The organism is Plantactinospora soyae (genome assembly GCF_014874095.1).
GTDB lineage: Bacteria > Actinomycetota > Actinomycetes > Mycobacteriales > Micromonosporaceae > Plantactinospora > Plantactinospora soyae.
On sequence record NZ_JADBEB010000001.1, the window covers coordinates 1,551,758 to 1,609,428 of the forward strand.

A 57,671-nucleotide genomic window follows, 5' to 3' on the forward strand; every position below is an offset into this window, starting at 1 on the left:
CTCCAGCTCGGCGTTGGTCCGCTGTAGCTCGGCGGACTGTTCCTGGAGCTCGTGGGCGAGCCGCTGGGACTGGGACAGGAGTTCCTCGGTACGCCGGTTGGCCTGGATGGTGTTCACCGCGATGCCGGTGGTGAGCACCAGCCGCTCCAGGAACGACAGGTGGAGGTCGAGGAAGGGCGACACGCTGGCGAACTCGATGACGCCGAGCAGCTCGCCCTCGAACAGGACGGGGAGCACCACCAGGTCGGCCGGGGGCGTGGCGGCGAGTCCGGACCGGACGGTCAGGCTGCCGTTCGGCGGTGCCCCGACCCGGATCGTGCGCCGGGAGAGCGCGGCCTGCCCGACCAGCCCCTCGCCGGGGCCGAACGTGACGTCGTGGTGCTTGGCGACGTAGCCGTACGACGCGGTCAGCCGCAGCCGCATCACCGCCTCGTCGTTGTCGGCGAGGAAGAAGGCGCCGAGCTGGCCGTCGACCAGCGGGGTCACCTCGGTCATGATCATCCGGCAGACCTCGCCGAGGTCGCGCTGCCCCTGCAACAGGCCACCGATCCGGGCCAGGTTGGAGTCGAGCCAGCCCTGCTCCGCGTTCTTCTTGGTGGTCTCGCGGAGCGTGACGATCATCTGGTTGATGTTGTCCTTCAGCTCGGCGACCTCGCCCTGGGCCTGCACGGTGATCCGCTGGGTCAGGTCGCCGGTGGTGACCGCCGTGGAGACCTGGGCGATCGCCCGGAGCTGGGTGGTGAGCGTGGAGGCGAGCTGGTTCACGTTTTCGGTCAGGTCCCGCCAGGTGCCGGAGACGCCCTTCACCTGTGCCTGGCCGCCGAGCTTCCCCTCGATGCCGACCTCCCGGCCGACCCGGGTCACCTCGTCGGCGAACGACGAGAGCTGGTCGACCATCGTGTTGACGGTGCCCTTCAGCTCCAGGATCTCGCCCTGCGCGTCGACGGTGACCTTCTGCGACAGGTCGCCCTTCGCCACCGCCGTCGTCACCGAGGCGATGTTCCGGACCTGCGCGGTCAGGTTCGATCCCATCGAGTTCACGTTGTCGGTCAGGTCGCGCCAGGTACCCGAGACACCCTTCACCTCGGCCTGACCGCCGAGCTTGCCCTCGGTACCCACCTCACGGGCCACCCGGGTCACCTCGTCGGCGAACGACGAGAGCTGGTCGACCATCGTGTTCACCGTCGACTTCAACTCCAGGATCTCGCCCCGGGCGTCGACCGTGATCTTCTGACTCAGGTCACCCTTGGCCACGGCGGTGGAGACCTGGGCGATGTTCCGGACCTGTGCGGTCAGGTTCGACGCCATCGAGTTCACGTTGTCGGTCAGGTCGCGCCAGGTGCCGGCGACGCCGCGTACCTGGGCCTGACCGCCGAGCTTGCCCTCGGTACCCACCTCACGGGCCACCCGGGTCACCTCGTCGGCGAACGACGACAACTGGTCCACCATCGTGTTCACCGTCGACTTCAACTCCAGGATCTCACCCCGGGCATCAACGGTGATCTTCTGCGAGAGGTCGCCCTTCGCCACCGCCGTCGTCACCGAGGCGATGTTCCGGACCTGCGAGGTGAGGTTCGACGCCATCGAGTTCACGTTGTCGGTCAGGTCGCGCCAGGTACCCGAGACACCCTTCACCTCGGCCTGACCGCCGAGCTTGCCCTCGGTGCCCACCTCGCGGGCCACCCGGGTCACCTCGTCGGCGAACGACGACAGCTGATCCACCATCGTGTTCACCGTCGACTTCAACTCCAGGATCTCGCCCCGGGCGTCGACCGTGATCTTCTGACTCAGGTCACCCTTGGCGACGGCGGTGGAGACCTGGGAGATGTTCCGGACCTGCGAGGTGAGGTTGCCGGCGAGCTGGTTGACGTTCTCGGTCAGCGCCCGCCAGGTGCCGGAGACCCCGCGTACCTGGGCCTGGCCGCCGAGCTTGCCCTCGATGCCGACCTCACGGGCCACCCGGGTCACCTCGTCGGCGAACGACGAGAGCTGGTCCACCATCGTGTTCACGGTGTCCTTCAGCTCCAGGATCTCGCCCTGGGCGGCCACCGTGATCTTCTGGCTCAGGTCACCCCGGGCCACCGCCGTGGAGACCTGGGCGATGTTCCGGACCTGCGCGGTCAGGTTCGACGCCATCGAGTTGACGCTGTCGGTCAGGTCCTTCCAGGTGCCGGCGACATTGGGTACGTCGGCCTGGCCGCCCAACTTGCCCTCGGTGCCGACCTCCCGGGCCACCCGGGTCACCTGCTCGGCGAAGAGCCGCAGGGTGTCGGTCAGCCCGTTGATCGTGTGCGCCAGTTCGGCGACCTCGCCCTTGGCCGAGACGGTGATCTTCTGGCTCAGGTCACCCCGGGCCATCGCCGTGGTCACCTGGGAGATGGACCGCACCTGGTACGTCAGGTTCGACGCCATCGTGTTCACCGAGTCGGTGAGGTCCTTCCAGGTGCCGGCCACGCCCCGGACGTCGGCCTGCCCGCCCAGCTCACCTTCGGTGCCCACCTCGCGGGCCACCCGGGTGACCTCCTTGGAGAACGAGGAGAGCTGGTCCACCATCGTGTTGACGGTGCGACCGATCCGCAGGTACTCCCCGCGCAGCGGCCGGCCGTCGATCTCCAACGCCATGTGCTGGGAGAGATCGCCGTCGGCGACCGCCACGATGACCCGGGCGATCTCGGTGGTCGGTCGGCCCAGGTCGTCGATGAGCGAGTTGATCGCCCGCTGTCCCTCGACCCAGGCGCCGTCCAGCCCCTCCTCGTCCAGCCGCTCGGTGAGCCGGCCGTCCCGTCCGACGATCCGGCTGATCCGCCGGAGGTCGAGATGCTGCCGTTCCTGTACCGACACCACCTCGTTGAAGGCGTCGGCGACCTCGCCGGCAGCACCGGCCCGGCGCGGAAGTCGTACCTTGAAGTCGCCACGACGGACCCGCCGCAACGCTTCGGCGAGTTCGCCGAGCAGCACCGCGTCCTCGGCCGTCGACCGTTCCTCGGCAGAGATCTGTTTCGCCGTGGTCATCGTTCCTCGCTCAGGTTCGAAGGAGGTGGGTCATTACTCGCGAGCCCGCGCCCATCAGGTGGCCGTGGATGCGTCCCGGCACGCCTCGGCGGTGCCGCTCCGGCGCGACCACACCCATCATTGTGCCTGTCGTCTGGGAAATGCCACCCTGTGCCGCGCGCCGGAGGTCAATGTACGAGCGGATGATCAGTTGGGGAATAAAGCCGGCAGAACGGTCAAGTAGGGCGGGGTCCAGCGTAGCGCGGGCCGGACCCGGCCGACGTGGCGCCCGAGCGGGGCGCTGAGCTGCGCCGCCCGGATAGGGTGGCCTGGATCTCGGATCGTGGAGGATGCGAAGCGTGCCAGCGGAGGCGGGCGGTACGGGGACCGGCGGCGCGGACGACCAGCTGCGCCGGGTCCGGCTGCCTGCCGACCGGCGTACGCCGGCGGCGGCGCGCGCCCTGGTCCGGTCGGTGCTCGCCGAGGCCGGGCTGGAGGAGCTGCTCAACGAGGCCCTGCTGCTGACCACCGAACTCTCCACCAACGCGGTGGAGCACGCCCGGACCGAGTTGGACATCGAGGTCGTGGCGGACGAGCTGGGACTCACCGTCACCGTCTCCGACTTCGCCGCCGGACCGATCGACGACGTGACAGCACGGCCGAAAAACGACCTAACGGATATTTCGCAGGTATCGGAGCGGGGTCGAGGCCTGCTCCTCGTCGACCACTTCGCCAGTCGCTGGGGCACCACCCACCAGGCCACCGGCAAGGGCGTCTGGTTCCGGCTGGACCGCAAGGACGCCTCCATGCCGGCGGGCCGCCAGCCCGATACGCCGTACCGGGTCGCCACCGGCACCGGCAGTGGCCAGCCCGGCCCGTCCGCACCGAGCGCCGGGGCGATGAGCGCGCTGATGCAGACCGCCCCCGACCCGTACGCGGACGATCCGCTGCCCACCTTCGCCGCCGACCTGCTGGTCCGGGTCGGTGACATGCTCGGGGCGGCCGGCGGGGCGGTACGACTGGACCGGGGCGACGGCGCCGGCTGGCAACTGCTGGCCCGGTACGGCCGACAGCCCCGCCCCGGCGACGAACTGCTCCGGGTGCCGTTGACGGTGCACCGCCCGTACGCCGGGGAGCTGGAACTCGACGCCGCGCCCTCGGGCTACGCGCGACCCCTCGCCGCCCTGGTGGCGGAGCGGCTCTCCCTGCACCTGGAGAACGACCGGCTGCGCCGGACCGACGTACGCCGGCAGACCTGGCTCACCTTTCTCGCCGAGGCGAGTGAACTGCTCGCCCAGTCGCTCGACGTCGAACTGACCATGGCGCTGATCCCCCAGCTCGTGGTTCCCCGGCTCGGCCAGTGGTGTGCCGTGCACACCGCCGACGAGTGGGGCCGGCTGCGGCTGGCGGCGGCGACCCACGCCGACGAGGCGGTGCTGCCGCAACTGCACAAGATGCTCAAGGAGGACGGCCCCGAGTCGGTGCAGGCGCGGTTGCGTGAGGCGTCCCGCAGCCAGGGGCAGGTGCCGATCGGGCCGCCGATGGACGGCTTCGCCATTCCGCTGGTCGCCCGGGGCCAGCGCCTCGGCACCCTGGCGGTCGGCCGGCACCAGCGGCACCGGCACGACCCCGACGAGGTCGCGGTGCTGGAGGACGTGGCCCGGCGGGCCGCGCTGGCGATCGAGAACGCCCGGATCCACGACGAGCGGCGCAAGGTCGCCCAGACCCTGCAACAGTCGCTGCTGCCACCGGTCCTGCCGGTCGTGGACGGCATCGGCTTCGCCGCCGAGTACGTACCGGCCGGGGACGCCGCCGACGTCGGCGGCGACTTCTACGACGTGGTGCCGTTGCCCGACGACCGGTGGATGGTGGTCGTCGGTGACGTCTCCGGCAAGGGCGTCCAGGCGGCTGCGGTGACCGGCCTGGTCAGGGACGTGATCCGGGTACTGGTCGGCGACGGCCGCCCGCTGCCGGACGTGCTGACCCGACTCAACGAGACGCTGGTCGAGCGGGGTGGCGGCCGGTACTGCACGCTCGCGCTGGCGGCCGTGGACCGGGAGCCGGGCGGCCGGCTCGCCGTCTCGCTCTATCTGGCCGGCCACGACCGGCCGGTCCTGGTCCGGGGCGACGGGCCGGCGTCGTTCGTCGGCACCGGCGGTACGGCGCTCGGCCTGCTCGACTCGATCGCCTCGCCGGTCGCCGAGGTGCACCTCGATCCCGGGGACGCGTTGGTGTTCTACACCGACGGGGTGACCGAGCGACGTCGCGGCCGGGAACTCTTCGGTGTCGAGCGGCTCCGGGACGCGGCGGCCCCGCTCGCCGGCTACTCGGCCGACGTGATGGCCGCCCGACTGCGCAACACGGCGATCAACTTCTCCGTCGAGTCGCCCCGGGACGACATCGCCATCCTGGTACTGCGCAACGACGCGCTCGGCTGACGCTGCCCCCTTCGACCGACGGCCACCCCTCCCGATCAGCCGGGCGGCCGGCGGCTCATCGGCGAAGGAAACCTTCACGCCGGACCGCTATACAAGTCAAGCATTTACATGTATAGATCAATTGGCTACCATCATCGTTACTGCGTACGCAATGAACCGATCATTCCTTGCCCTGCTCTGGGAAGGTTGGGATCTTGCGATCAATCCGGTTCCTCGTCGGCCTGACGGCCGCCCTCTGCACCACCCTCGCGGCGACGCTCCTGGTAGCGACGCCGGCCCAGGCCGCTCCGGTGTTCAAGGCACCATTCCCCTGTGGACAGCGGTGGACCTACAGCCATCACAGCGCCGAGGTTCGACTGGCGCTGGACTTCGTACGCTCCGACGGCGGCGGCACCGCCGGCACTCCGGTGCTCGCCTCCGCCCCCGGCACCGCCCGGCGCTACTACCAGGCCGGCGGGGCCGGCAACTACATCGTGATCACCCATGGTGGCGGCTGGACGACGTACTACTTCCATCTCGCCGCGTTCTCGGTGGCGGACGGCGCCACGGTCGGCCAGGGCCAGCAGATCGGCACCACCGGCAGCACCGGCAACTCCACCGGTGCACACATCCACTACGAACAGTTGTTCAACGGGGCCGGGCAGACCATCGTGATCAACGGGGCCTCCCTCGCACCGTATCCGGGGTCGTACAACCAGCGGCACCTGACCAGTGACAACGGGTGTGGCGGCGGTACCGCCTTCTGGACCTGGGGAACCGGCGTACGGGTCCGGACCGACGCCCGGATCGCGGCCCCGACCGTGACCACCCTGGCCGGGCCGACCCTGGTGCACGTGCTCTGCCAGAAGCAGGGCGACACCGTGACCGCCGACGGCTACACCAACAACTGGTGGTCCCGACTGCGGGACCAGAACGGCTTCATGACGAACATCTACATCGACCATCCCGCCTCCCAGTTACCCGGGGTGCCCAACTGTTGACCGGCTCCGGCCCGATCGGGACGCCGATCGGGCCGGGACCCGGCCCGTACCGGTCGCCGTGTCGGCATGCGGCCGGTCAGATTCCGCCCGGATAACGCCCGGGGGCCAGTCGGCCGGCCGGATCGAACCGCTCCTTCACCTCGCGCAGCAGCGGCAGATCCGGCAGGTCGCCCCAGAGGTCGACCGCCTCCCGGACCGCGTGCGGCGCGGCGACCACCACGCACCGACCGGCCCGGGCCAGCAACACCGCCCGTACACCGTCCAGGATCGTCGCGACCCGTTCCGGTCGCGTCGCGGCCGGAAGTGCCGCGTGTACGACGCCGAGCCCGGCCGAGCCCCGCACCGGGATCGGCGTACCGGCGGCATCACGTAACGCGTAGACGGCGGCGTGCAGGTCACCGATCGGCACCTCGATCCGCAGCGCCACCTCGTCGGAGCGGAACGGGTATCGACGCCACCACTGCGGCGCGACACCGGCGCCCTCGGCGTCGCCGCCGAGCAGGCCGGTCAACCGGGTCACCCGCTCGGCCACCTCGGCCGGCCCACCCTCCAACAGCACGGTGAGGGTGCCCGAACCGCCCTCGCCGCGTCGACCGTGCCCACCCGAGCCGCCCCGGCCGCCGGACCGCCCCTGCGCACCGGAACGTCCCGACTCCCCAAGTCCGCCCGGTCGCCCCTGCTCGCCCGGTCCGCCCTGCTCGCCCGGCCCGCCCTGCTCACCCGCTCGCCCCTGCTCGGCCGGTCGGCCCGGGCCGGCGGGCCGGTCGGCGGTGCCGAACCAGCCACGATTTCCGGTACCGCCGCCACCACCAGCCGGAACGCCCGGCCCACCACCCCGATCGTCGGGTCGCCGGGCGGCCGGCAGATCCACCTCGATCGCCGTCGGACGCAGGTCGGCGGCGAGGATCCCGCGCACCAGGTCGTGCACCTCCAGCGGGGTCCAGACCGATCGGCTCACCCAGACCCGGCTCGCCGGGATCGGCTGCACCCGCAGGGTCGTCGAGACCAGCACGCCCAGCGCGCCCTGCGATCCGCAGAGCAGTTGGGTGACCTCCAGGCCGGTCGATCGGCCGCCGGGACCGGCCCGGGGCGGCACGTCCACGGTCGATCCGGCCCGCGTGAGCACGCCGGAGGCGTCGACGAAACTGACCCCGACGAGTTGGTCGCAGGCGGTGCCGTGCAGGTATCGCAGCGGACCGCTCTCGCCGGCCGCCACCACGCCGCCGATGGTCGCCCCGACCGAGGGGGCGTCGAGCGGCAGCCGAAGGCCGGCCCGTTCCAGGATGGCCTCGGCGGCGCGGACCGGCGTACCGGCGCCGATCTCGGCGACCAGGCCGTCGGCCGGGCGGTGCCACACCCCGGCCAGCCGCCCGGTGTCCAGCACGATGTCGACCTGTGACGGGGTCGCGCCCCAGTCGAGCTTGGTGCCGGCACCCCGGGCGACCACTGAGAGGTCGTACTCGGCGGCAAGCCGAACCACCTCGGTGGCCGCGGCCGGGGTGCCGGGCGCGGCCACCCAGCGGGCCATGGCTCCGGCCACGTCATCGGCCGCCCCCGCGGGCCGAGCGAACCGGGCGCCACAGATGCCCACGAGCCGCCGCGTGATGTCGGCGCTGCCGCGCCGCTGCATTCCCATGTCCCCCACCTTGGTCATCGTACACATGTACTAATTTTCGGCAACGGCCCGGTGCGGACCCGGCCGCCGTCCGGGCGGTAACGTGACCGGGTGAACACTGAGACGACCGCCGCGCCCGTCGCCAAGCGGGTGCCTGCCGAGCGCACCCACCACGGCGACACGGTGATCGACGATTACGCCTGGCTCGCCACGAAGGACGACCCGGAGACGATCGCCTACCTGACGGCGGAGAACTCCTTCACCGAGCAGAGCACAGCCCGGTTGGGCACGCTGCGGGAGACGCTGTTCAACGAGACGAAAGGGCGCACCAAGGAGACCGACCTCTCGGTGCCCACCCGGAAGAACGGCTACTGGTACTACACCCGCACGGTGGAAGGCCAGCAGTACGGCATCCACTGCCGGCGCGCGGCCCAGGACGGCGAGACGGATCCGCCGATGCCGGACGACGGCACCCCGATTCCCGGCGAGCAGATCCTGCTGGACGGCAACGCGCTGGCCGAAGGGCACGACTTCTTCTCCATGGGCGCCTTCGACATCAGCCCGGACGGCCGCTGGCTCGCCTACTCCACCGACTTCGACGGCGACGAACGCTTCACCCTGCGGGTCAAGGACCTCTCCACCGACGAGGTGCTCGACGACGAGGTGCCGGACACCTTCTACGGCAGCGCCTGGTCGGCCGACGGCTCCACGCTGTTCTACCTCACCGTCGACGAGAGCTGGCGGCCGTACCGGGTCTGGCGGCACGTGGTGGGCACCGCGGCCGACACCGACGAGATCGTCTACCAGGAGGACGACGAGCGGTTCTGGGTCGGTGTCGAACTGACCCGCTCGGAGAAGTTCATCCTCATCGACGCGCACAGCAAGGTGACCAGCGAGGTACGGGTCATCCCGGCCGCGAACCCGACCGGGGCGCCGGCCGTGATCGCACCACGGCGGCAGGGCGTCGACTACTCCGTCGAGCACCACGGGCACCGCTTCCTGATCCTGCACAACGACGGCGCGGAGGACTTCGCGCTCGCGTACACCTCGGCCGACGCCCCGGGCGACTGGGTGCCAATGATCGACCACGCCCCCGGGACCCGGCTGGAGGCCGTCGACGCGTTCGCCAACCACATCGTGGTGTCGCTGCGTACCGCCGGCCTGACCGGAATCCAGGTGCTGCCGGTCGGCAGCACGGAGGCGTACGACATCGACTTCCCGGAGCCGCTCTACAGCGTCGGACTGGACAGCAACCCGGAGTACCAGACCAACTCGATCCGACTGCACTACGCGTCCCTGATCACCCCGGACTCGATCTTCGACTACGACCTGGTGACCCGGACGATGGCGCTGCGCAAGCGCAAGCCGGTGCTCGGCGACTTCGACCCGGCCGGATACGAGCAGCACCGCGACTGGGCGCTGGCCGACGACGGAACCCGGGTGCCGATCTCCCTGGTCTGCCGGGCCGGTACGCCCCGGGACGGCTCGGCGCCCTGCGTGCTCTACGGCTACGGCTCGTACGAGGCCAGCATGGACCCGTGGTTCTCGATCCCCCGGCTCTCCCTGCTGGACCGGGGCGTCGTCTTCGCCGTCGTGCACATCCGCGGCGGTGGCGAGATGGGCCGCCGGTGGTACGAGACCGGCAAGATGCTGAGCAAGAAGAACACCTTCACCGACTTCGTGGCCGCCGCCCGGCACGTGGTGAAGGCCGGTTGGACGTCGACGGACCGGCTGGTCGCCCGGGGCGGCTCGGCCGGCGGGCTGCTGATGGGCGCGGTGGCGAACCTGGCGCCGGACGCCTTCGCCGGCATCGTCGCGCAGGTGCCGTTCGTCGACCCGCTCAACTCGATCCTCGACCCGTCGCTGCCGCTGACCGTCACCGAGTGGGAGGAGTGGGGCAACCCGCTGGCCGACCCGGAGGTGTACGCGTACATGAAGTCGTACTCGCCGTACGAGAACGTCGCCCCGGTCGACTACCCGGCGATCCTCGCCGTCACCAGCCTCAACGACACCCGGGTGCTCTACCACGAGCCGGCGAAGTGGATCGCCCGACTGCGCGCCACCGCACCCCAGGGGTCGTACCTGCTCAAGACGGAGATGGGTGCCGGACACGGCGGCCCGAGCGGACGCTACAACTCCTGGAAGGAGGAGGCGTTCGTCGCCGCCTGGATCCTGGACCGCTTCGGCATTGCGGTGTAAGGAAGGGCCCCTTCTTATCGTTTTCTGTAGAAGAAGGGGCCCTTCCTAACCATCACCCTCAGAGCAGGGCGCGCTCGCGGAGCAGGGCGAGCCGGGCCGGAGGCACGCACTCGGGCAGGTTGCGGTCGAGGTCCGCCAGCTCCCAGTCGACGGCGTACACGACGAAGTCGTCGGTGACGGAGAGGATGCCCGCCCACTCGTGGGCGTTCAGCTCGGTCGCGGCCGCGCAGAGCATCCGGCGTCCGACCTCGTTCACTCCACTCGTCTCCGCATCGGCATCGGTGTCCGTGTCCCCCACCTCGTCGGCGTCCCTGTCCGTCATCCCCTGGGAGTCGGCGTCGGCGTCGGCATCGGCGTCGGCATCGGAGTCGGCATCGGCGTCGGCGAGGGCCCGTTCCTGGCGGAGCAGCCGGGCGGTGTCCGCGTGCTCGGCGAGGTCGACCGATTCCGGGCCGTGCAGGTCGCAGGGATTCCAGAGTGGAGAGCTGTCCGGCTCGGACTGCTCGGCCAGCCACTCGCGCCGTTGGGTGTCGAGCCCGACGTGCACCGAAACCCCGATCGGGTCCTCCGCGAGATAGCCCAGCACGACGCAGTACGCGGGCTCGTCGATCGCCATCTCCCGGACCACGGCCGGCACCCGCCGGACCAACTCCCGGCGTACCGCCTCGACTGCATCGTCGAGCGTGAAGTCGGCCGGCGGCCGTTGGTACTTCAGCTCGACCAGCGGCCCGTCCGGAGCCGCCCAGGTGATCTCCAGCCGGGACAGGCCGGCTTCGTCGTACGCGGCGTCGATCGTCTGGTACGGCGCCAGCGGCGACAACCTGCCGTCCGGCCGACCGGCCCGCTTGCCGTGGTACGCCACGATCCGGGTGACCCGGTCTCCGGTGTACCCGTACTCCTCGTAGCCGCCGCCCCCGGTCGCGACCGTCGACGCGGAGTGGATCCGTCCCGCCTCGAACCGGTACTCGTGCAGGTAGATCGGCCCACCGCCGGCGTGGAAGTGCGCCTCCGTCACCGGCCCGGCACCGTCCAGCGGGTCGCGGAACGTCTCGTAGTACAGCTTTCCGTCGAGGAAACCGCTGTACTCCTCCACGACCACGGGATGGTCGTCGGGGTCGAACCCGATCCGGCAGTGGTCACGGTCCGGTGGGGGTCGCCGGGGCAGCCGACGCCCCGGGCGGGACGACTCCCGCTCGTACCAGAGTGGACGGAGGTCGTACGCCTCCGCACTGAACCACTCCCACCGGCGTACCCGGGCGTGCGCGGTTTCCCGGCGTTGGTCGTACTCCGTGCGGAGCCGCGCGAACCGCGCGTCGATGTCGGAAAGATCAGGCACGGACGCCTCCGGGACGGACATCTGCGGGATGCTACCGACCTGTCCCGACTTTTCATTTAGTTAACAACCTTGCAAGAAAGCGCTCTCTGGCGTAGAAACATTTACATGCGTACCCGCCGAGCCACCCTCGTCCTGGCCTTGCTCGCCGCGACGCTGGTGGTCACCCCACCCAGCCCGGCCAGCGCAGAGCCGGGCGCGCTCACCTGGAGCGACGAGTTCAACGCACCAGCCGGCACCGGACCCGATGGCAGCAAGTGGAAGCACGACATCGGCGGCGGTGGCTGGGGCAACAACGAGCAGCAGTACTACACCAACAGCACCAGCAACGCCGCCCACGACGGCAACGGCAACCTGGTGATCACTGCCCGCCGGGAGAATCCGGCCAACTACAACTGCCACTACGGCCGCTGTCAGTACACCTCGGCCCGGCTGCTCACCGCCGACCGCTTCACCCAGACGTACGGGCGGTTCGAGACCCGGATGAAGGTGCCGCGCGGCCAGGGCATCTGGCCGGCGTTCTGGATGCTCGGCGGCATGCCCTGGCCGGACATGGGCGAGATCGACATCATGGAGAACATCGGTCGTGAGCCGGGCAACCTCTACGGCACCCTGCACGGTCCGGGCTACTCCGGCGGCAGCGCGATCAGCTCCCGCTACACGCTCCCCGGCGGCCAGGCGTTCGCCGACGCCTTCCACACCTTCGCCGTGGACTGGGCCCCCGACTCGATCACCTGGTACGTCGACGGCATCCAGTACGCCCGCAAGACCCCGGCCGACCTCAACGGTGGCCGTTGGGTCTTCGACCACCCGTTCTTCATGATCATGAACATCGCGGTCGGCGGCTACTGGCCCGGCTACCCGGACGCCAGCACCACGTTCCCGCAGCAGATGGTGGTCGACTACGTACGGGTCTGGGGCTGGAACACCGGCGGCGGCAACCCCGGCACCGGCAACCAGCTCATCGGGAACGGCAACAAGTGCGTCGACGTACCGGGGGCGAACCCGGTCGACGGTACGCAGTTGCAGATCTGGGACTGCAACGGCACCGGCGCCCAGCAGTGGACCTTCACCGGCGGCACGGTCCGGGCGCTCGGCAAGTGCATGGACGTGGCGAACGGCTCCACCGCGAACGGCGCCAACATCCAGATAGTCGGCTGCAACGGCAATCCGGCCCAGCAGTTCGTCCTCAGTGCGGCCGGTGATCTGGTCAACCCGCAGGCGAACAAGTGCGTCGACGTACGGGACCAGAGCACGGCCAACGGCGCCAAGCTCCAACTCTGGGAGTGCACCGGCACCGCCAACCAGAAGTGGCGGCGCGGCTGAACCCACCTTGCGCTAGCGGCGGCACGCCGATCCGCCGCGACCCCGGCCCCGTACCGAGCCTCGGTGCGGGGCCGGGCGCTGCGTCGGCGTCGCCCTGGGCCTCCCGAGACACCACGATTCCCGATCCGCCGCCCAGGGAGCCGTACGGCAGTAGAGTTGGCCGTCGACCACCTCCGACCGGCATTTCACCTGCCTGGAGGCAGTCAGATGGACACCGACATGTTCGCGGACGCCCCGCCGAGCGAGCCACCGAGCCACCGGCTGATCGAGAACCTGATCGCCACCTACGCCGAGTTGGTGGACACCGGAGACTTCGTCGCACTCGCCAGCCTCTTCACCGACGCCAGTTTCACGCTGAACAGTGGCGAGAGGCTGGATGGCCGAGACGCGATCCAACGACTGGCCCACGACACGCTGGTCCTCTACGACGACGGGACGCCGCGTACGAAGCACGTCACGACCAACGTCATCGTCGAGGTCGACGAGGCGGCCGGAACGGCGGACTCCCGTTCGTACTTCACGGTGTTCCAGGCACTGACCGACTTTCCACTGCAAGCGGTGGCCTGCGGTCGTTACCGGGATCGTTTCGAGCGGCGGGACAGCGGGTGGCGCTTCGTGGAGCGGCAGGTCGTCACGGACTTCCTCGGTGACGTCAGCCGCCATCTGCGCAGCGCTTCCTGATCAGCGGACGGGCATCTCCCGGACGAACGCCTGCCACGCGGCAGGGGCGAAGCTCAGCACCGGACCGGCCGGGTCCTTGCTGTCCCGTACGCCGACCACCCCGCCCAGGTCGTCGGCAAACTCCACGCATTCGGCCTGCGCATTGCTTCGGGTCGACTTCTTCCAGCACGGCTCGGTGGTGGTCACAACTCGTTCCCCAGCTTCAGAATCAGGTCCCGGGACAGGTCGCGCGGCAGCGCAACTGCCCTGACAATCTCCCACGATCGCTGTAGGGCGGCAATCGCCGTTGGATCCGTAACAACCCGTCCCTGTAGGTGATCCTCCAGGAATGCAACGTCCGCGCTGCCGTCGAATGAGGCGATCACGAACGGGCCGGACTGCCCCAGCCACAGCCCGGCCGTTGCCGGAACGACATGGACGATCACCCGAGGACGTGTGCTGAGCTTGAGCAGGTGATCAAGCTGTTCGGCGAGCATCTTCGGGTCACCTACGCGGAGCGCCACCTCCCCGATCACGAAGGTGGTCAACGGTGGGTCCTCACGATCGAAGACCGCGCGTTGCCGCTCCAATCGCAGCGTGAGGCGCTTCTCCATCTCCTCCGTACCCTGCAACGCGGTCTCCAGAACAGCTCTCGCGTATGCCTCGGTCTGAAGCAGGCCCGGGATGAGGAGAGGGTTGCACGCGCGGAGCGCCACCGCGTCGCGCTCGTACTCCAGCCAGGGGCGGAGCCAGACGGGTGCGTCGTCGAAGGCGGTGACCTTGGCGAGTAGCCGGCTGTAGATCCCGCCGGTCTGGAAGCCCTCGTCGATCGCCGCGACGTAGTCCTCGGTCGGCGGACGGCCGCCGGTCTCGACCGCGCTCACGTGCGACCCGGAGTAGTTCGCGATCTTGCCGAACTCGTCCTGGTTCATCTTCCGAATGGCCCTGGCCGCCCGAAGCTCCGCGATCAAGAAATCTGCCAGCATGCCCACGACCTGCCCACGCTCCCTCCACGTCCTGAACGGCCTTACCCGGCCACACCCGACAACCCGGACGGTCGCCCACTGTCTCGCAATGTCTACCGAACGTAGGCACGTCCGTCCAGAGTGTTCGCAGCGGAACTGTTCGGTGACATGTGCGGCCCGGACGGAACCGCGCGGGGACCGCCCCGGAGACGCTTCCCCTTCCCGGGACGGTCCCCGCTTCCAGCCCTCGTTTCCAAAAGCCCAGCGGCAGGAGGCCGAGACGATGAGATGGCCACGACGTGCACCGCAGCCCGTACCGCTGGCGCCCCACCACCGCCGGAACTGGCGACGGCTCTGGCGCTACTGCCGCTGTGGACTCCGCTGGCGCTGCCCCGACTCGCCCGCCCCGACCAAGGCATCTCCATCCCCGCCGGTACCACCGTCGAAGCGGGTTCGGCCGACCAACACCAGATCGGCGGCATGGCGTCCACCCGTCGGTTCCTCCCCGGCCGATGACCCCGGTCAGCCCGCTCCCGCCCCGGCCACCCGCAACCGCAAAGCCCCCCGGTGAACATCAACGAGCCGGGTCGACCACACGTACCGTTGCGCCCGCTCTGGCTCTGTCGGTCCTGTACGGCCGCGTGGCCGTGTCCGACCGCGCGCAACCGCCTGCCGGTCGAGTACCACGCCGACCCGGTCGGGCTGCACCGCTACCTCGCCGCCATGCTCCAGGCCGCGATCGACGACCTGTACCGGCTCAGCCCGGACCCCGGACCCGATCCGGCGATCATGTACGCCCGCTTCCTCGCCTGGGTCAGGCCACGCCTGCTCATCACCCGGGCCCGCCTCAGGATCGACGCCAGCGGCAACTGGTGTCGACCTCGGGGCGGGCCACCCTCGGCCAAGCCACGGACAGGTGGGGAGATGCCAGGCGGGCCCGACTGAGCATCACCAGACAACGACCCCGCACCAGGCCGGGTGCGGGGTCGCTTGTGCGGAAGATCAGTGTTTCTCTCCTGGGGGGCCGATTCGTGAAGATCGGCGTCAACAGCCGCCGTCGCCGCCGCCTCCGCAGTCGCCTCCGCCACCGGCCGCACTGTTGCCGCCCGTGCCCAGGGCCCCGCCGTATTCGGAGTAGGCCAGCGACCCGGCGAGCAGCGCGGAGGCCGGGCCGTGAACGGGCTGAACCCAGCGCGTACTGCGGTGCCAGCGCATCGTGAGCACCCCACCGAGGCCGAATACGACCACAACCACAGGGATCAACCAGGCAATCAGTTCCACGACATCCACCTCCAGTCGTCAGTGTCACACACTGGGTAAACAACGATCGATGTATGTCGCCCTGTTGACTCAGCGTCAGGCCCGACGCCGCCAGGCCGGCCGTTCCCCGTTGGTGAACCAGCGCAGCAGCCACTCGGCCGGGCCATGGCCGTGCCGCTCCAGCCACCAGCGACTGATCACGACCTGGCCGGCGAAGATGGCGAAGGCGAAGAGCACCATCTCCAGCGGTGACACCTGACCGACCAGGCCGAAGCCCACGCCGGTGAAGATCAGCAGCGTGGCCACCGACTGGCCGAGGTAGTTCGACAGCGCCATCTTGCCGGCCGGGGCCAGCGTCGAGCCGAGCCGCCGGCCCCGGACGCTGTGCACGATCCGGATCAGGGTCGCGGCGTACGCGGCGGCGAGGAGCGGGGCGGTCATCGCGCTGACGAGTACGGCGGAGGTGTTGCCGTTCGCGCCGGACGAGGCGTAGACGGCGCCGCCGACGATCCCGACCGGGAAGCCGACGAGCTGGACGATCCGCAGCCACGACTCCCGCCCGGTCAGCCCGACCAGCACCCCGCGACGGGCGGCGACCATGCCGAGCAGGAACATCGCCAGCGTGGTCGGCCCCTGCATGGTCAACTGCGAGAGGCTGTAGAGCGGCAGGATCGCGATGTGCTCGTGGACGACCGACCCGAATCCGCCGGCCAGGTTCGCGGTGCTCTCCTGCGCGGCGGCGATCTGGCTGGCGTGGTCGAAGTAGCTCGACGTGTCCAGGAACAGGATGCTCGAACCCATGCTGAGCAGCAGGTAGCCGTAGAGCCCGGCGGCGACGATCAGCGCGGTACGGTCGCGTACCCCGCGCATCGCCAGCAGGATCGCGCCGAGCAGGGCGTACACGGTCAGGATGTCGCCGCTGATCAGGAAGACCATGTTCACCGCGCCGAGCGCGAACAGGCCGAGCAGCCGGCGGACCATCCGGGGCTTGAAAGCGGCGCCGGCCCGAGCCGCCGCCTGGGTCTGGAGGATGAAGCTGTACCCGAACATGAACGAGAACAGCAGGTAGAACTTCATTCCGAAGAACGTGGAGCTGAGCCAGCGCACCGCGTCGTCGAGCCAGGAGTCGTACGCCGGGTCGGTGACGGTCATGCTGAAGCCGGTGGCGGCGAAGGTGATGTTGACGACGAGGATGCCGAGCAGCGCGAACGCGCGCAGTGCGTCGAGATCGTGGATCCGGGTCCGGGGGGCCGTTCTGGCGGTATCTGCGGTCACCAGTCGAGCACACCAGGAGACCAGCCCCTGGTCAGGAGGGCTAGCCCGTGGCCGGGGGTGGTGCTATGTCCACCCCCGGCGGGGGACACGCTCCCGAGGGGCGCGCCGCGCAGGTGTTAGGAAGGGCCCCTTCTTATACAAAAAGCGATAAGAAGGGGCCCTTCCTTGCATCTCAGTAGGTGACGTGCTTGCCGCCGTCGACGATGATCGCCTCGCCGGTGACCATGTCCATCTGGAGGAGGCCGAGGACGGCCTGGGCGACGTGTTCCGGGTCGGCGGTGCGGTGCAGGGGAACCGTTTCGCGTTCTCGGGCGGCGCGTTCGGCGAAGCCCGCCTCGCCGTGCAGGCCGGGCTGCCAGCGGGTGTGCGCGACGGTGCCGGGCGCCACCGCGTTGACCCGTACCTCCGGGGCGAGCGCCAACGCGAGGTTGCGGGTGAGCTGGAGCATCGCCGCCTTGCTCACCCCGTACGCGATCGAGGAGCCGCCGGCCCGGTAGCCGGAGATCGACGAGATGTTCACGACCGCGCCACCTGCGGCGCGCAGTGCGGGGGCGAAGGCGCGGGCGCAGTGGAAGGCGCCGAGCAGGTTGACGTCCAGGATGTCGTGCCAGATCTGGTCGGTGAGGCCGTCCAGGTCGGCGTGCTCCACCGCCTGGGTGCCACCGGCGTTGTTGACCAGGATGTCGACCCGGCCGAACGTGGCCAGGACCCGGTCGGCCATCGCCCGTACCTGGAGATCGTCGGCCACGTCGGCGGCGAGCGCCCGGGACCGGCCGGCCCACTCCCGGGCCTGCGCGGCGGTCTCCTCGGCCTCGGCCTGCGACCGGTTGAAGTTGACCACCACGCCGTCCGCCCCGGACCGGGCCAGGGCCAGGCTGACCGCGCGGCCGATTCCGGTACCGCCGCCGGTCACCACCGCGACGGTCTTGTCGAGGTTCATCGCACGGTCTCCACCGGGGTCGCCGCCGTCTTGTCCGGCGGCGGTTCCTCCTGGTACGCGTGGACGGCGTTGATGTCCATCGTCCGGGTCTCCCGGGCGGCCAGGAAGGCGACCAGGGAGATCGCCGCGGTGAAGATGATCCAGAGTGCGACCAGCCAGGGTGAGCCGTCCGCCGTGCTGAGTAGTGCCGCCGCGACGAGTGGGGAGAAGCCGGAGATGGCGGCACCGATCTCCCGGGAGGCGGCGAATCCGGTGTACCGCACCCCGGCCCCGAACAACTCCGCGTAGAACGCCGGCTGTACGGCGATCATCGGCGCGAACCCGATGCCACCGGCGATGATCAGCGCCAGCCAGATCAGTACGGTCGCCTCGGAGTTGAGCAGCCAGAAGAACGGGAACGCGAAGGCGGCGGTGAAGACCACGCTGAACACGTTGAGCGGTTTACGGCCGATCCGGTCCGACAGCGCCCCGTAGATCGGCTGCACCGCGATCACCACCAGGCCCATCAGAATGACGCCGGTCAGCGCGACCCAGCGGGGCCGGTCGAGTTCGTTGGTCAGGTAGGCGACGCTGAAGGTGGCGAAGATGTAGACGATCGCGGTGTCGCAGATGTGCGCGCCGATCCCGACCAGGAAGTTGCGCGGGTACATCTTCAGGGTGTCCAGGATCGGTGTCTGGACGACGGTACGGCTGCGTGCCATCCGGGTGAACACCGGCGACTCGGTCACCCGGAGTCGTACGTAGATGGTCACGAAGATCATCGCGAAGCTGGCCAGGAACGGAATCCGCCAGCCCCAGGATTCGAGCTGGTCGTCCGGCAACATCCCGACCAGCAGGAACGACACGGTGCCGAGCACCAGACCGATCTGCACCCCGGTCTGGGCGTACGACGCGTAGTAGCCACGCCGGTGCGCGGGCGCGTGCTCGGCGAGCAGGGTCGACGCGCCCCCGAACTCGGCTCCGGCACCCAGCCCCTGGCAGATCCGCATCAGTACCAGCAGGATCGGCGCCCAGACCCCGATCTGGTCGTACGTCGGCAGCAGCCCGATCAGGCCGGTGGCGATGCCCATCACCAGGGTGGTGATGATCAGTGTGGAGCGGCGGCCGATCCGGTCACCGAGCCGGCCGAAGAAGAACCCGCCGACCGGCCGGAACAGGAACGCCACCCCGAAGGTGGCGAACGCGATCAGCGTGCCGACCGCCGGGTCGGCGTCCGGGAAGAAGATGTCGTCGAAGACCAGCGCGGCGGCGGTGCCGTAGATGAAGAAGTCGTACCACTCCAGTGCGGTGCCGACCAGGGAGGCCGACACGACCCGGCGGAGTTCGGCGGGTGGGGTGGGCTGCGGTTCGGTGTCGGCCTTCGGATCGGTGTCGGCCTTTGGATCGGTGTCGGCCTTTGCGGCGGTGTCGGTCGGCGTCGGGGTGATCTCGGGCTCAGGCGGGGGCGGGGGGTCCACCGGCTGTGTCATCAGGATTCTCCTCGGACGAGGGCGCCGCGTCGTCGGCGCGGCTCCGGGGTGGGGGTGAGAGGGGGGTCTCGACGGAAGGCGGCGGCTCGGGGGTACCGGTCGGACCGGCCGGCGCCGGACCGCCGGGCAGCGCGGTCAACTCCCGCCAGGTCGTCGGGGCGAGCGTGATCCCGTCCCGGATCCGGGCGGCGCGGGTCCGCGCCTCCTTCTCGCCGGGCACCAGTACGCCGTCCGGGCCGGGGTCGTTGTCGACGGCGGGCGCGGTGTCGGCCAGCAGCCGGCAGAACTCTTCGGACCGGGCCCGGAACTCGGACACCGGCAGGAAGGTCCCGATGTCGATGGCGATCAGTACGGTTCCGTTGGTGTTGTCGTAGCCGGGCAGGCTGGAGACTCCGGCGCCGGAGAGCAACCCGCCGACGATCTCGATCAGCACGCTCAGGCCGTAGCCCTTGTGCTGGCCGAAGGGGAGCAGGGCCCCGCCGTGGTAGAAGTCGCCCGGGTCGGTGGAGTCGTGACCGTCGACGTCGACCAGGAGACCGGTGCCGACCCGCTCCCGGCGGGCCATCGAGAGCGCCAGCTTGCCCTCGGCGATCGCGGAGGTGGCGAAGTCGAGCACCACGGGCGGGTTGTCGGTGGCTCGTGGGGCGGCCCAGGCCAACGGATTGGTGCCAAGTCGGCGCTCCCGGCCGCCGTACGGGGCGACGGTGGAGTTGATGTTGCAGAAGGCGAGCCCGACGGTCTCCGTCTCGGCCAGCAGTTGCACGTACTCGCCGAGTCGGCCGATGTGGTTGCAGTTGCCGATGGTGACCACGCCGACGCCGTACTCGCCGGAGAGTCGCCGGGCCTCGTCGACCGCCAGCCGGGCGGCGAGCTGCCCGAACCCGCCCCGCCCGTCGACGACCGCGGTGGCCCGGTGACGGTGCCGGAGTACGGGTTCGACGGTCGGATCGATCATGCCGGCCTGTACCGCGTCGACGTAGGGGACGAGTCGGCGTACCCCGTGTGAGTCGTGCCCGACGAGGTCGGATTCCACCAGGGAGACCGCCACCGCGTGTGCGGTGGGCTCCGGCGTACCGGCGGTGCCGAGGATCCGCGCGGCAATGACCACCAGCTCCTCGGCCGGTACGGCGTCCGGAACCGGGACGTCGTCCGGCTCGCCGCTGCCGGCTGCCGCCGCTCCCGCTCCGGATCCGGCCGGCGCCCGGCTGTTCGGCACGGTCGACCAGGACGGGATGCCCGGTGGCACCGGGCTCGTGTCGTCTCCGGTCCGAATCGAATCCTCGCCGCGCGCCATCCGGTTCACTCCTCAGGAGACGGTCGTTCCGTCATACGGAACGTCGTTCCACAGTAACCTTCGTCACAGTCTGACCCCTGTGGCCGGACGACGCAACCTGCCGGAAACAATTGGCGAATCGAAAACCAGGCGAGCGGGGATCAGGTCGAGCGGGCGCCGAGGGCTCGGGAGACCTGGGCCGCAGCCTCCAGCACCTGCCGGCCCACCTCGTCCGCCGGCTGGTCGGCCGCCTCGTAACTGAGCGTCGCCGCGCTCACCCCGCCGATCACGTGACCCGCGTGGTCGTACACCGCCGCTCCGGTGGCGGAGACACCCGGCTCGTTCTCCTCGTGGTCCTCGGCCCAGCCCCGGGACCGGACCGTGGCGAGTTCGGCCAGCAGGCGCCGGACCTCGACGACGGTTCCCGGGGTGTGCCGGCGCAGGCCGGTCCGCTCCGCCAGGGCGACCACCCGGGCGTCGTCCAGCGTCGCCAGGACCGCCTTACCGATCGACGTACTGTGCAGGTCGAGGCTCATCCCGACCCGGGAGGCGAGCTGGTACGGCTTGCCGGCCTCCACTTTGGCCACGTACACCGCCTCGTCGCCGGAGAGCAGCGCCAGGTGGACCGTCCGACCGGTCCGGCGCTGCAACTCCTCCAACTGCGGGCGTACCTGGGCCGGCAGGTCCAGCCGCTGCATCACCCGGCCGGCCAGCGCGAGCATCCGGGGACCGGTGAAGTAGTCCCCCGTACCGCCGGGCCGGGCCAGTCCCCGCTCCACCATCACCTGGAGAATCCGGTGCACGGTGGCCTTCGGCAGGTTCGTCGCCGCCGCGATGTCGGCCAGTCGGCTGTGTTCGACCAGTGCCTCCAGCACATCGAACGTCTTGTCCGAGGCGCTCGCACCGATCCGGTCAGCCATGGTTCCAATGTAGGGAATGCGCCCGGCCGACCCGATCCGCCGGCTGCCGCACCGTCATCGCGGGGCGGATCCGGTGGCGACGGTGCCGGACCCGGTGACCGCCGCCGCGAGTACGGCCGGATCGACGTTTCCACCGGTCACGACCGCCACCGTACGCCCGGCGGGCAGCTCGGCGGCGTGGAACATCCGGGCCGCGGTGGCCACCGCGCCACTCGGCTCGACCACCAGCCTGGCCTCCCGGATCAGCCGGGTGGTCGCCGCTCCGATCTCGTCCTCGCTGACCGTCACGATGCCATCCAGCCGCTCCCGCAGATGCGCGAAGGTCAGCGCGGACAGGTTCGTCCGCAGCCCGTCCGCGCTGGTCCGGTAGGTGCGGGCCGGGTCCCAGATCAACAACTCTCCGCTGGCCAGCGACTCCTGGGCGTCGGCGGCGAGCGCCGGCTCGACCCCGACGACCCTCGTGCTCGGGCGGATCGCCTTGACCGCCGTGGCGACGCCGGAGGCGAGTCCGCCCCCGCCGATCGGCACCAGCACGACGTCGACCTCGGGCAGGTCCTCCAGCACCTCGATTCCGATCGAGCCCTGACCGGCGATGATCCGCCGGTCGTCGAAGGGCGGGATCAGCGTCCGGCCCTGCTCGGCGGCGATCGCCTGGGCCACGGTCAGCCGATCGGCCGGCGGCACCATCCGTACCTCGGCGCCCAGCGCGCGTACCTGGTCGACCTTGGTCGCCGGGGCGCCGTCCGGGATCACCACCGTGCAGGACACCCCCAGGGCCCGGGCGGCGTAGGCGAGCGCCTGACCGTGGTTTCCGGACGAGTGCGTGACCACCCCTCGGGCGCGTCGCGCGGGATCGAGCCGGGCCACCGCGTGGGTCGCGCCGCGCAGCTTGAACGAGCCGACCGGTTGCAGGCTCTCCGGCTTCAGCCAGAGCTGGTCGTCCCAGCGACACGGCAGCAACGGGGTACGCAGCACCACGCCGGCCAGGTCGGTCAGCGCGGCCCGGATGTCGTCGACGGTAACTAGAGCCTCCACCCGGCCATCCTGCCACTCGACGGATGGACCGACGCCGGGAGCCGTCCGGGCGGTCCGGTGGGGCTGGAGCTGGCCGTGCCGTCGCAGCCGGCCGCGTTGAACGCCGGTGACCGGGCCGCCCGGGGCCCGCCGGACCGCTTCGACCGGAGATCGCGGACCGGTGCCGGACCGGCGCGAAGATACCCATCTCTACCGGGATCAATAGCGCCAAAGCCTAGTATTTCTCGAAGGCCCCGAAGAACGACACGAGGATCGCGATGAGCAGGCCCGACCAGCCCGGCGAGGAGCCGCACCAGACCGGTGCCGGCTCCGGCGGGCCGCCGACGGGCGAGGACCGGCCGGAGTACCCGCCGGCACCGGCCGAGCGACCCTGGGACTGGGCGATCGACCCGGCACCCCCGGAGGGCCCGAGCCAGCAGCCGGTGCCGGATCCGGCGGCGGGCCGGACGGTGGACGAGATCCCCGACCCGCTTCCGCCGGGCGTCGGCGCACCACCCCCGTCGACCCTCGGCACGCCCGCGCCACCCGGCCCCGCCCCGGGCCCGCCGACGGCGCCACCGCCGGACTGGTCCACCCCGGACACCCCGGCCAACACGCCGCCACTGGGCGGGTACCCGGGCTCACCGCAGTGGCCCGGCCCGCCCGTCGCGCCCGGCCCACCCGGCCCACCGGTGCAGAGCGGTCCGGCCCCGGGCCCGCAGCCACCCGGCCCCGCCACACCGGCCCCGAATCCCGCCCGCTCGACCGACCGACGATGGTGGTTCGTGCTCGGCATCGTCGCCGCGCTGCTCTCCTGCTGCTGCGTTGCCGCCGCCGTGATCGCGCTGGCCTGGGGACCGGACTTCTACACCGGGCTGCGCGAGCGGGAGCGGCGGATCGTCGGGCTGAACCAGCCGATCCGGGACGGCGATCTCGAATTCCGGGTACGGCAACTGCGGTGCGGGCTGACCGAGGTGGGTGATCCACTGGTCAGCCAGCTCGCCCTGGGGCAGTTCTGCGTGGTCGACCTGACGGTACGGAACCTGGGCGCACGGCCGGCGGTCTTCCACGACAACCTGCAGATCGCGTACGGGCCGGCGGGCCAGCGGTTCGGGGTGGACAGCACGGCGGGGCTGCTCGCCAACGCCGACCAGCGCGCCTTCCTCGACGTGATCAACCCCGGAAACCGGGTGACCGGGGCGATCGTCTACGACATCCCGCCCGACGCCCGGATCGTCCGGCTGCGGCTGCACGGCTCGGCGACCTCAGCCGGGGTACAGATCCGGACCGGCTGAGAGCGGGGCAGCCCGGGCGGCGGGCGGCGCTTGACTATCGGGCGTGCCAGGCTGCCAGCAGTTCGCTCTCCTCGGCCGCCGTGAGACCGATCGACCTGCCGTCCGGCGCGGATCCGACGTCGACGCCGGCCAACCAGGCGGCGGTGTCCCGGGCGGTCGTCGCCAGGGGCCGGGGGCGCAGTCCCGCCGCCAGCGAGGGCGTCACGTCCCGGCTCATGAAGCCGGCGTACTCCGGCAGGGGCAGCCACAGCGGCAGGGAGCGGGGACCGGCCCACGGCTCCACCTTCTGCTCGGCCAGGAACTCCTGCGACACGTAGGTCAGCGGGGCGTCCTCGCCGAGCACGGCGGCCAGGAACTCCTGCCGGGTGACCGGCGCGGCCATCCCGTCGTACGTGCCGGTCACGCCCCGCTCACCGGCCTCGACGATCCAGGCCGCGAGGTCGCGTACGTCGATGAACTGCACGGCGTCGTCCGGAGTGCCGGGGGCGAGGACCTCGCCACCCCGGGCGGCCCGGCGTACCCAGTATCCGAACCGCCCGCTCGGATCCTCCGGCCCCACGAGTAGGCCGGCCCGGCAGATGAACGCCCGATCGGCGCCCATCGCCTCGGTCACCAGCCGTTCACCGCTCACCTTGCAGGCCCCGTACGCCTCCGCGTCCTTCTCCGGGTCCTCCGCGTCCCGGGGTGCCGGCGGCAGCACGGGGGCGGTGTCGACCCGCTGACCGACGGTGGCGTTGTCCGCGTACACCGAACAGGTGGAGACGAAGGTGAAATGCCCCACCCGGCCAGCCAGCGATGCGAGCGCGTGCCGGACGTGGTCGGGCCGGCGGGCGACGTCCACCACCGCGTCGAACTTTCCGGCGAGGGCGTCCAGGCTGGCCGGGTCGTCGCGGTCCACCCGGACGAAGCGCACGCCGTCGACCGGGTTGCCGGACGAGCCCCGGGCCGCGCAGGTAACGTCGTGTCCGGCCGCCAGGGCCTGCTGGGCGACGGCCCGGCCGAGGAACACCGTGCCGCCGAGAACGAGGATGCGCATCGGGTGATAGTGCCCCGCCGGAACGCGTCCCGGAAGGCTTGTTCGCGTACGGCTGATCCCGGTCGGCCTGCTCCCGGCGCCCGGCTCCCGCCTCCCCTGGTGGCCACGGCCGAACGGCTGCCGCCGACTCTTCGGCCGCCCGTCGGTGCGTACCGACCCGGTTGTGGAGTACGGTTCGACCGATATCCCAGGAGGTCGAGAATGTCCCTGACGGTGCACACCGAAGAGCGTGCCGACGTCGTCGTCGTGTCGGTCGCGGGCGAGCTGGACATGGCCACCGCGCCGCAACTGCAGGACCAGATCACGGATCTGCTGGAGAAGGGGCACATCCGGCTGGTCTTCGACCTGTCGGAGCTGTCGTTCTGCGACTCGACCGGGCTCTCCGTGTTCGTCCGCGCCCGGAACAGTGCCGACGAGTCCGGCGGTGTGGTACGACTGGCCGCCCCGCGCCGGGGTGTGCTGCGGATCCTTGAGGTCAGCGGCCTGGTGGAGGTGCTACAGACCCACCCCACGGTTGACGAGGCCGTGGCCGGCGGGACCGCCACCGCGGGCTGAGCGTCCGCCGCGCTTTTCCCCACGAGCCGGCCGGGGCATAGGTTGACCGTCGACAAGCAGCGGCAACCTACCGGAGGCGCGAATGCTCAAGGGCTTCAAAGACTTCATCATGCGGGGCAACGTCGTTGACCTCGCCGTCGGTGTGGTCATCGGCGCGGCCTTCACCGGCCTGGTCACGGCATTCACCACATCGTTCCTGAAACCGCTGATCAGCCTCATCGGCGGCGGCAAGGGCCTCAACGCGGGCGCCTGGAGGCTGACCAACGACGTCTACGTCGACTGGGCCGGCTTCATCAACGCCGTCATCACCTTCCTGATGACCGCGGCGGTCGTCTACTTCCTGGTGGTCTTTCCGATGAACAAGCTCGCGGAGCGGCGTCGGCGGGGCGAGGAGCCTCCGCCGGCCGCGCCGAGCGAGGAGATCAAGCTGCTCACCGAGATCCGCGACGCGCTGGTCGCCGCCGGCCGGGCGCCGGGGCAGCAGCGCGGTGCGCTGGAGGAGCTGACCGGCCGGGAGTACCCGCCGACCCAGCCCCGCCGCTGACCTCGGGCCAACGGATTCCACCACCCGGCGATCTTCTCGAACGTACGTTCGATAAGGTCCCCGCATGGAACAACGAAAGCACTGGTGGAACGGCAAGTGGGGGCGCCTGGCGCGGCGCGATGTCTACCTCCGTACCGATGCCGACCAGTGGCACGTAGAGCAGCGCGCCGGTGGGGCCGAGGGGCTCTCCCGGTTCTACGAGTTCGACAGCGAGGACGAGGCGTACGAGCGGGTCCGCGCCCTGTTGGTCGGGCCGGACACCTGGCGGGAACTCTCCGCCCGGCCGCCCGGCGCCGGTTGGCCCGCCGGCTGACGACGTCGGCCGCGCGGTTACCCGAGGTGGCCGCGCGGCTCAGCGGGTCGGTCAGCGGGTCGGCGCTTCGAGCAGCGCGATGGTGCTGAGCGTGACCTGGTCGCGGATCCGGGTGACCGATGCCTGCCACTGCCGGGTGAACCCGGGCCGGTGTTCGAGGGCGCGCCATACCGGCAGCACCGACTCGTCGAGGCGGGCGGCCGGCATCCACAGGTGCAGCAGGCAGTCGATCGCCGGGCGGAGCCGGTCGATCTTCTGGGCCCGGGTGCCGGATCCGGTCAGGCTGGTCTCCATCAGCGACAGCAGCGTGGTGAGCAGCCAGTCGTGCAGCGCGAGGTCCTCGCAGAGTTCGACCAGCGCGGGTACGTCGTGCTGCGGTGCCGTCAGCTCCAGGGTCCGCAGCGTGTCGGACTCGACCCGGAAGGTGCCCCGGGCCTCGGTCGAGTCCTCCGCCGCCGGGATGACCGACCAGCGCAGTCGGGTCCGCTTGGTCCGGAACGGGGGTTGCCGGTCCAGCCGCGCCGAACTCTGTACGGCGTCCATCAGCCGGGCACTGATCGCGCCGAGGTTGAGCGTCTGCGGTTGGTAGGTGGGGCCGAGGAAGCCCCGGGACACGTCCCGGACGTCGATCTTGCCGATCGTCTCGACCCAGCCGGGCCGGGACAGGTAGTGCGACCAGACCAGCCGGCGGTTGCTGACGGCCCGGTCGAGTTGGGTGTACGTGGAGCCCTGTAGCACGTGACCGCCGGTCATCGCGGCGTGCGAGACGACGGTGCCCACGCCCCGGGAGCTCCGGCCGGAGCCGCTCGGCAACCGGCAGTCGACCCCGGTGAGCTGGTCCGGCGACACGACGTACGCGATCGGCCGCTCGGACCGGCGTACCCGTTGGCCGACCAGGAGGTCCAGCAGCCCGGTGGTGTGCTCCAGGGAGAGCGAGCCGGAGTTCTGCAAGAGTCCGGTGTGCACCTCGCCCAAGGTCAACATGGCGCTCCTCCGCAACCTCGTGCGTCGCCCCGACCGACGTCTCGGTGGACGCGCCGATCGGTCCATCGCATTTCATCATGGTCCGATCCCGCAAACGTCACGCCGGGCGGATGTCCGGTGCTGGACTGATCGGCTGGGCTGGCGCCTTGGGTCCTATTGATACGGTTGCGTCACGCGCCGCTTCCGCCGCCCCAAGGAGCCGCCGTGACCAAGGTCTACGTCTCGGCCACTTTCCGGGATCTGCAGGAGTGCCGCGCAGCGGTCCAACTCGCGCTGCGCCGGTTGCGGGTCGAGGACGTGGCCATGGAGTCGTACGTGGCCGAGGACCGACGACCGCTGGAACGCTGTCTGGCGGACGTCGCCGACTGCGACATCTACATCGGAATCTTCGCCTGGCGCTACGGCTTCGTTCCCGACGGGTACGACCGGTCGATCACCGAGCTCGAATACCGGGAGGCGCTGACCGCCGGCAAACCCTGCCTGATCTTCCTGCTCGACGAGGAGGCGCCCTGGCCGCGCAACTTCGTCGACCGGGGCCCGGCGGCGGAGAAGATCGAATCGCTCCGGGCCGAGTTGGGCGACCGGCACATGTGCGGCACGTTCCGGGACCCGGCGGACCTCGCCGCGATGGTGACGGCGGCGGTGGCGAACCGGCTGACCGAGTCGGGCCTGCCGGCCGGCGGTACGCAGGCGTTGAGCCGGGACGTCCTCAAGCAGTACTGCCTACGCCTTCGCCAGCACTACGGGGTGCTGGACCTGGACGCGCTCACCCCGGAGCAGACCGAGGACTACCTGCGGATCCAGCTGATGTCGGTCTTCGTCGAACAGTGGGTACGCGAGGACCCGCCCCCGGCCGAACTGCCCCGGGAATGGCTGCGCCGGATGCAGTCCGAGGGGCACATCGGCACCGAGGACGTACCCGAGGAGGTGGACCCGCAGGAGCTGGTGCACCTGCACGAGTCGTACCGGGCGAAGCCGTTGCAGCGGCTGTTCGACGTACTCGGGGCACCGGACCAGCGGGCGATCGTACTGCTCGGCGACCCCGGCTCCGGCAAGTCCACCGCCGCCCGCTACGTCGCCCTGAGCCTCACCGGCGGCCCGACCGACGACCGGCTGGCGGTGCTGACCGACCACCTGCCGCTGCTGATCGAGCTGCGCTCCTTCATCACCCTGGCCGCCGAGGGCAAGTGCGAGAGCTTCGTCGACTACCTGGACCACCGGGCCAACACCGACGGGCTCGGCATCGAGCGGACCGCCCTGCAACGGCACCTCGGCACGGGCGGCCGGGCGGTGGTGATCCTGGACGGGCTCGACGAGGTCTTCGACCGGCACCGGCGGGAGGAGGTGGCCCGGCAGATCGCCGGCTTCGCGGCCACCCATCCGCAGGTACGGATGATCGTCACCTCCCGGATCATCGGCTACTCCCGGCGCATCCTGACCGGCGTCGGATTCACCCACTTCACCCTTCAGGACCTGGACGAGGACCAGACGTCGGAGTTCCTGTCGAGCTGGTACCGGCTGGCGATCCGGGACCGGGCAGACGCGGCCCACGCGCAGCGGGCCCGGCTGCTGGACGCGATGCGGCACTCACACGCGATCCGGGAACTGGCCGGCAACCCGCTGCTGCTGACGATCCTGGCGATCATCGGCAAGCACCAGGCCCTGCCCCGGGAACGGTGGCGGCTGTACGACCACGCGGCGACCGTCCTGGTGCAGCAGTGGGACGTCGACCGGCACCTGCGGGAGCAGGCCCCGGTCGCCGGCTTCCTCGACACCGAGGACAAGAAGGAGCTGCTCCGCCGGCTGGCGTACCGGATGCAGTCGGTCGAGCGGGGCCTGACCGTGAACTACATCGACCGGGTGGAGCTGAGCGAGGTCTTCGAGCAGTACCTGGTCGAGCGGTACCGCCGCGACGCCGCGTCCGCCCGGACCATCGCCCTGGCGATGATCGACCAGTTCCGGGAACGCAACTTCATCCTCAGCCGGTACGGCCCGCACGTCTACGGCTTCGTGCACCGCACCTTCCTGGAGTTCTTCTGCGCCGACGCGATCCTGGCGAAGTTCCAGCACGACCAGGTCCTCTCGGTGGGCGAACTCAAGGAACTGTTCCGCCGGCACTGGGCCGACCTGTCCTGGCGGGAGGTGCTCCGGCTGCTCGCCGGTGCCCTGCACCAGAACCACACCGCGCAGCTCATCCAGCTGCTGACCACCGAGGTCAACCAGCCCTGGCCGCCGGCCGACTTCGCCCCGCCGCCGTGGAACCTCGCCCTCGCCGTGCAGTGCCTCGCCGAGGTCCGCAACCTGCACGACGCGGTCGCCCGGCCCGCCGAGACGCTGCTGCGGCAGCTCATCCTGCTGCTCGAACACTGCGTCTCGATCGACGACCGGGAGACCGCCCGGCTGATCGAGGAGGAGATCCTGCCCGCCGCCAAGGCGATCGGCCCGAACTGGCCCGGTCGGACGGTCTACCTCTCCTGGTACCGCCGCCGGGGCGTCCGGGTCGTCTGGAGCCCCGTCTCCACCCACGCCGCCCGGCTCGCCGCGATGCTCTCCACCCCGGCCGAACGGATCGACGACCTCTTCGACGAGGTCCTCGGCACGATGGACGACAGCCCCGCCTCGTACGCCTCGGTGGCGGGGCTCGCCGAGGTCGCCCAGCTCGCCACCAACACCGTCGACAGTCCCGCCCACCAGGCCGCCGCCGCCCGGGCCCGGACCCGCCTGATCAAACGGGCCCGGGACGACAACCACGCCGGGGTACGCCTCGCCGCCGTCCAGGCCCTCGGCGAACGCTTCGGCACCGACCCGGAGGCCCGGGACCTGCTGATCGAGCGGGTCCGCGCCGACGGGTACGCCGGAGTACGCCTCGCCGCCGTCCAGGCCCTCGGGGAACGCTTCCGCGACGAACCCCACGTCCGCGAACTGCTCCGGGAACGTGCCCGCGCCGACGAGCACGCGAGTGTGCGCCGGACGGCCATCCAGACCCTCGGCGACCGGTACGGCGGCGACTCCGAGCTCCGGGACGTCCTGGTCGAGTGCCTGCGTACCGACCACGACGCCGAGGTGACCCGAACCGCCGCACACGTCCTGGTCGAACGCTTCGCCGCCACCCGGCAGGTCCGTGACCTGCTGATCGAACGCGCCCGCGACGACACCGATCCGGTCACCCGACGTACCTCGGTCCGGGTCCTCGGTGACCGGCTCGCCGCCGACACCAAGGTCCGGGCGCTGCTCATCGACCGGGTCCGGGCCGACCGCGACCCCGGGGTGCTCCGCGCCGCCGCCCAGGCACTGATCGACCGGTACGGCCCCGACACCACCATCCGGGATCTGCTGGTCAGCCGCACCAGCGGCGACGCCGACGAGATCGCCCGGCGCACCGCACTCAAGATCCTCATCGACACCTTCGACCGGGACGCCGCCTTCACCAACCTGCTCATCACCGCCGCCCGGCAGGACCGGGACGCCGACGTACGGTTGCTCGCCGCGGAAGCCCTCACCGAGCAGGTCGGCGCCGACCCCGCCGTCGGGACCGCGCTGGGTGAACTCGCCCTCGGCGACAACGACGCCCGGGTACGCCTGATCGCCGCGAAGGCCCTGATCGAACAGGTCGGGGTGGACGCGGCGGTCTCCGACGTGCTCGCCGGGCTCGCCCGGGACGACCCGCACGCCGCCGTACGCCTCGCCGCCGTCAACGCGCTCGCCGACACCGCCCGGCGTGACCCCGCGATCCGGGAGGTCGTCACCGAACGGGCCAGCATCGACGACGACGCCGAGATCCGGCTCGCCGCCCTGAAGGCGCTCACCCGGGATCCCCAGTTCACCGACGACGTCCACCGGGTTCTGCTGGACCGGGCGCACCGGGACCCCGACGCCGCCGTCTTCGCCCTCGCCGCGACCGCCGTGATCGGCCGGAACGGGTCCCGGGACGACGTCCACGAGCTGCTCGCCGGCCGGGTACGCGGCGACATCAACGCCCGGGTCCGGCTCGCCGCCGCCCGGCTGCTGATCCAGCGGTTCGGCATCGACGCCGACGTCCGGGAGGCCCTCCTGGAGCGGATCCGGGTCGACCCGGACGCCGAACTGGTGCACGAGGCGGCCGTCGAACTCGCCGCCCGGCTCGGCACCGACGTCGAGCAGTGCGAGGTCCTGATGACCCGCGCCACCGGCGAGGACCCGCAGATCCGCGCCGTGGCCGTACGCATCCTCGGCGAGTACTTCGGCGCCGACCGGACCGTACGGGAGCTGCTGATCGACCGGGCCGGCAACGATCCCGACGTACAGGTCCGGCGGGAGGTGCTCCGGGTTCTCGGTGAACGCCTCGCCGAACATCCGGAGATCCGTACCCTGTTCATCGAACGGCTCCGCGACCAGGACTGGTCGGTCCGGGCGGCCACCGTGCTGGCCCTGGGCACCCACTTCGGCGACGACGGTCAGACCCGCGCGCTGCTGGCCGAACTCGCCCGGACCGACCCGGATCCCGAGTTCCGGCGCCGCGCCGGCCAGGCCCTCACCTGGCTACCGGGGGCGGATCCCGACCATCTGCCGGACGTGTGAGGAGCGGAGCCCTTCCGACCGGCGGGACGGGTTATTCGCTGACGAAGACGTACTCGGAGCGCTCGACCAGGTCCTTGGGCAGGTCGATGTGCTCGTTCCGGCTCCGGGTCTGGATCTGGTCCAGCACGGCGGGGCTGATCGAGACCTGACTGAGGATCGTCCGGACCGCGTGCTCGATGGGCAGGAAACGCGAGCCGAGCACCGAGAAGGTGCGGTACGCGCTGAACGGCGCGGCGTGCGGGTTGAGCTTCACCACCGCCGGCATCTCGTCCCAGTCGTCCGGCCAGTCGTCGAGCTGGTACGGGTTGGTCACCCCTTCGCCCTCGTGCCGGAGCAGGCCCATCCGCATGAGTTGCCAGACCGCCGCCAGGAACGGGCAGGACCAGCGCCGCCGCCCGTCCTCCTCGTAGTCCCACAGCTCGACGTCCACGAAGATCGAGTGCCGGTTCGCCGCGTTCTGCATCGGCGGCTGCCACTCCCGGACGGCGCTCATCGCCTGTTCCGGCCGGAAGACCGGGGACCGCCGGCCGTTGCAGAGCCAGCCGGTCTCCGAGGTCGGCGGGCGGTCACCGGTCGTTTCCGGAACCGGGTCGGAGACGAGTTGGGTGAGCACCAGCTCCGCGAGCGGAATGTCGTCGGCCTGGGCGCAACCGGCCTCGCGGGCGAAGTAGTCGATCACCAGCCCGGTGTCCTGGGCCGCCTCCCGCACCTGCTCCATCACCACCCGGGGGGTGCTGAACCGGGTGAAGTAGTCGTCGATGAGGAAGCAGGTGCTGATCCGGGGACGGGCGGCCGGCATCCGGTCGACGCAGGCCTGCCGGGCCGCCGCGGCCCACGGCGCGACCCGGGCGAAGTGCCGACGGAGCTGCTCGATGCCGCCGGCGAACTCCTCGATGTAGAGGTGTCCCAGCTCGACGGAGAGATGCGCGAGCGGGACCGACTCGACGCTGCGTCTGGCCGCCGTCTCCTCGAATGTCACGTCGGGTCTACTCACAGCATCTCCCAGGCCGCGTCGTCGACGATGAGCTTCGCCAGTGCCGAGAAGGCCTCCACGGTCTCCAGGTTGGCGATCCTGCGCGCGTACACGTCGTTGTCGGAGATGAGCTGCTCACGCCATTGCAACACCGGGTCGAGCGGCACCGATCCGAGCAGCATGGTCCGGCCGACCCGGTTGTTGCTGGCCAGTTCGAGCAGGTCCTGGTTGCACTCCCGGAGCCAGGCCACCTGCGCCGGCTGCAACCCCTCCAACTCCGGCGAGTCGGGATCGACGACGGCGGTACGGACGAACCGGAGCCGGTTCATCATGTCGTCGTGGTCGTGCCCGGCCCGGGTGCCGGCGTCGAGGATGCCGCGGGTGCCGTACACCAGGCCGGAGGCGGCGAGCACGTGCTGCCGGGTCCACCGGTGGAACACCAGCCACCGGGACCGTACCGATCGAAGCTCGGGCATCGCGGTGGCGGCCAGCACCATCTGGGTGGCGTACGAGCGGCCCGCGCTCAGGTCGATCAGGCTGAGGTCGAACTCCTCCTCCAGCCGGAGGAAGAGCCGGGCGCAGCGTTCGACGAGTTCCCGGGAGGTGGGGAACTCGCCACCGCCGATGCTGCCGGGCAGCAGTACCAGTCGGCCCGCCCCCGGTGGCCGGTTGCGCAGGCTCGGCCGGTCCGACTCGGTCCACACCTCGATCCGTTGCGGCTCGGCCAGTGCCCCGTCCAGGTATTCGTGCAGGCCACCCCGGCGGGTGCCGTGCACCACGGAGTCGAGGTTGAAGATGGCACCGGCGGTCGGCGAGCCGAAGTCGAAGTCGAGGTAGCACACGTCGGTGCCCTGCAACGCGCTCCGGTAGAGCATGTTGCTGCTGGTCACCGAACGGCCGGTGCCGCCCTTGTCGGACGCCGCGAAGATCAGCATCTCAGCCTGCCTCCGAAACGTCCCGACGGGCCGCGTTCAGTTCGTCGAGGCTCCGCAGCACCGAACTGGCGAGCGCGGCGGCGGTGCCGGGCCGTTCGTGCACGATCTCCCTGGCCCGCCGCAGGTTGACCCGGACGATCTGCAGGGTCTGCTGCATCCTCGGTCCCGCTTCCGCCGTACCGCTCAACAGTTCCACATCGTAGAGGTGTTCGGCCTCGTTGAGCAGGTCCAGCGCGTGCATGGTGAGCCGTTCACTGCGCAGCGGCGGTCGCCGCAGGATCTTCACCGTGGTGACCAGGGACTGCACCACCCGTTCGGTGTAGTACCAGGAGGGGGCGTCGTAGTAGTCCTCGAACTGTCCGAACGCCCGCGCCGGCTGGTCCCAGAGACTGCGCGCGTTGCCGCGGTCGAGACGGCGCAGCACCAGGTGGTCCCAGACCCGGTCGGCCAGGTCCAGCATCTTGGCCCGCTGGTCGGCCTCGCTGAACAGCCCGCCGATGTACGCGGTGCGTTGCAGCAGCAGCGCGGAGAACTCGCTGACCGTCCAGCGCATCACCGGGCCGCCGAGCTGGTCGCTGTTCTGCAACGTCACCTGTACGCCGGGCGCGTGCAGCGCGAGCGCGGGATCCTGGTCGAACGGTCGGCGGGTGATCCGGGCCCGGTTGGCCAGTTCCTCGAGGACCGAGCCGACCCGGCTGAGTTCGGCGTCCGCACCCCGTTCGAGTACCAGGCCCTTGACCGCCAGCGAGGTCACCAGCAGCGTGTAGTAGTCGGAGGCCTCGCGGTCGGTGGTGCGCCAGGGGATGTCCTCCAACGGCCAGCGGTGGCCGTCGCCGAAGGTGGCCACGGTGGCCCAGTAGCCACGGGTCAGGTCCCACCGCAGTTGCAGGGCTCGGGCCAGTCGCTGCTGCTCGTCGTTGAGCAGGCCCAGGATCCGGGTCCGCTCGGTGAAGAGCTCCTCGATCGCGTCGATCGCGATCACCGTGAAGTAGAGGTACGGCTCCTCCGGCGCCACTCCGGCCGGTTGCCGGCCGATCGGCTCGGTCGTCTCGACCTCCGGCGCGTCCCGGACGATGCCCCAGGACCAGCCGCACTCGAAGAGCCGGTTGGCGCTGTCCAGGTCGGCGACCTGGCCGGAACCGATCAGGACCTCGCGGAAGCTGGCGATGGTCTCCCGCAGTTTCCGGCGGAGCTGCGCCACGATCTGCCGCTGCGGCAGGTTGGACTGGTTGAGGGTGCGGCAGAGCGCCTGCCCCTCGTCGGAGTCCACGTCGAAGACGTTGACCGCGAAGCTGCGCAGCAGGCCGACCATTGCCGCGGTGAGCCGGATGTTCGCCATCGACTCGAGGTCGGCGATCTCCCGGAGGATCTCCTCGCGGCGTACGGCGCCCCGGAAGACCCGGGCGAAACCGATGGCGGCCAGCGACAGGGTGATCGACATGGCGAACGAGTCGACGATGTCCAGTTCGAGTTGCTGTTCGGTCGGCTCGGCGCCACCGGTCTGGAAATACGTCCGACCGGAGAAGACCGGCGTCCCGGATTTGTCGGTGTAGCGCTGGTAATACTCGGTCAGCACCTGGATCAACACCAGGGGAATCTGGGTCGCGTTGCCGAGCGGGCGCAACACCTTGATCATTTCGTCGGCGGTCTCGTCCGGACGGTCCAGTCCGAAGTCCGCCTGGGTGGCCGGCAGCAGGAGGCAGAGCAACTGCTCGGCGTCGCTGATCGAGTTCGGACCGTCCCGCCCGCCCCACTGCCACTTTCCGTCCTGCCAACTCGACCGGACGGTGGCGGCCCAGATCTCCAGGAGCTCCTGACGGGGCTGAATCCTCATCTGTCGTGCACCACCATCCGCGAATTCACCGGTTAGCTCGAACGGCACTCATGTTATGGGCCACGGGAACTCACTGCTTCCACGGATCATCCCGATGACGGGTACGCGATCGGACAGTTACCGCGGCCCGGCTCCGCGAACGATCACGAATCAGAGGAATACGCTGGTCAACGCCGGAGTGCTCGACATTTCCACAGTGGTGCGACGTTTCATCGCGACCACCCCCTTCGCGTCCCGGGCCTGTCTATCAATGATGGCGTACGCGTCAAGCGGTGCGGAAACGCCGGCCGGTCACCCGTGCCGCGCCGGGCCGGTCAACTGCTGCCGTACCGCCCAGAGGGCCGCCTCGGTACGCGACGCGGAGCCGGTCTTGCGCAGCAGGTTCGACACGTGCACCGTGACCGTCCGGACCGAGATCCCCAGCGAGCGCGCCACCTGCTTGTTCGACATCCCGGCGGCCAGGCAGGAGAGCACCTCGATCTCCCGGCCGGTCAGCTCGGCGGTCGGCGCCGACGGTGGCTGGACCGGCAGGCGCAGGTGCTCGGGCAGCGGCTCCCGGATCAGCTCGTCCGGCCCGTCGCCGCCCTCCACGGCCAGCAGCTCGACCATTCGGTACGGGTTGCCGCCGGTACGCCGCCACACCGCCTCGACGACGGCCGCCGAGACCTGCCGCTCCGGATAGACCTGCGCGAGCACCGCGGCCACGTCCGTCCGGGGCAGCGGGCCGAGATGCTGACGGATCGCGCCCGGCGCCCCGCAGAGCCGGGCCAGGGTGGCCGCGACCAGTTGGGGCGACACCGCCGTGTCGGGTGGACGACTGGCCACCAGCAGCAGGATCGGCAGGTCGGGGGCGCCGGCCAACTCGCCGACGAGGTTCAGGCTGGCCGGGTCGAGGGCGTGCAGGTCCTCCACCACCAGCACCGCCGGGCCGGCATCCACCAGCGCCCGTACGGTGCGGACGGCGAGGCGTAACAGCGCGTCAGGGGCGTACCGTTCCCGGGGCGCGTTCGGGTGCTGGGCCAGCCAGGCCAGCGCGTCGGGCGGCAGGGGCAGGTCCCGGGTGTCCCGACCACTCAGCGCCGCCGCGAGCCAGTCGTACGGCGCCGGGGTGTGCACCCGGGCGGTCCCGGTGAGGATGGTGGCCGGCCGGGGTGTCAGGCCGTCGAGTGCCGCGGCGATCAGCAGGCTCTTGCCGACCCCGGCGGCACCGGTGACCACCACTCCACCCGCCCGGCGACGCCCACCGGTCACCATGGCCCAGGCGGCGGCGAACTCGGCCAGCTCACCGGCGCGCCCGACCATGGACACCGGCATCATGCTCTTCACCCTACGCAGTACTGCGTAGAGACGTCGCCGTGGATCTCGGTGCAAGCTCGACGGTATGAGCTTGATCCTGCGCAGCCTGACCGTCACCGACCCCGGCCTGGTCCGGCCCAACAACGAGGACGTGGCGTTCGCCGGTGCCCGGTTGATCGCCGTCGCCGACGGGATGGGCGGCGCGCCGGCCGGCGAGGTGGCCAGCGAGATCGTGATCAGCGCGTTGGCCCCGGTGGAGGGATCCGACCCCGACCGGGAGCCGTTGGCCGCGCTGCTGGACGCGATCGGAACGGCGAACCACCAGATCCGCGAGGTGGCCGAGGCCGATCCGGCCAACGAGGGAATGGGCACCACCGCCACGGCGATCCTGCTCGCCGGCCGGCGGCTCGCCGTGGCGCACGTCGGCGACTCCCGGGGCTATCTGCTGCGTGGCGGCGAGTTGCGGCAGTTGACCAGGGACGACACCTTCGTCCAGGCGCTCGTCGACCAGGGCGGGCTGACTCCGGAGGAGGCGCGGCGGCATCCGCAGCGGTCGCTGGTCACCCGGGCGGTGCAGGGCGCCCCGCTCGTACCGGCGACCATCGTGCTGACCGCCGAGCCGGGCGACCGGCTGCTGATCTGTAGCGACGGGCTCTCGGACGTGGTCACCGACGACGCGATCGCCCAGGTGCTGGAGACGTACCCGGACCGCGCGCAGTGCGCGGAACAGTTGGTCAAACTCGCCCACCAGGCCGGGGCCCCGGACAACGTCACCCTGGTGGTGGCCGACGTCGTCCCGGTCGCCGGCGAGCAGGCCCCGCCGGCCTGAGCTCCGCCCGCAGGACCGCCCCGCAGGACCGCCCCGCAGGACCGCCCCGCAGGACCGCCCGGCCTGCCGCACGAGCGCTGTGCCGGGGTGCGCCGATGGCGAATAATGGTCGGCATCACGCGGGGCGGACCGATGCCGGTCGGGCCCGGCAGGATAGGAGGTCGGATGGACCACGCGGTGGCCGTGATCGACCTCGGCACCGACCGGTACGACCCCTCGGCCGAACCCGACCCGCCCGCCCCGTCCAGGGCACGCCAACTACGGGCGGCGGCGCTGGTGCTGGTCGGAACGCTGGTGCTCGGCACCGGTGGTGCCGCCGCGCCGCCACCGCCGCGACTGGAGCCGCTGCTGACCGTCTCGCTCCGGGTCGGGACGTCCTTCCACCTGACCGAGGACCGGCTGTTCGTGAGCGATCCCACGCCGCATACGACCCGTCGGGTCACCGCGTACGAGGTGCGGCGGGGGCGGCAGCTCTGGACCAGTACGTACCGGACCGGGCACCGGCAGTTCGGGCTGACCCTGGCGGGTGGACTCCTGCTGATCGAGGAGGGCGACCGGCGCAACGGTCCGGTCGGCACCACCGCGCTGGACGCCGACACCGGAGCGTGGCGGTGGACGGTGCCGTACCCGTTGGAGGTCCTGCCCGGCGAGCGGACGGCGCTGGCCGTCGAGGACCTGTTCCCGCCCGGATCGCGGATCGACGCGGAGAACGCGCCGCCCGGCACGACGGTCATGCACATGTCGTCGTCCGGCGGGGTCTACGCCAGGCCACGGACCGGGGTGACCGGGCGGGCGGTCGACCTGGGAAGCGGTCGGCAGCTCTGGACCACCCCGCCGCTGACCGAGGCGATCGCGCTTCCGGCCGCCGGTGATCGGCCGACGGTCCTGCTCGGCTGGCCGCCGGACGGCGGGATGGAGGTGCGGGACCTGCGCACCGGAGCGGTCCGGCAGCGGCTCGACTGGACCGGCGGCGTACCGCGCGACGGGGGGCTGGTCGGCGACGTGGCGGTGGTCTGGCACAGCACCGGCGTGAGCGCGTACTCGGCGGATCTTCTCCAGCCGCGCTGGAACCGCCCGTCGCCGCAGGGAACGGAGCGGTTCGTCGCCACCTGCCGCCCGATGCTGTGCCAGCAGGACAGCACCGGCGTCCTGGTGCTGGATCCGGCCACCGGAGCCGTCGCCTGGCGGAGGACCGAGCGGTTGCTCCTGTGGCCGAGCGACGTCCACCTGGTCGAGACCGACGACCGCCCCCGCCTGCACCGGGTGGTGGAGCCGCGCACCGGCCGTACCGTGGTGGACCTGTCGGACTGGACCGACATGGCCCAGCTCGACGACGGTTCCCCGCTGCTGCTGCTCCGGCGCAACGGCGCCGCCGTGAGGACCTGGCTCGACATTCTCGACCTGGGCGCGACGGCTGTCCGCCCGCTGGAGCCGGTGCCGTACGCGCTCTCGTCCTGCCAGGTGGTCCCCGGGATGATCGCCTGCCGGACCCAGTTGGGCGAGACGCGGGTCTGGCGGTACCGCTGAGCGCCGCCCCGACCGGCGCGTGGCCGCACCGGGACGGGGCCGATGGCGAATAATGGCCGGCATCACGAACCCGACCGGCACGGATCGGTGCGGGTCGGGCTGGAGGTCGGATGGACGGCGCGGTTGCGGTGATCGACCTCGGCACCGACCGCTACCACCTCCCGGCCGAGTCCGGTCCGGCCCATCCGCGCACCGCACGCCGGCTGCGGATGGCGGCGCTGGCGCTGGCCGGGGCACTGGCGTTCAGCACCGGTGGGGCCGGGTCGCCGGCACCGCCACGACTGGAGGAGATCTACCAGTCCCGGCTGGGCGCGGGCCAGTACTTCCAGTTGACCGAGGACCGGCTCTTCCTGGCCGGGGCGACGCCCGACAACGCGGGGCTGCGGGTCGTGGCGTACGACCTGGAGCGGGGGCGGCAGCTCTGGAGCACCGAGTACCCGACCGGGGCGCGGCTCGCGGCGGTGACGCTGACCGGCGGGGTCCTGCTGGTCGTGGACGGCGACTGGCGGACCGGCCCGGCCCGGACCACCGCACTGGACGCCCGGACCGGCCGGTCGCGCTGGTCCCTTCCGAAGCTGGTGGACGTGCTGCCCGGCGAGCGGACCGCGTTGATCACCCAGCGGGTGTTTCCGCCGGGGTCCCGGCTCGAACCGTTCGACCTGGAGTCCCACTCGGAGGTGGTGTACCTGTCGGCCGACGGCCGCCACTCCGCGCCGCCGATCGGGATGACGGCCCGGACGATCGACCTGGACACCGGCCTGGACCTGTGGAGCCTTCCGCTGCGGGCCGGTGCGATGCCGGTACCGGCCGCCGGTTCCCGGCCCGCCGTCGTCCTGGCGCCGGAACGGGGTGGTGGGATCGAGGTGCGTGATCTGCGCACCGGGGCGGTCCGGCAGCGGCTCGACTGGACCGGCGCCGTTCCGCAGCAGGTGGACCTCGTCGGCGGCTTCCTGGTGTTCCGGTACGGCGCCGAGGTGACCGGCTACTCGGCCGACCTCCTCCAGCGACGCTGGACCCGTCCGGTCGCCGCCGCCGACCTGGGCACCGCGGCGTGCGGCCCGATGCTGTGCATGCAGACCGGCGACGCGGTCGAGGTGGTGGATCCGGCCACCGGGGTCACCGCGTGGCGGACGAACGAGCGGGCGTGGCTGCAGGCGCACGGGTCGTACCTGGTCGAGAGCGACGACAGTCCACAGGTCCGCCGGGCCGTCGATCCGGGTACCGGCCGTACCGTCGTCGACCTGACCGGCTGGACCGAGGATCGGAAGTCCGTCGACGACTCGCCGCTGCTCCTGCTCCGCCGCAACGGCAACACGATCCGGACCTGGCTCGGCATCGTCGACCCGGACGGGACGGCGGTACGCCGGCTGGATCCGGTGCCGTACGTGCTGCCGTCCTGTCAGGTCGCCACCGGGGTGATCGCCTGTCAGACCCAGTTGGCCGAGGTACGGGTCTGGCGTTATCGCTGAGCGACCGGCCAGCCGGGGTAATCTCGACATATGCCACAAAGCAGGCTTAGGGCGTACCTCGGATGACCGAAACACCGCACCGGTCGCCGGTCAGCCTCTCGGTCAACGGCAGGCCGTACGAACTCGACCTCGACAACCGGACCACGCTGCTCGACGCGCTGCGCGAGCACCTGGCCCTGACCGGCGCCAAGAAGGGCTGTGACCACGGCCAGTGCGGATCCTGCACGGTCCTGCTGGACGGCCGCCGGGTGAAGAGTTGCCTGATCCTCGCCGTCGCGGCGGCCGGCGGCAGCCTGGTCAGCATCGAGGGCCTGGCCGGCGACGGCGACGACCTGCACCCCCTGCAGAGCTGCTTCGTCCAGCACGACGCCTTCCAGTGCGGCTACTGCACCCCGGGCCAGCTCTGCTCCGCCGCCGGCATGCTGGACGAGGTACGCCAGGGCTGGCCGAGCCTGGCCACCGAGGACCTGGTCGCCGGCCCGGACGGGCTCACCGACGCCGAGATCCGGGAACGGATGAGCGGCAACCTCTGCCGCTGCGCGGCGTACCCGCACATTGTCTCCGCGATCCGCGAGGCCGCCACCGCCGCGAGCGGGCGATGAGGACCTTCCGGTACGAGCGCGGCACCGATCCCGGCCAGGCGATGGCCCTGGTGGCCGGCGAGCCGGACGCCGCGTACCTCGGCGGCGGCACGAACCTGGTCGACCTGATGAAGCTGGGCGTGGCCCGGCCACGGCTGCTGGTCGACGTCACCCGGCTGCCGCTCGACTCGGTCGAACCGCTGCCCGACGGTGGCCTGCGGATCGGCGCCACCGTCCGCAACAGCGAACTGGCCGCGCATCCGGCGGTCCGCCGGGACTATCCGGTGCTGGCCCGGGCACTGCTCGCCGGGGCCAGCGGACAGTTGCGGAACATGGCGACCGTCGGCGGCAACCTGTTGCAGCGCACCCGCTGCTACTACTTCCAGGACGTCAGCCGGGCCTGCAACAAACGCGAGCCCGGGGCCGGCTGCTCGGCACTGGACGGCCAGAACCGGGACCTCGCCATCCTCGGCTGGTCGCCGCAGTGTGTCGCCACCCACCCCTCGGACATGGCGGTCGCGCTGACCGCCCTCGACGCGGTGGTGGAGGTGCTGGAGCCGGCCGGCGCCCGGGAGATCCCGTTGACCGAGTTCCACCGGCTGCCCGGCGAGCGGCCGGACCAGGAGACCACGATGGCACCGGGCGGACTGGTCACCGCGGTCCGGATCCCGGCGCTGCCCTACGCGCGCCGGTCGACGTACCGGAAGGCGCGGGACCGGGCCTCGTTCGCCTTCGCCGCCGGCTCGGTCGCGGCGGCGATCGACCTGGACGGACCGCTGGTCCGCGAGGTCCGGCTCGGGTACGGCGCGGTCGCGCACCGCCCCTGGCGGGCCCGGCTGGCCGAGGAGGCGCTGCGCGGCCGGCCCGCCACCGAGGAGAACTTCCGGCTGGCCGTCGACGAGGAGCTGGCCCTGGCCCGCCCGCTGGCACACAACGCCTTCAAGATCCCACTGATCCGGAACCTGACCGTCCGTACTCTCGTCGAGCTGACCGAGGGTTCCGCCGCAGGGACGTCCACCGGACGGGATCCCGGCCGGCGACGCGACGGCGACGGCGACGACGGAACTCCGGAGCGGGGCCGGTGAGCGCGCCGACGGCCGCCGTCGGCCGGGGCCAGCCCCGGCTGGAGGGCCGGCAGAAGGTGACCGGCACCGCCCGGTACGCGGTGGAGCATCCGGTGGACGGCCTGGTGTACGGCTGGGCGGTGCAGGCCGACGTGGCCAAGGCCCGGATCGTCCGGGTCGACGACGCCGCCGCGCTGGCCGAGCCGGGGGTGCTGGCCGTGCTGAGCTACGCCAACGCGCCCCGGCTGGCGCCGGTCGAGAGCGAGGAACTCCTGCTGCTCCAGCGCCCCCGGGTGCACTACCGGGGGGAGATCGTCGCGCTGGTGGTGGCCGAGACGCTGGAGGCCGCCCGGGAGGGGGCTCTGCTGGTTCGGATCGACTACGACACCGAACCGCACAGCAGCGTGCTGACCGAGCGGCATCCGAGCCTCTACAAGCCGGACAAGGTGAATCCAAACTTCCCCACCGACACCTTCGTCGGCGACTTCGACGCCGGCTACGAGGCGGCCGAGGTCCGGCTCGACCAGACGTACCGGACGCCGGCGTACCACAACAATCCGATGGAGCCGCACGCCTCGACCGCACAGTGGCAGCAGGGCCGACTGCTGGTGCACGACTCCAGCCAGGGCAGCACGGACGTCCGGGACACCCTCGCCGGGCTCTTCGAGCTCTCCGCCGGATCGGTCCGGGTCACCGCCGAACACGTCGGCGGCGGATTCGGCAGCAAGGGCACCCCGCGCTGCACCCCGGTGCTGGCCGCGATGGCCGCCCGGCACGTCGACCGGCCGGTACGGCTGGCGCTGACCCGGCAACAGCTCTTCGGGCCGATCGGTTACCGCACCCCGATCATCCAGCGGGTCCGGCTCGGCGCCGACGCCGACGGCCGGTTGGCGGCGATCTGCCACGACGCGATCAGCCAGAGTTCGACCACCACCGAGTTCGCCGAGCAGACCGCCGTGCTCACCCGGGGCCTCTACGCCGCACCGCACCGCCGTACGACGCACCGGCTGGCCCGGCTCGACGTACCGACGCCGTCCTGGATGCGCGCTCCCGGCGAGTGTCCGGGATCGTTCGCGCTGGAGTCGGCGATGGACGAACTGGCGGTGGCCTGCGGGATCGACCCGATCGAGCTGCGGATCCGCAACGACACCGACCGGCATCCGGAGGAGGACCTGCCGTTCAGCAGCCGGAACCTGGTCGCCTGCCTCCGGGACGGCGCCCGCCGGTTCGGCTGGGCGGACCGGGATCCCACGCCGGCCGTCCGGCGACAGGGCCGGTGGCTGGTCGGCACCGGGATGGCCGGTGCGACCTATCCGGCCCGGACCCCGGGCGCGTCCGCGCGGGCGCGGGCCCACCCGGACGGCACGTACCAGGTCGACATCGACGCCACCGACATCGGCACCGGCGCCCGTACCGCGCTCTGGCAGGTCGCCACCGAGGCACTCGGGGTGCCCGGCGACCGGGTCCGGATCGGCATCGGGGACAGCGACCTCCCCCGGGCGTACGTCGCCGGCGGCTCGACCGGTACCGCCGGCTGGAGCCTGGCGGTGGACAAGGCCTGCCGGAGCCTGCGCCGACAGCTCCAGGAGCAGTACGCCGCAGCGGTGCCGGCCGAGGGTCTGACGGTCTCCACCGACACCGCCGCCGAGGTGGCCGCCCTGACACAGGTCGCCCGGTACGCCTTCGGCGCGCACTTCGCGCAGGTCCGGGTCGACGTCGACTCCGGGGAGGTCCGGGTCGGCCGGATGCTCGGGGTGTTCGCCACCGGTCGGGTGGTGAATCCGAGCACCGCCCGGTCCCAGTTGATCGGCGGGATGACGATGGGCCTGTCGATGGCGCTGCACGAGGAGGGGCTGCTCGATCACCGGTTCGGCGACTGGGTGAACCGTGACCTCGCGACGTACCACGTCAGCGCCTGTGCGGACGTGGAGCGGATCGAGGCGTACTGGGTGGCGGAGGAGGACGACCGGGTCAACCCGCTCGGCATCAAGGGGCTGGGCGAGATCGGCATCGTCGGCTCGGCGGCGGCGGTCGCCAACGCGGTGTACCACGCTACCGGGGTCCGCTTCCGTACCCTGCCGATCCAGCTCGACAAGCTGCTCCAGCACCTGCCGGCCGGCTAGGTCCCGTCCGCCGGAGCGATCGGGGCGCGGTAGCGCAGGCCGTCCATCAGCAGGTCGAGTAGTCGACCGGCCTGGTCCCGCCGGCCCAGTTCGCCGATGGCGAGGGAGATCCCGCCGATGCTGGCGAGTACGTCACCCGGCTCGACGTCCGACCGGATGGTTCCGGCGGCGGCGCCGGCCGACAGCAGTGAGCTGATCGCGGTGGTCATCCGGTCGAGAGTGTGCGCGTACGGGTCGCCGCCGGAGGCGATGAGCGCACGCAGCGCATCCGCCATTCCGCGCTTGGTGGTCATGTAGTCGATGAAGCGGTCCATCCAGGCCCGGATCGCCTCGTCCGGCGGCATGCTCTGGAGCAGTTCCGCCGCCGCGTCGCAGAGCCGGTCGAGTTCGTTGCGGTAGGCCGCCTCGACCAGTGCCTCCCGGGTGGGAAAGTGCCGGTAGAGCGTGCCGATGCCGACGCCCGCGTCCTTCGCGATCGCGTCGAGGGTCGCCTCCGGCCCTTCCTGCGAGAAGGCCCGGACGGCGGCGTCGAGCAGCCGGTCGCGGTTGCGCTGCGCGTCGGCCCGCAGCGGGCGCTCGCCGGTGGCGGCCACGGCTCCTCCTCGTCCTTTTCCGTTGCCACCCGGGGTGCGGGGTGACCTGGCTCACTATCGGAGACTTGTCCCACGAGTGGCAAACCGGAGGGTCCTCCGGTTACAGTCGGCCGTAGTGGAGGCGCCTCCGCTTCAGATCATACCGGTTATCGGCCCCGGTCAGCACGGCTGACCCGAAGGGGGAAGATCATGACTGCCAGCACCCGCATCAGCACACCGTTCTCCGCCGACTCCACCGCCGCAGAGGTCGCGGCGGGCGTCGACCTCACCGGCCGCCGGGTCATCGTCACCGGCGGCGCCTCCGGGATCGGCATCGAGACGGCCCGCACGCTCGCCGACAGCGGCGCCCAGGTGACCCTCGCGGTCCGCGACGTGGCGGCCGGGGAACGAACCGCCAAGGACATCGTCGACACCACCGGCAACCAGCGGATCCTCGTCGCACCCCTGGACCTCGCCGACCCGGCGTCCGTCGCGTCGTTCGTCGCGTCCTGGGACGGCCCGCTGCACATCCTGGTCAACAACGCCGGCGTGATGGCGTCGCCGGAAACGCGTACGCCGGAGGGCTGGGAACTCCAGTTCGCCACGAACCACCTCGGCCACTTCGCGCTCACCACCGGACTGCACCGGGCACTCGCCTCGGCCGGCGGGGCCCGGATCGTCTCGGTCAGCTCCAGCGGGCACCTGCGCTCGCCGGTCGTCTTCGACGACATCCACTTCCGGCAGCGCGCCTACGAGCCGTGGTCCGCGTACGGGCAGTCCAAGACGGCCAACGTACTGCTCGCGGTCGAGGCGACGAGGCGCTGGGCCGACGACGGCATCACCGCGAACGCGCTGATGCCGGGCGGCATCCGGACCAGACTCCAGCGGTACGTCACCGAGGAGGATCTGACCCGACTGCGCGCCGAGGCCGGAGCCGCCTCGGTCCCCTGGAAGACGCCGGAGCAGGGCGCCGCCACCTCCGTACTGGTCGCGACCTCGCCCCTGCTCGACGGCATCGGCGGCCGGTACTTCGAGGACTGCGCCGAGGCCGAACCGCACCGGTCCGGCGTCCGCAGCGGCGTCGCGGCGTACGCCCTCGACCCGGAGGCCGCCGCCCGACTGTGGGAGGTCTCCGTCCAGACCCTGGCCGGCTGACCCGGCCGGTCGGTCTGGCCCGCTCTCCGGTCTGGCCCGCTCTCCGGTCTGGCCCGCTCTCCGGCCCGCCGATCCGGTCACCGGGCCGGCACCGCAGGTCGCGTCGTCGGCTCGCCGCAACTGGTGGGTCGACGACCCGACAGCGGCGACGGCGACGGTCAGGCCCGGGAGACGGTGGGCCCGGAACTGTCCGGCACGGCCGCCGGCGGTGGCGGTGGCGGTACGACCCTGGCGGCGATCCGGCCGAGCAGTACCGCCATCGCCACACTGGGCAGGATCAGGAAGAGATGGTCGACCGGGAACTCGTTCCGGACGACGTAGCTGAACAGCGACACCGTGAGCACCCCCGCCGCCCATCCGAACGCGAAGATCATCGCCGGAACGGCCACCCGGCGCGGTAGCAGCGACGACACCAGGGCGAAGAGGGTGAGCAGCAGGTCGGGGACCAGGAACGGATTGCCGGCCCGGATCGCGTCCGACGTCCAGAAGTAGTGGACCATCACCAGCCCCATGACGGCGGCGACGCCACGGGCGATCGTCACAGTGTCCCAGTTCATCCGAGCCGGACCAGCCACCGTCGTCTCCTTCTCCACTGCCGACAACCCCCGGTCGGCGCGCTCCTGCACCGACGTCACGGAGTCTGCGGGTACGACGGCGGGCCCGGAAGCGTGCCAGTACGCAGCACGGACCGGGCTGGCCGTACCCGTGGGGTGTGGCTACCCGCACCACCCGCGGGACGGCCCGGGACGGCGGCCGAGCCGGATCCGGGTCCGGGTCAGTTGTTGAGGTAACGCAGTACGGCCAGCACCCGGCGGTGGTCGTCGGGCCGGGCCGGCAGCGCCAGTTTGGCGAAGATGTTCGTACAGTGCTTCTCCACGGTCCGCTCCGCGATGTCGAGCCGACCCGCGATGGCCTGGTTCGTCCGCCCCTCCGCCATCAGGGCGAGGACGGCCCGCTCCCGGTCGCTGAGCCCGCGCAGCGGATCGTCGTCGCGGTCCCGACGTCCGACCAGCTGGTCGACGACGATCGGATCGAAGGCCGAGCCACCGCCGCCGACCTGCCGGACCGCCGCGGCGAACTCCGTCAGGTCCGAGACCCGGTCCTTGAGCAGGTAGCCGACTCCCCGGGCACCTCCGTCGAGCAGCTCGACGGTGTAACTGACCCGGACGTACTGCGACAACACCAGCACCCCGGTCCCCGGATGGCGTCGGCGGATCTCCCGCGCCGCCCGTAGTCCCTCGTCGGTCCGGGTCGGCGGCAGTCGGATGTCGACCACGGCGACGTCGGGGCGGTGTCGGGCCACCTCGGCGAGCAGGGCGACGGCGTCCTCGACGCTCGCCACCACCAGGAACCCGGCCTCGGTGAGCAGCCGGACCAGGCCCTCCCGCAGCAGGGTGTTGTCCTCGGCGAGAACTAGCCGCACGGCAGCACCGCCCGGACCCGGGTCCCCCCGCCGGACGGACTCTCCACCCGCAGCGATCCTCCGCAGGCCGCCGCCCGCGCGGCCAGCCCACGCAGTCCGGAGCCGCCGGCCGGATCCGCGCCGCCCCGACCGTCGTCCCGGACGTCGACGACGAGCTGCCCCTCGGACACGTCGATCCGCAGCTTGGCCCCGGCCGCCGCCGCGTGCTTGGTGATGTTCGCCAGGGCCTCGGCGACCACGTAGTAGGCCGTCGTCTCCACCTCGGGCGGCAGCCCGGTCGGAACGTCGGCCCGGACCCGCAGGGGTACCGGTGACAGCGCCGCCAGCTCGCGGACCGCGCCGGCCAGGCCCCGCTCGGTGAGCACCGGTGGATGCAGGCCCTGGGTCAGGGCACGGAGTTCGCCGAGAATCGCCAGCGTGGCGTTCCTGGCCTCGGCGATCAGCGGACCGGCCCGGTCCGGGTCGGCCGGCAGCACCGACTCCGCCAGGCCGAGCGTCATCGGGATCGACAACAACCGCTGCTGTACGCCGTCGTGCAGGTCGCGTTCCAGGCGTCGACGTTCCGCCTCACCCGCCCGCAGCAGCGCGAGCCGGGAGTCGGCGAGCTGCCTGAGTCGGGCCCGCAGGTCGGCCGTCAGGCGGGCGTTCTCCAGGGCCAGCGCCGCCGCCGCACAGGTGGCTTCGATCAACTCTGGCTCCTCCGCCAACGCCCGGTCGTGTACGAGTATCGCGATCGGCTCGCCGGCCCGATCGATCCGGGTCGACAACCGGTCCGGCTCCCCGTCCGGGACCAGCGACACCGTACGGCCGTCGAGGTCGACGTACCGGCCCGACTCGGGTGCCCAGTAGCCAACCCGGAGAGTCGGGTCGTGCAGCGTCCGGGCCAGCGCCACCTCGATGGATTCCGACCGGGGTGCGCCGTGCAGCCGGACGACCAGATCCGCCACCCCGCTCCGGTCGACCCGGCGGCGCAGCAGGTCGGCGAGGTACCCCAACGGGATCGCGGCGAGCGCCAGATTCAGCACCAGGGTGAGGGCCGAGGCGTCCCAACCGGCGATCCGGGCCGGCTTCAACGCGAGAAACAGCGTCACCGCCACCACAGCGATCCCGAACACCGGGTTGAGGTAGCGGCGCCGGGTCACACTGCTACGACGCCAGCGGGCCAGTTGCAGGACGACGATCGCCGAACCGCTGAGCAGCACCCCGACGATCGCGGTCACGCCGGCCCGGTCCGCCCCGCCTTGCAACGCGGTCGAGATCCCGACCACGGCGACACTCAGGTAGGCCAGTCCCACCACCAGTCTCGGCGCCGACGCCCCGAGCCGCCCGGTCGGATAGGCCACCACCAGATGCCCCAGTACGGCCGCCCAGGCTCCGGCGCGTACGACGTCGAGGCCGTCGGGCGGCGTGATCGGCAGCGGTGACTTGGCGAGCCACCACAGCACGCCGACGGTGAGAAGCAGCGGGCCCATCCGGTTACGGGGTCGGGTCCGCCAGCCGACCAGGCCCGACGCGACGAAGCTCAGGCCCACGCCGATCGCGACACCGAGCACGCAACCACCTCCGACCCGTTGGCTGCCCGAACGGTCGACGGCGAAGACCCGGGCTACCCGACCGGGCCCCGTCCCGCACCACCGGAATCGTCTCCGAGTCACCGGGAACGGTCTAGGGTCACCAGGAATCCGCTCGTCCGGGCCGGCTCTGGTGAGCCGGCCCGGACGTCTGGATCACGCGATGTCGAACCGGTCCAGGTTCATGACCTTGACCCACGCCGCGACGAAGTCGCGTACGAACTGCTCCCGCGCGTCGTCGCTCGCGTAGACCTCGGCGAGCGCGCGCAGTTCCGAGTTCGACCCGAAGAGCAGGTCGACGCGGCTGCCGGTCCAGATGACCTCGCCCGTGGCGGAGTTACGGGCCTCGAAGGTGCTCGCGTCCTCGGACGTCGGCTTCCACGTCGTACCCAGGTCGAGCAGGTTGACGAAGAAGTCGTTGGTCAGCGAGCCCGGGGTCGCGGTGAGGACGCCCAGCGGCGACTGCTGGTAGTTCGCACCCAGGACGCGGAGACCGCCGACCAGGACCGTCATCTCCGGCGCGCTCAGGGTCAGCAGGTTCGCCTTGTCGACCAGCAGGAACTCGGCCGGCAGGCGGTGGCCCTTGCCGAGGTAGTTGCGGAACCCGTCCGCCGTCGGCTCCAGCGGGGCGAAGGACTCCACGTCGGTCTGCTCCAGCGAGGCGTCCGTACGCCCCGGCGTGAAGGGCACCTCGACGGCCTGGCCGGCGTCGCGGGCGGCCTGCTCGACGGCCGCGGACCCACCGAGCACGATCAGGTCGGCGAGCGAGACCTTCTTTCCGCCGGTCTGGGAGGCGTTGAACGCCTCCTGGATCCCCTCCAGGGTGTGCAGCACCCTGGCCAGCTCGTCGGGGTTGTTGACCTCCCAGCCGTTCTGCGGCTCGAGGCGGATCCGGGCCCCGTTGGCGCCGCCGCGCTTGTCGCCGCCCCGGAACGTCGAGGCCGACGCCCACGCGGTGGAGACGAGCTGGGACACCGACAGCCCCGAGGCCAGGATCTGGCCCTTGAGGGCGGCGACGTCCGCCGCGTCGACGAGTGCGTGCGTCACCGGCGGAACCGGGTCCTGCCACAGCAGCGTCTCGCTCGGAACCTCCGGGCCGAGGTAGCGGACGATCGGCCCCATGTCGCGGTGGGTCAGCTTGAACCAGGCCCGGGCGAAGGCGTCCGCGAACTCGTCGGGGTTGGCGAAGAAGCGCCGCGAGATCTCCTCGTAGACCGGGTCTACCCGGAGCGCGAGGTCCGTCGTCAGCATCGTCGGGGAGTGGCTCTTCGACGCGTCGTACGCGTCGGGAACGGTGCCGGCGCCCGCGCCGTCCTTCGGCTTCCACTGGTGCGCGCCGGCCGGGCTCTTCGACAGCTCCCACTCGTACCCGAAGAGGATCTCGAAGAAGCTGTTGTCCCAGGTGGTCGGGGTGTTGGTCCAGGCACCCTCGAGCCCGCTGGTGATCGTGTCGGCGCCCTTGCCTGCGCCGAAGGTGTTCCGCCAGCCCAGGCCCTGCTCCTCGAGCGGGGCGCCCTCGGGCTCGGCACCGACGTGGTCCGCCGGGCCCGCGCCGTGGGTCTTGCCGAAGGTGTGACCGCCGGCGATCAGCGCGACGGTCTCCTCGTCGTTCATCGCCATCCGGCTGAACGTCTCGCGGATGTCCCGGGCCGAGGCGAGCGGGTCCGGGTTGCCGTTCGGGCCCTCCGGGTTGACGTAGATGAGGCCCATCTGCACCGCGGCGAGCGGGTTCTCCAGCTCCCGGTCACCGGTGTAGCGGGCGTCGCCGAGCCAGGTGGTCTCGGGACCCCAGTAGACGTCCCCGTCGGGCTCCCAGACGTCCGCGCGGCCACCGGCGAAGCCGAAGGTCTTGAAGCCCATCGACTCCAGGGCGACGTTGCCGGCGAGGACCAGGAGATCGGCCCAGGAGAGGTTCTTGCCGTACTTCTTCTTCACCGGCCACAGCAGGCGGCGGGCCTTGTCCAGGTTTCCGTTGTCCGGCCAGCTGTTGAGCGGCGCGAACCGCTGCTGCCCGGCGCCGGCACCGCCGCGACCGTCGCTGATCCGGTAGGTGCCCGCGCTGTGCCACGCCATCCGGACCATGAACGGGGCGTAGTTGCCGTAGTCCGCCGGCCACCACTCCTGCGAGGTCGTCAGAACCTCCGCGATGTCCCGCTTCACGGCGGGGAGGTCGAGGGTCTTGAACGCCTCGGCGTAGTCGAACTCCTCACCGAGCGGGTTGGCCACGGCGGGGTTCTTGGCGAGGATCTTCAGGTTGAGCTGGTTCGGCCACCAGCCGCGGTTGCCGCCACCCTCGGTCGGGTGGGGGGCGCGTCCGTGTGCGACCGGGCAGCGGGACTCGCTCCCCGCCTCGGCGTCGTGGACGACGGCCTCGTGGTTCTCGGACATCCGGTTCCTTCCGTGACTTCGCGGATCAGTGGGTTCAGGAGTTGCCTGTGGTGGAGCAGTCGGGGCAGACGCCCCAGTAGATGACCTCGGCTTCGTCGATCGAGAAGCCGCTGTCGTGGGACGCGGTCAGGCAGGGCGCCTCGCCGACGGCGCAGTCGACGTCGGTGATACGGCCGCACGACCGGCACACGAGGTGGTGGTGGTTGTCCCGGACCCGCGACTCGTAGCGGGCCACCGAACCGGAGGGCTGGATGCGCCGGACCAGGCCAGCGGCCGTCAGCGCATGCAGTGAGTCGTACACGGCCTGGTGGGACACCTCGGGCAGATCCCTGCGTACCGCACCGATGATCGAGTCGGTGTCGGCGTGCGGGTGTGCGTAGACCGCGTTGAGCACCGCCACCCGGGGACGGGTCACCCGCAGGGCGGCCCCGCGCAGCATCTGCGGGAAGTCCAGGGTCGTGGGCACGCCGGAAGTCTGGCCAGTTTTCTGGAATCAGTCAAGATTATGGGCCGGACGTCACGCCGAGCGGACCACGCCACAGGCCATCAGCGGAAGATCAACAAGGTGGGCCGCCTCGGACTCGAACCGAGAACCCGCGGATTAAAAGTCCGCTGCTCTGCCAATTGAGCTAGCAGCCCGTCAGCCGTAGAGAGTACCGGTCGAGCGCTCCCGTCCAGCCCACTGGTCCCGCCGGTTCCGGGCCCTGTGCGGGCGCAGCCGTGATCAGGTCGGGCTCGACTACCCCTCGATCGCGCCCCGGTCGACGAAGCTGAACGTCGCGTCGGGCGGGGAATCGCCGACGAACTGCACGTAGATCTCCGACCTGGCGTCGTCCCACTGCACGAAGCCGTGTTCGTCATTGAAGATCGTGTACGTCGGCCGACCCTTGTCGTCCTTCTTGCCGGTGGGCGTGAGCGTGAAGAGCGTCGCCTTGGTGGGCGCGCAGCCGGTTCCGACCAGCGAAGCCGAGTCGCTCGGGCTGTACTTCACGCCGAGGCAGGTCTGCGCGCCGTGGTTGGGCTGCATCGACTTGATCATGTATTCGACGCCCAGCGGAACGAGGGCGAACTGGGCGTCCGCGCCCGTGCCGTCGGATACCGCCACCCGGTCGGGAAGGGGCAGGGCAAGATCCCGGTCCTCCTCGACGAAATGGATGAGGGTACGTCGGGTCCCGGCGAGGATGGCGGCGTTCCCGGTCTGCACGGGCAAGGGCGCCGGCTTCGACGAGCCGGTCGGCGAGCCGGCCGAGGGGCCGGGCGCGCCGGCCGACGACGCGGTGCTCCCCGCTCCGGTGCGGTCGGCGCCGTTGTCCAGCAGCCTGTTGCCCAGGAGGCCGGAGACCAGCAGAACCGCGAGGGTGCCCACGGCGATGCCCACCCCCGCGAACAGGCGGCGCCGCGGCCGTCCCGCATCCGTGCCACGATCTTGCACCGGCGTGTTCCGGTCGATGGTCGCCGGCCGGACGGGGTAGGCCGGCACCGCCCCCGCCGGTATCGGCTGGGTCGGTGCCGCACCGTCCGGTCGGTCCGCGGCCAGAAGCAGGTCGAGTAGTTCCCGGGCCGTCGGCCGCTCGGCCGGATCCTTGGCGAGGGTCCGGGCGACGATGCCGCGCAACGGCACGGGCAGGCCGTCCAGCATCGGCGGCTGGGTCAGGATGCGCATCGCGGTGGCCGCCGCCGAGTCCGCCGCGAACGGCGTCCGGCCGGTGCCCGCGAAGGTGACCACCGCACCCCAGGCGAAGACGTCGGCGGCGGGACTCATCCGCGGGCCGGGCTGCTCGTCGAAGCGTTCCGGCGCCATGTAGGCGACGGTCCCGACCACCTGATCGGTACGGGTGTGCTGGCTGGTCGCCTCCAGCGGCCGGGCGATGCCGAAGTCGATCACCTTGAGGCCGCCCAGCGCGAAGAGCACGTTGCCCGGCTTGAGGTCGCGGTGGATCACCCCGGCGCCGTGGATCGCGGCCAGCGCGGTGGCGATGCCGAGCGCCGCGCTGTGCAGCGCCCCGGGCGAGAGTGGCCCCCGCTCGCGGACCACGTCCGCCAGGTCCGGTCCGTCGACATACTCGACCACCAGGTACGGCGGGTCGTGGTCGAGATCCGCGTCGAGCACCTCCGCGGTGCAGAACGGCGGCACCTGCCGGGCCCGGGCGACCTCGCTGCGGAACCGGCCGAGGAACTCGCGATCACGGGTGAACTCGGTCCGGACGACCTTGATCGCGACCCGCCGGCCCTGCGGTGAGCGCCCCAGGAACACCGTGCCCATACCGCCCGAGCCGAGTCGGGCGAGCAACTCGTAACCGCCGAGGTGGTCCGGGTCGCCCGCGTGCAGGGAAAGACTCGACAAATCCGTACCCTCCACGGTCTGCGGACGCCGAGGGGCACACTATCGCGCGCCCAGCGCGTCCCGCGAGCCCCGTCAGGGTGTACGGGGCGAACTCAGCCGTCCATTTCGTCGGCCAACTCGCCCCCCGTCGTCCGCAATCGACGCCGACGACGGTTCCGGTACCGTAGGTGGCCGGCGGGCCGCTAGCTCAATTGGCAGAGCTGAGGACTTTTAATCCTTAGGTTCGGGGTTCGAGTCCCCGGCGGCCCACATATGTCCGGTTCTCCGTTGGACCCGGCCGGATGATCTCCTTGGTGGTGGACGGCTCGGGGCCGGCGGCGATGCCCAGCTGTGATGTAGGCGTCCGCGACGAGATGCCTGTTCACCGCCCATGGCAAGATCTGCCTGGTGCAGATCGGGATGCTCGGATCGTTCGAGGTTCGCACGGACGACGGCAGCATCGCCGACGTGCCGGGCGCCCGGCTGCGTGGGCTGTTGATCGCCCTCGCGCTCGAACCCGGCCGGGTGGTCCAGAAGGCGGCGCTCGTCGACTGGATCTGGGGTGAGCGCCCGCCCGCCGACGCGACGAACGCCCTGCACCGGCTGGTTTCCCGGCTGCGGAAGGTATTGCCGGAGGGATCGGTCGAGGGGCATACCGACGGCTACCGGTTGGCGGTGGAACCCGACGCCGTCGACGCCGTACGGTTCGAGCGCCTCGTCAGCGCGGGCCAGGTCCGGAACGACGATCCACGCCGGGTACGGCTGCTGCGCGAGGCGCTCGCCCTGTGGCGCGGTACCGCCATGCAGGACGTCGGCCTGCCGGACAGCGCGGCGTTCAACGCGGCGGTCACCCGGCTCGAGGGGCTACGCCTGACCGCCCTGGAGGATCGGGTCGATGCGGAGATCGGCCTCGGCCACGGTACGGAGCTGGTCACCGAACTGACCGACATGGTTGCCGCCCATCCGATGCGAGAACGGCTTGTCGCCGCGCTGATCCGTGCCCTCGCCTCGGCCGGTCGGGACAGCGAGGCGCTGCTCGTGTACCAGCGTACGAAGGAGGCCCTGGCCGACGCGTTGGGCGTCGACCCCTCGCCGGAGCTGTCCGCGTTGCACGTCGCGCTGCTGCGGGGCGAGTTGGGGCGGCGGGAGGAAACCCGGAAGACCAACCTCCGTGCCGAACTCACCAGCTTCGTCGGCAAGGACGCCGATGTCGCCGCGGTCCACGAGCTGGTTGCCGAACATCGGCTCACCACCCTGATCGGGCCGGGCGGCTCGGGGAAGACCCGGCTGGCCACGGAGACCGCGCGCACGCTGCTCGGCGACCTGCCGGGCGGGGCCTGGCTGGTGGAACTCGCCGCCATCGGCGCGGACGGTGACGTGGCGCAGGCGACGCTCGCCGGGCTCGGGCTGCGGGACGCTCTGCTCGGCGAGGCGACGAACGCGGACCCGACGGAACGGCTCATCGCCGCGATCCGCGATCGGGAGGCGCTGCTGGTCCTGGACAACTGTGAGCACGTGATCGAGACCGCCGCGACGCTGGCCCATCGCGTACTCGGGGAGTGCCGGCGGCTGCGGATCCTGGCGACGAGCAGGGAGCCGCTCGGCATCACCGGTGAGGCGCTGTGGCTGGTCGAGCCGCTGGCCCTGCCGGAGGAGGATGCCGACCCGGACGATTTCAGCTCCTCGCCAGCGGTCGTGTTGCTGCGGGACCGGGCGGGCGCGGTACGCAAGGATCTCGCCTTCGACGCCCACACGTTGTCGACGATGGCGCGTGTCTGCCGGGCGCTGGACGGAATGCCGCTGGCGATCGAACTCGCCGCAGCCAGGTTGCGCACCATGTCCCTCGATCAACTCGCCCACCGGCTCGACGACCGGTTCCGCCTGCTGACCGGCGGTAGCCGTACCGCGTTGCCACGGCATCGGACGCTGCGCGCGGTGGTCGACTGGAGTTGGGAGTTGCTCACCGACGCCGAACGGCTGGTCCTGCGGCGGCTGTCGGTGTTCACCGCCGGGGCCAGCCTGGAGGCGGCCGAGCGGGTCTGCGCCGAGAACGGGATCGAGCAGGACGAGGTGCTCGAGTTGCTCACCTCGCTGGTCGAGAAGTCGCTGCTGCGTACCGACGGCAGCCGCGCGCCGCGTTACCGGATGCTCGGCACGATCAAGGAGTACGCCGGGAACCGGCTCGTGGAGGCGGGGGAATCGGACCTCGCACGCCAGGCGCATCTCGCCTACTTCACCGAACTCGCCGAGACCGCCGACCCGCATCTTCGCCGCGCCGAGCAACTGGAATGGCTCGCCGCGCTCGATGTCGAGCACGACAACATCAGTTCCGCGATGCGTGGTGCGCTCGCGGCCGGCGAGGCGTACGGCGCGATGCGGCTCGCGGCGGGCGCCGGCTGGTACTGGTGGCTCAGCGGGCGCAAGGCCGAGGGCCTCGAACTGGTCACCGCGGCCACCCGGACGCCCGGCGAGGTGACCGACGACATCCGGGCCGTCGTGTACGCCCTTGTCGTGCACTTCATCAGCTCCGGACGGGCCGACGAGCACCAGGTGGCGGAGTGGATCCACAAGGGGTACCAGTCGAGTCTGCGCGCCCAGCGACGCCACCCGCTGTTGGGGTTCGTCGTTCCGCTGGAACGGATGTTGGAGGCGCCGGACGCGTTCCTGCCCGCCTGGGAAGCACTGCTGGACGACGGGGACCCCTGGGTACGCGCACTGGCCCGGCTTCAGCTCGGGAAGATGCGGATCATGCTCGGCCAGGAGGGGCCGGAGGCGGACGCGCATCTCGAGATGGCGCTCACCGAGTTCCGGGCCATCGGCGAACGGTTCGGAATCTCGTTCGCACTGACGGAGCTGGCGGACCGGCTCGCCACGCGCGGTGAGTTCGCCGGAGCGTGCGAGTACTACGAGCAGGCGGTCGAGGTGGTCACCCCGGTCGGTGCCACCGAGGATGTCATCCGGATGCGGTCGCGACAGGCGCGGCTGTACTGGCTGCTGGGCGACGAGGAGTCCAGCGCGGCCGCGATAGCCGAGGCGCAACGGTGCGCGGAACGGGTGACCTGGCCGGACGCGCTGGCCGAACTGGCCCTCGCGAAGGCGGAGATCGCCTACTGGGGCGGCAACGCCGAGGAGGCGCACCGACAACTCGACGTCGCGACGACCATGCTGGGCGACGAAGCAGAGCGGCCGAACATCCGGGCGGTGACCCACGACCTGCTCGGCTACCTTGTCGACGATCTCGCCGAGGCCCGTACGCACCGGGCGGTGGCCGCTCAGGCGGCTGCCGAGGCGGGGCACGCACCCCTGATCGCGCAGGTACTCGTCGGAGTCGCCGACCTGGCCCTCCGCCGGGAACAGTACGAGCAGGCCGCGCGGCTGCTCGCGGCCAGCGCCGCCGTACGCGGGATGCCGGATCGTTCCCACCCGGATCTGGCCCGGATCGAGCAGGCGGCGCGGCACCGCCTCGGCGACCCGGGGTTCGCCGAGGCGACTCGAGAAGGCACGCTGACGAACTGGTCCCAACTGGTCGAGGTCACGCTCGCCGCCTGACCAGCGCCTCGGAGGTCAGCTCGCCGCGCGTCCGATGGTGATGTCGCCGTGCCGCGTACTGGCGTGGACCGTGACCCTGTGATCGGACGTGCCAGGGTTCTCCTGGGACGGTACGGA

At 71.2% G+C, this 57,671-nt stretch carries 45 protein-coding genes, 2 tRNA genes and 1 pseudogene (2 of these 48 running past the window's edge); 21 read left to right on the forward strand and 27 right to left on the reverse strand.

All coding sequences use genetic code 11. The annotated features are described in order from the left end of the window. A protein-coding gene (locus H4W31_RS06870) for a hybrid sensor histidine kinase/response regulator (RefSeq protein WP_192765889.1) crosses the window boundary here: on the reverse strand, positions 1 to 3,012 show its 5' portion. Its footprint begins 1,359 nt before the window's first position; the window shows 3,012 of its 4,371 coding nt (coding positions 1–3,012); the start codon lies at positions 3,010 to 3,012; the stop codon falls past the left edge of the window. A 338-nt stretch (positions 3,013 to 3,350) separates the two neighbouring features. Between H4W31_RS06870 and H4W31_RS06875 the strand changes: the two genes are divergently transcribed. Together H4W31_RS06875 and H4W31_RS42540 are read left to right on the forward strand one after the other, a co-directional pair. Continuing rightward, entirely contained in the window at positions 3,351 to 5,429 is a 2,079-nt protein-coding gene (locus H4W31_RS06875; protein WP_318783059.1) for a SpoIIE family protein phosphatase, read from the forward strand. 203 nt (positions 5,430 to 5,632) lie between these two features. Beyond that, positions 5,633 to 6,172: pseudogene (locus H4W31_RS42540) on the forward strand (M23 family metallopeptidase); the annotation flags it as partial. A gap of 313 nt (positions 6,173 to 6,485) precedes the next feature. Here the strand turns inward: H4W31_RS42540 and H4W31_RS42545 are convergent. Beyond that, complete coding sequence (locus H4W31_RS42545; protein WP_225945419.1) at positions 6,486 to 8,072, reverse strand: FAD-binding oxidoreductase; 1,587 nt, start codon at positions 8,070 to 8,072, stop codon at positions 6,486 to 6,488. A 63-nt stretch (positions 8,073 to 8,135) separates the two neighbouring features. Here H4W31_RS42545 and H4W31_RS06890 point away from each other — a divergent pair, with 63 nt between their 5' ends. Next, a complete protein-coding gene (locus H4W31_RS06890; protein WP_192765892.1) occupies positions 8,136 to 10,223 on the forward strand; it encodes a S9 family peptidase in 2,088 nt (695 codons plus the stop codon). Positions 10,224 to 10,281: 58 nt separating this feature from the next. Here the strand turns inward: H4W31_RS06890 and H4W31_RS06895 are convergent, their stop codons facing one another. Beyond that, a complete protein-coding gene (locus H4W31_RS06895; protein WP_192765893.1) occupies positions 10,282 to 11,580 on the reverse strand; it encodes a hypothetical protein in 1,299 nt (432 codons plus the stop codon). An 84-nt stretch (positions 11,581 to 11,664) separates the two neighbouring features. Here H4W31_RS06895 and H4W31_RS06900 point away from each other — a divergent pair, with 84 nt between their 5' ends. Together H4W31_RS06900 and H4W31_RS06905 are read left to right on the forward strand one after the other, a co-directional pair. Next, on the forward strand, positions 11,665 to 12,882 hold the full coding sequence (locus tag H4W31_RS06900) for a glycoside hydrolase family 16 protein (RefSeq protein ID WP_192765894.1): 1,218 nt from the start codon (positions 11,665 to 11,667) through the stop codon (positions 12,880 to 12,882). A gap of 207 nt (positions 12,883 to 13,089) precedes the next feature. Beyond that, entirely contained in the window at positions 13,090 to 13,563 is a 474-nt protein-coding gene (locus tag H4W31_RS06905; RefSeq protein WP_225945420.1) for a nuclear transport factor 2 family protein, read from the forward strand. Here H4W31_RS06905 and H4W31_RS06910 read toward each other — a convergent pair whose 3' ends face one another. Together H4W31_RS06910 and H4W31_RS06915 are read right to left on the reverse strand one after the other, a co-directional pair. Then, positions 13,564 to 13,749 carry a DUF397 domain-containing protein gene (locus tag H4W31_RS06910; protein WP_192765895.1) on the reverse strand — a complete coding sequence of 62 codons (186 nt, stop codon included), beginning with the start codon at positions 13,747 to 13,749 and terminating at the stop codon, positions 13,564 to 13,566. Next, positions 13,746 to 14,528 carry a helix-turn-helix domain-containing protein gene (locus H4W31_RS06915; RefSeq protein ID WP_192765896.1) on the reverse strand — a complete coding sequence of 261 codons (783 nt, stop codon included), beginning with the start codon at positions 14,526 to 14,528 and terminating at the stop codon, positions 13,746 to 13,748. Before H4W31_RS06915 ends, H4W31_RS06910 begins: the two co-directional genes overlap by 4 nt. A 267-nt stretch (positions 14,529 to 14,795) precedes the next feature. Here H4W31_RS06915 and H4W31_RS06920 point away from each other — a divergent pair, with 267 nt between their 5' ends. Both H4W31_RS06920 and H4W31_RS06925 read left to right on the forward strand, forming a co-directional pair. Next, entirely contained in the window at positions 14,796 to 15,023 is a 228-nt protein-coding gene (locus H4W31_RS06920) for a hypothetical protein (RefSeq protein WP_192765897.1), read from the forward strand. Between the two features lie 51 nt (positions 15,024 to 15,074). Next, a complete protein-coding gene (locus tag H4W31_RS06925; RefSeq protein ID WP_225945421.1) occupies positions 15,075 to 15,452 on the forward strand; it encodes a hypothetical protein in 378 nt (125 codons plus the stop codon). Positions 15,453 to 15,551: 99 nt separating this feature from the next. Here the strand turns inward: H4W31_RS06925 and H4W31_RS06930 are convergent, their stop codons facing one another. The 7 genes from H4W31_RS06930 to H4W31_RS06960 all read right to left on the reverse strand — a co-directional run bounded on the left by H4W31_RS06930 (position 15,552) and on the right by H4W31_RS06960 (position 22,679). Further along, a complete protein-coding gene (locus H4W31_RS06930) occupies positions 15,552 to 15,788 on the reverse strand; it encodes a hypothetical protein (RefSeq protein ID WP_192765898.1) in 237 nt (78 codons plus the stop codon). A 75-nt stretch (positions 15,789 to 15,863) separates the two neighbouring features. Further along, on the reverse strand, positions 15,864 to 17,042 hold the full coding sequence (locus tag H4W31_RS06935) for a DUF418 domain-containing protein (RefSeq protein WP_318783060.1): 1,179 nt from the start codon (positions 17,040 to 17,042) through the stop codon (positions 15,864 to 15,866). Positions 17,043 to 17,214: 172 nt separating this feature from the next. Beyond that, positions 17,215 to 17,982, reverse strand: a complete 768-nt coding sequence (locus tag H4W31_RS06940) for an SDR family NAD(P)-dependent oxidoreductase (RefSeq protein ID WP_192765899.1) — start codon at positions 17,980 to 17,982, stop codon at positions 17,215 to 17,217. Then, the gene (locus tag H4W31_RS06945) at positions 17,979 to 19,451 is read right to left on the reverse strand and encodes an MFS transporter (RefSeq protein WP_192765900.1); all 1,473 of its coding nucleotides are present in this window, start codon (positions 19,449 to 19,451) and stop codon (positions 17,979 to 17,981) included. The genes H4W31_RS06940 and H4W31_RS06945 overlap by 4 nt, the downstream gene beginning before the upstream one ends. Beyond that, positions 19,417 to 20,745: an Ldh family oxidoreductase gene (locus H4W31_RS06950; RefSeq protein WP_192765901.1), complete on the reverse strand. Its 1,329-nt coding sequence runs from the start codon at positions 20,743 to 20,745 to the stop codon at positions 19,417 to 19,419. Before H4W31_RS06950 ends, H4W31_RS06945 begins: the two co-directional genes overlap by 35 nt. 140 nt (positions 20,746 to 20,885) lie before the next feature. Then, a complete protein-coding gene (locus H4W31_RS06955) occupies positions 20,886 to 21,644 on the reverse strand; it encodes an IclR family transcriptional regulator (RefSeq protein ID WP_192765902.1) in 759 nt (252 codons plus the stop codon). A gap of 54 nt (positions 21,645 to 21,698) precedes the next feature. Next, a complete protein-coding gene (locus H4W31_RS06960; RefSeq protein ID WP_192765903.1) occupies positions 21,699 to 22,679 on the reverse strand; it encodes a threonine ammonia-lyase in 981 nt (326 codons plus the stop codon). Between the two features lie 257 nt (positions 22,680 to 22,936). Here H4W31_RS06960 and H4W31_RS06965 point away from each other — a divergent pair, with 257 nt between their 5' ends. Beyond that, positions 22,937 to 23,953 (forward strand): DUF4352 domain-containing protein, encoded by a 1,017-nt coding sequence (locus H4W31_RS06965; RefSeq protein ID WP_192765904.1) that lies wholly within the window; start codon positions 22,937 to 22,939, stop codon positions 23,951 to 23,953. A gap of 34 nt (positions 23,954 to 23,987) precedes the next feature. Here the strand turns inward: H4W31_RS06965 and H4W31_RS06970 are convergent, their stop codons facing one another. After that, complete coding sequence (locus H4W31_RS06970) at positions 23,988 to 24,989, reverse strand: NAD-dependent epimerase/dehydratase family protein (protein ID WP_192765905.1); 1,002 nt, start codon at positions 24,987 to 24,989, stop codon at positions 23,988 to 23,990. A 201-nt stretch (positions 24,990 to 25,190) separates the two neighbouring features. Here H4W31_RS06970 and H4W31_RS06975 point away from each other — a divergent pair, with 201 nt between their 5' ends. The 3 genes from H4W31_RS06975 (at position 25,191) to H4W31_RS06985 (ending at position 26,401) form a co-directional block, all read left to right on the forward strand. Further along, complete coding sequence (locus H4W31_RS06975) at positions 25,191 to 25,544, forward strand: STAS domain-containing protein (RefSeq protein WP_192765906.1); 354 nt, start codon at positions 25,191 to 25,193, stop codon at positions 25,542 to 25,544. An 82-nt stretch (positions 25,545 to 25,626) separates the two neighbouring features. Then, the gene (gene mscL, locus H4W31_RS06980; protein ID WP_192765907.1) at positions 25,627 to 26,088 is read left to right on the forward strand and encodes a large conductance mechanosensitive channel protein MscL; all 462 of its coding nucleotides are present in this window, start codon (positions 25,627 to 25,629) and stop codon (positions 26,086 to 26,088) included. Positions 26,089 to 26,152: 64 nt separating this feature from the next. Further along, complete coding sequence (locus H4W31_RS06985; RefSeq protein WP_192765908.1) at positions 26,153 to 26,401, forward strand: hypothetical protein; 249 nt, start codon at positions 26,153 to 26,155, stop codon at positions 26,399 to 26,401. Positions 26,402 to 26,452: 51 nt separating this feature from the next. Here H4W31_RS06985 and H4W31_RS06990 read toward each other — a convergent pair whose 3' ends face one another. Continuing rightward, positions 26,453 to 27,385 carry an SCO2521 family protein gene (locus H4W31_RS06990; protein ID WP_192765909.1) on the reverse strand — a complete coding sequence of 311 codons (933 nt, stop codon included), beginning with the start codon at positions 27,383 to 27,385 and terminating at the stop codon, positions 26,453 to 26,455. A 204-nt stretch (positions 27,386 to 27,589) separates the two neighbouring features. Here H4W31_RS06990 and H4W31_RS43665 point away from each other — a divergent pair, with 204 nt between their 5' ends. After that, positions 27,590 to 31,942, forward strand: coding sequence for a HEAT repeat domain-containing protein (locus H4W31_RS43665; protein ID WP_192765910.1), 4,353 nt, complete (start codon positions 27,590 to 27,592; stop codon positions 31,940 to 31,942). A gap of 31 nt (positions 31,943 to 31,973) precedes the next feature. Here the strand turns inward: H4W31_RS43665 and H4W31_RS07000 are convergent, their stop codons facing one another. The 4 genes from H4W31_RS07000 to H4W31_RS07015 all read right to left on the reverse strand — a co-directional run bounded on the left by H4W31_RS07000 (position 31,974) and on the right by H4W31_RS07015 (position 37,001). Further along, entirely contained in the window at positions 31,974 to 32,936 is a 963-nt protein-coding gene (locus H4W31_RS07000) for an SCO2522 family protein (protein WP_192765911.1), read from the reverse strand. After that, complete coding sequence (locus tag H4W31_RS07005) at positions 32,933 to 33,850, reverse strand: SCO2523 family variant P-loop protein (protein ID WP_192765912.1); 918 nt, start codon at positions 33,848 to 33,850, stop codon at positions 32,933 to 32,935. The genes H4W31_RS07000 and H4W31_RS07005 overlap by 4 nt, the downstream gene beginning before the upstream one ends. Before the next feature lies 1 nt (position 33,851). Next, positions 33,852 to 35,684 (reverse strand): SCO2524 family protein, encoded by a 1,833-nt coding sequence (locus H4W31_RS07010; protein WP_192765913.1) that lies wholly within the window; start codon positions 35,682 to 35,684, stop codon positions 33,852 to 33,854. Between the two features lie 291 nt (positions 35,685 to 35,975). Then, positions 35,976 to 37,001, reverse strand: coding sequence for a helix-turn-helix domain-containing protein (locus tag H4W31_RS07015; protein WP_192765914.1), 1,026 nt, complete (start codon positions 36,999 to 37,001; stop codon positions 35,976 to 35,978). Between the two features lie 64 nt (positions 37,002 to 37,065). Between H4W31_RS07015 and H4W31_RS07020 the strand changes: the two genes are divergently transcribed. From H4W31_RS07020 to H4W31_RS07045, 6 genes are all read left to right on the forward strand, one after another. After that, positions 37,066 to 37,809 carry a PP2C family protein-serine/threonine phosphatase gene (locus H4W31_RS07020; RefSeq protein WP_192765915.1) on the forward strand — a complete coding sequence of 248 codons (744 nt, stop codon included), beginning with the start codon at positions 37,066 to 37,068 and terminating at the stop codon, positions 37,807 to 37,809. A 165-nt stretch (positions 37,810 to 37,974) separates the two neighbouring features. Next, a complete protein-coding gene (locus H4W31_RS07025; RefSeq protein ID WP_192765916.1) occupies positions 37,975 to 39,336 on the forward strand; it encodes an outer membrane protein assembly factor BamB family protein in 1,362 nt (453 codons plus the stop codon). A gap of 110 nt (positions 39,337 to 39,446) precedes the next feature. Next, positions 39,447 to 40,805, forward strand: coding sequence for an outer membrane protein assembly factor BamB family protein (locus H4W31_RS07030; protein WP_192765917.1), 1,359 nt, complete (start codon positions 39,447 to 39,449; stop codon positions 40,803 to 40,805). Positions 40,806 to 40,867: 62 nt separating this feature from the next. Beyond that, the gene (locus H4W31_RS07035; RefSeq protein WP_192765918.1) at positions 40,868 to 41,407 is read left to right on the forward strand and encodes a 2Fe-2S iron-sulfur cluster-binding protein; all 540 of its coding nucleotides are present in this window, start codon (positions 40,868 to 40,870) and stop codon (positions 41,405 to 41,407) included. Further along, entirely contained in the window at positions 41,404 to 42,471 is a 1,068-nt protein-coding gene (locus H4W31_RS07040; protein WP_192765919.1) for an FAD binding domain-containing protein, read from the forward strand. Before H4W31_RS07035 ends, H4W31_RS07040 begins: the two co-directional genes overlap by 4 nt. Further along, entirely contained in the window at positions 42,468 to 44,573 is a 2,106-nt protein-coding gene (locus tag H4W31_RS07045; RefSeq protein WP_192765920.1) for a xanthine dehydrogenase family protein molybdopterin-binding subunit, read from the forward strand. Before H4W31_RS07040 ends, H4W31_RS07045 begins: the two co-directional genes overlap by 4 nt. Here the strand turns inward: H4W31_RS07045 and H4W31_RS07050 are convergent. Next, the gene (locus H4W31_RS07050) at positions 44,570 to 45,166 is read right to left on the reverse strand and encodes a TetR/AcrR family transcriptional regulator (protein ID WP_192765921.1); all 597 of its coding nucleotides are present in this window, start codon (positions 45,164 to 45,166) and stop codon (positions 44,570 to 44,572) included. The genes H4W31_RS07045 and H4W31_RS07050 overlap by 4 nt on opposite strands. A 189-nt stretch (positions 45,167 to 45,355) precedes the next feature. Between H4W31_RS07050 and H4W31_RS07055 the strand changes: the two genes are divergently transcribed. Further along, positions 45,356 to 46,300 carry an SDR family NAD(P)-dependent oxidoreductase gene (locus H4W31_RS07055; RefSeq protein ID WP_192765922.1) on the forward strand — a complete coding sequence of 315 codons (945 nt, stop codon included), beginning with the start codon at positions 45,356 to 45,358 and terminating at the stop codon, positions 46,298 to 46,300. Positions 46,301 to 46,458: 158 nt separating this feature from the next. Here the strand turns inward: H4W31_RS07055 and H4W31_RS07060 are convergent, their stop codons facing one another. The 7 genes from H4W31_RS07060 to H4W31_RS07090 form a co-directional block, all read right to left on the reverse strand. After that, complete coding sequence (locus H4W31_RS07060; protein ID WP_192765923.1) at positions 46,459 to 46,875, reverse strand: hypothetical protein; 417 nt, start codon at positions 46,873 to 46,875, stop codon at positions 46,459 to 46,461. Positions 46,876 to 47,075: 200 nt separating this feature from the next. Further along, entirely contained in the window at positions 47,076 to 47,723 is a 648-nt protein-coding gene (locus H4W31_RS07065) for a response regulator transcription factor (protein WP_192765924.1), read from the reverse strand. Further along, positions 47,714 to 49,276 carry a sensor histidine kinase gene (locus tag H4W31_RS07070; RefSeq protein WP_192765925.1) on the reverse strand — a complete coding sequence of 521 codons (1,563 nt, stop codon included), beginning with the start codon at positions 49,274 to 49,276 and terminating at the stop codon, positions 47,714 to 47,716. The genes H4W31_RS07065 and H4W31_RS07070 overlap by 10 nt, the downstream gene beginning before the upstream one ends. A gap of 174 nt (positions 49,277 to 49,450) precedes the next feature. Then, positions 49,451 to 51,682 carry a catalase/peroxidase HPI gene (katG, locus tag H4W31_RS07075; RefSeq protein ID WP_192765926.1) on the reverse strand — a complete coding sequence of 744 codons (2,232 nt, stop codon included), beginning with the start codon at positions 51,680 to 51,682 and terminating at the stop codon, positions 49,451 to 49,453. A gap of 34 nt (positions 51,683 to 51,716) precedes the next feature. Further along, positions 51,717 to 52,121: a Fur family transcriptional regulator gene (locus H4W31_RS07080; RefSeq protein WP_192771900.1), complete on the reverse strand. Its 405-nt coding sequence runs from the start codon at positions 52,119 to 52,121 to the stop codon at positions 51,717 to 51,719. 127 nt (positions 52,122 to 52,248) lie between these two features. Then, a tRNA-Lys gene (locus H4W31_RS07085) sits at positions 52,249 to 52,321 on the reverse strand. A 100-nt stretch (positions 52,322 to 52,421) separates the two neighbouring features. Next, positions 52,422 to 54,026, reverse strand: a complete 1,605-nt coding sequence (locus H4W31_RS07090; RefSeq protein ID WP_225945422.1) for a serine/threonine protein kinase — start codon at positions 54,024 to 54,026, stop codon at positions 52,422 to 52,424. 176 nt (positions 54,027 to 54,202) lie between these two features. On the opposite strand from H4W31_RS07090, the gene H4W31_RS07095 reads away from it, so the two are divergent. Continuing rightward, positions 54,203 to 54,275, forward strand: a tRNA-Lys gene (locus H4W31_RS07095). Positions 54,276 to 54,413: 138 nt separating this feature from the next. Further along, the gene (locus H4W31_RS07100; protein WP_192765927.1) at positions 54,414 to 57,554 is read left to right on the forward strand and encodes a BTAD domain-containing putative transcriptional regulator; all 3,141 of its coding nucleotides are present in this window, start codon (positions 54,414 to 54,416) and stop codon (positions 57,552 to 57,554) included. A gap of 15 nt (positions 57,555 to 57,569) precedes the next feature. On the opposite strand, the gene H4W31_RS07105 is transcribed toward H4W31_RS07100, so the two are convergent. Beyond that, positions 57,570 to 57,671, reverse strand: the 3' end of a protein-coding gene (locus H4W31_RS07105) for a DUF4097 family beta strand repeat-containing protein (protein ID WP_192765928.1). Its footprint extends 735 nt past the window's final position; only the last 102 of its 837 coding nucleotides appear in the window; its start codon lies beyond the right edge, outside the window; its stop codon occupies positions 57,570 to 57,572.

Bases quoted from the DNA above. Each gene is read 5' to 3' on its own strand.
- H4W31_RS06900 (WP_192765894.1), top strand. From the start codon at position 11,665: ATGCGTACCCGCCGAGCCACCCTCGTCCTGGCCTTGCTCGCCGCGACG.
- H4W31_RS06915 (WP_192765896.1), bottom strand. From the start codon at position 14,528: ATGCTGGCAGATTTCTTGATCGCGGAGCTTCGGGCGGCCAGGGCCATT.
- H4W31_RS06990 (WP_192765909.1), bottom strand. From the start codon at position 27,385: ATGTTGACCTTGGGCGAGGTGCACACCGGACTCTTGCAGAACTCCGGC.
- H4W31_RS06965 (WP_192765904.1), top strand. From the start codon at position 22,937: ATGAGCAGGCCCGACCAGCCCGGCGAGGAGCCGCACCAGACCGGTGCC.
- H4W31_RS06905 (WP_225945420.1), top strand. From the start codon at position 13,090: ATGGACACCGACATGTTCGCGGACGCCCCGCCGAGCGAGCCACCGAGC.
- H4W31_RS06985 (WP_192765908.1), top strand. From the start codon at position 26,153: ATGGAACAACGAAAGCACTGGTGGAACGGCAAGTGGGGGCGCCTGGCG.
- H4W31_RS06895 (WP_192765893.1), bottom strand. From the start codon at position 11,580: ATGTCCGTCCCGGAGGCGTCCGTGCCTGATCTTTCCGACATCGACGCG.
- H4W31_RS06950 (WP_192765901.1), bottom strand. From the start codon at position 20,745: ATGGCGCGCGGCGAGGATTCGATTCGGACCGGAGACGACACGAGCCCG.
- H4W31_RS06940 (WP_192765899.1), bottom strand. From the start codon at position 17,982: ATGAACCTCGACAAGACCGTCGCGGTGGTGACCGGCGGCGGTACCGGA.
- H4W31_RS07010 (WP_192765913.1), bottom strand. From the start codon at position 35,684: ATGAGGATTCAGCCCCGTCAGGAGCTCCTGGAGATCTGGGCCGCCACC.
- H4W31_RS07055 (WP_192765922.1), top strand. From the start codon at position 45,356: ATGACTGCCAGCACCCGCATCAGCACACCGTTCTCCGCCGACTCCACC.
- H4W31_RS06955 (WP_192765902.1), bottom strand. From the start codon at position 21,644: ATGGCTGACCGGATCGGTGCGAGCGCCTCGGACAAGACGTTCGATGTG.
- katG (WP_192765926.1), bottom strand. From the start codon at position 51,682: ATGTCCGAGAACCACGAGGCCGTCGTCCACGACGCCGAGGCGGGGAGC.
- H4W31_RS06975 (WP_192765906.1), top strand. From the start codon at position 25,191: ATGTCCCTGACGGTGCACACCGAAGAGCGTGCCGACGTCGTCGTCGTG.
- H4W31_RS07005 (WP_192765912.1), bottom strand. From the start codon at position 33,850: ATGCTGATCTTCGCGGCGTCCGACAAGGGCGGCACCGGCCGTTCGGTG.
- H4W31_RS07040 (WP_192765919.1), top strand. From the start codon at position 41,404: ATGAGGACCTTCCGGTACGAGCGCGGCACCGATCCCGGCCAGGCGATG.
- H4W31_RS06920 (WP_192765897.1), top strand. From the start codon at position 14,796: ATGGCCACGACGTGCACCGCAGCCCGTACCGCTGGCGCCCCACCACCG.
- H4W31_RS07080 (WP_192771900.1), bottom strand. From the start codon at position 52,121: ATGCTGCGCGGGGCCGCCCTGCGGGTGACCCGTCCCCGGGTGGCGGTG.
- H4W31_RS07030 (WP_192765917.1), top strand. From the start codon at position 39,447: ATGGACGGCGCGGTTGCGGTGATCGACCTCGGCACCGACCGCTACCAC.
- mscL (WP_192765907.1), top strand. From the start codon at position 25,627: ATGCTCAAGGGCTTCAAAGACTTCATCATGCGGGGCAACGTCGTTGAC.
- H4W31_RS06970 (WP_192765905.1), bottom strand. From the start codon at position 24,989: ATGCGCATCCTCGTTCTCGGCGGCACGGTGTTCCTCGGCCGGGCCGTC.
- H4W31_RS06945 (WP_192765900.1), bottom strand. From the start codon at position 19,451: ATGACACAGCCGGTGGACCCCCCGCCCCCGCCTGAGCCCGAGATCACC.
- H4W31_RS07015 (WP_192765914.1), bottom strand. From the start codon at position 37,001: ATGATGCCGGTGTCCATGGTCGGGCGCGCCGGTGAGCTGGCCGAGTTC.
- H4W31_RS07035 (WP_192765918.1), top strand. From the start codon at position 40,868: ATGACCGAAACACCGCACCGGTCGCCGGTCAGCCTCTCGGTCAACGGC.
- H4W31_RS07020 (WP_192765915.1), top strand. From the start codon at position 37,066: ATGAGCTTGATCCTGCGCAGCCTGACCGTCACCGACCCCGGCCTGGTC.
- H4W31_RS07025 (WP_192765916.1), top strand. From the start codon at position 37,975: ATGGACCACGCGGTGGCCGTGATCGACCTCGGCACCGACCGGTACGAC.
- H4W31_RS42545 (WP_225945419.1), bottom strand. From the start codon at position 8,072: ATGTGTACGATGACCAAGGTGGGGGACATGGGAATGCAGCGGCGCGGC.